Source organism: Pseudomonas kulmbachensis (genome assembly GCF_963681935.1).
GTDB lineage: Bacteria > Pseudomonadota > Gammaproteobacteria > Pseudomonadales > Pseudomonadaceae > Aquipseudomonas > Aquipseudomonas kulmbachensis.
In genome coordinates, this window is the sequence record NZ_OY817088.1 from 4,341,958 (window position 1) to 4,398,189 (window position 56,232).

At 57.7% G+C, this 56,232-nt stretch carries 55 protein-coding genes, 2 tRNA genes and 1 pseudogene (1 of these 58 only partly in view); 32 read left to right on the forward strand and 26 right to left on the reverse strand.

The features are described 5' to 3' along the window. Nucleotides 1-643 carry the 3' portion of an RNase adapter RapZ gene (rapZ, locus tag U5A05_RS20100; RefSeq protein ID WP_321834504.1) on the forward strand. Its footprint begins 215 nt before the window's first position, so 643 of the gene's 858 nt are visible here — the last part of the coding sequence; its start codon lies off the left edge, out of view; the stop codon is at nt 641-643. A 15-nt stretch (nt 644-658) separates the two neighbouring features. Beyond that, on the forward strand, nt 659-931 hold the full coding sequence (locus U5A05_RS20105; protein ID WP_261739629.1) for an HPr family phosphocarrier protein: 273 nt from the start codon (nt 659-661) through the stop codon (nt 929-931). Nucleotides 932-1,144: 213 nt separating this feature from the next. Here U5A05_RS20105 and U5A05_RS20110 read toward each other — a convergent pair whose 3' ends face one another. Genes U5A05_RS20110 through U5A05_RS20130 form a run of 5 tightly spaced genes read right to left on the reverse strand, consistent with a single transcriptional unit; the run spans nt 1,145 to nt 4,923 of the window. Beyond that, nucleotides 1,145-2,041 (reverse strand): ZIP family metal transporter, encoded by an 897-nt coding sequence (locus U5A05_RS20110; protein WP_261739630.1) that lies wholly within the window; start codon nt 2,039-2,041, stop codon nt 1,145-1,147. Nucleotides 2,042-2,068: 27 nt separating this feature from the next. Then, the gene (locus U5A05_RS20115; protein ID WP_261739631.1) at nt 2,069-2,680 is read right to left on the reverse strand and encodes a superoxide dismutase; all 612 of its coding nucleotides are present in this window, start codon (nt 2,678-2,680) and stop codon (nt 2,069-2,071) included. Nucleotide 2,681: 1 nt separating this feature from the next. Continuing rightward, the gene (locus tag U5A05_RS20120; protein ID WP_261739632.1) at nt 2,682-3,131 is read right to left on the reverse strand and encodes a DUF2753 domain-containing protein; all 450 of its coding nucleotides are present in this window, start codon (nt 3,129-3,131) and stop codon (nt 2,682-2,684) included. Between the two features lie 27 nt (nt 3,132-3,158). Next, complete coding sequence (locus U5A05_RS20125) at nt 3,159-4,535, reverse strand: class II fumarate hydratase (protein ID WP_261739633.1); 1,377 nt, start codon at nt 4,533-4,535, stop codon at nt 3,159-3,161. Continuing rightward, nucleotides 4,528-4,923, reverse strand: coding sequence for a FagA protein (locus tag U5A05_RS20130; protein ID WP_261739634.1), 396 nt, complete (start codon nt 4,921-4,923; stop codon nt 4,528-4,530). Before U5A05_RS20130 ends, U5A05_RS20125 begins: the two co-directional genes overlap by 8 nt. Before the next feature lie 302 nt (nt 4,924-5,225). Here U5A05_RS20130 and U5A05_RS20135 point away from each other — a divergent pair, with 302 nt between their 5' ends. Next, nucleotides 5,226-5,411 (forward strand): hypothetical protein, encoded by a 186-nt coding sequence (locus tag U5A05_RS20135; RefSeq protein ID WP_321834505.1) that lies wholly within the window; start codon nt 5,226-5,228, stop codon nt 5,409-5,411. A gap of 580 nt (nt 5,412-5,991) precedes the next feature. Here the strand turns inward: U5A05_RS20135 and pmbA are convergent. After that, nucleotides 5,992-7,338 (reverse strand): metalloprotease PmbA, encoded by a 1,347-nt coding sequence (gene pmbA / locus U5A05_RS20140; RefSeq protein ID WP_321834506.1) that lies wholly within the window; start codon nt 7,336-7,338, stop codon nt 5,992-5,994. A 107-nt stretch (nt 7,339-7,445) separates the two neighbouring features. Between pmbA and yjgA the strand changes: the two genes are divergently transcribed. Continuing rightward, on the forward strand, nt 7,446-7,967 hold the full coding sequence (yjgA, locus tag U5A05_RS20145) for a ribosome biogenesis factor YjgA (RefSeq protein ID WP_261739637.1): 522 nt from the start codon (nt 7,446-7,448) through the stop codon (nt 7,965-7,967). A 47-nt stretch (nt 7,968-8,014) separates the two neighbouring features. Here yjgA and tldD read toward each other — a convergent pair whose 3' ends face one another. From tldD to mreB, 8 genes are all read right to left on the reverse strand, one after another. After that, the gene (tldD, locus tag U5A05_RS20150) at nt 8,015-9,457 is read right to left on the reverse strand and encodes a metalloprotease TldD (protein WP_261739638.1); all 1,443 of its coding nucleotides are present in this window, start codon (nt 9,455-9,457) and stop codon (nt 8,015-8,017) included. A gap of 180 nt (nt 9,458-9,637) precedes the next feature. Next, nucleotides 9,638-10,477, reverse strand: a complete 840-nt coding sequence (locus tag U5A05_RS20155) for a carbon-nitrogen hydrolase family protein (protein ID WP_321834507.1) — start codon at nt 10,475-10,477, stop codon at nt 9,638-9,640. A 9-nt stretch (nt 10,478-10,486) separates the two neighbouring features. Next, nucleotides 10,487-14,299: a YhdP family protein gene (locus U5A05_RS20160; protein ID WP_321834508.1), complete on the reverse strand. Its 3,813-nt coding sequence runs from the start codon at nt 14,297-14,299 to the stop codon at nt 10,487-10,489. Between the two features lie 75 nt (nt 14,300-14,374). Beyond that, a complete protein-coding gene (gene rng / locus U5A05_RS20165) occupies nt 14,375-15,832 on the reverse strand; it encodes a ribonuclease G (protein WP_261739641.1) in 1,458 nt (485 codons plus the stop codon). Between the two features lie 56 nt (nt 15,833-15,888). Next, nucleotides 15,889-16,494 carry a Maf family protein gene (locus U5A05_RS20170; RefSeq protein ID WP_321834509.1) on the reverse strand — a complete coding sequence of 202 codons (606 nt, stop codon included), beginning with the start codon at nt 16,492-16,494 and terminating at the stop codon, nt 15,889-15,891. 51 nt (nt 16,495-16,545) lie between these two features. After that, a complete protein-coding gene (mreD, locus tag U5A05_RS20175) occupies nt 16,546-17,034 on the reverse strand; it encodes a rod shape-determining protein MreD (RefSeq protein WP_321834510.1) in 489 nt (162 codons plus the stop codon). Further along, nucleotides 17,034-18,134 (reverse strand): rod shape-determining protein MreC, encoded by a 1,101-nt coding sequence (mreC, locus tag U5A05_RS20180; protein WP_321836540.1) that lies wholly within the window; start codon nt 18,132-18,134, stop codon nt 17,034-17,036. Before mreC ends, mreD begins: the two co-directional genes overlap by 1 nt. Before the next feature lie 143 nt (nt 18,135-18,277). After that, entirely contained in the window at nt 18,278-19,315 is a 1,038-nt protein-coding gene (mreB, locus tag U5A05_RS20185; RefSeq protein ID WP_003439856.1) for a rod shape-determining protein MreB, read from the reverse strand. A gap of 210 nt (nt 19,316-19,525) precedes the next feature. Between mreB and gatC the strand changes: the two genes are divergently transcribed. From gatC to U5A05_RS20210, 5 genes are all read left to right on the forward strand, one after another. Further along, nucleotides 19,526-19,813, forward strand: coding sequence for an Asp-tRNA(Asn)/Glu-tRNA(Gln) amidotransferase subunit GatC (gatC, locus tag U5A05_RS20190; RefSeq protein WP_095040392.1), 288 nt, complete (start codon nt 19,526-19,528; stop codon nt 19,811-19,813). 15 nt (nt 19,814-19,828) lie between these two features. Next, nucleotides 19,829-21,280, forward strand: a complete 1,452-nt coding sequence (gene gatA / locus U5A05_RS20195; RefSeq protein WP_261739645.1) for an Asp-tRNA(Asn)/Glu-tRNA(Gln) amidotransferase subunit GatA — start codon at nt 19,829-19,831, stop codon at nt 21,278-21,280. Between the two features lie 10 nt (nt 21,281-21,290). Then, nucleotides 21,291-22,736 (forward strand): Asp-tRNA(Asn)/Glu-tRNA(Gln) amidotransferase subunit GatB, encoded by a 1,446-nt coding sequence (gatB, locus tag U5A05_RS20200; RefSeq protein WP_261739646.1) that lies wholly within the window; start codon nt 21,291-21,293, stop codon nt 22,734-22,736. Between the two features lie 145 nt (nt 22,737-22,881). Beyond that, a complete protein-coding gene (locus U5A05_RS20205) occupies nt 22,882-23,253 on the forward strand; it encodes a septal ring lytic transglycosylase RlpA family protein (protein ID WP_261739647.1) in 372 nt (123 codons plus the stop codon). 50 nt (nt 23,254-23,303) lie between these two features. Further along, nucleotides 23,304-24,344, forward strand: a complete 1,041-nt coding sequence (locus tag U5A05_RS20210; RefSeq protein WP_321836541.1) for a calcium/sodium antiporter — start codon at nt 23,304-23,306, stop codon at nt 24,342-24,344. Nucleotides 24,345-24,354: 10 nt separating this feature from the next. Here U5A05_RS20210 and U5A05_RS20215 read toward each other — a convergent pair whose 3' ends face one another. Then, nucleotides 24,355-25,296, reverse strand: coding sequence for an AEC family transporter (locus tag U5A05_RS20215; protein ID WP_261739648.1), 942 nt, complete (start codon nt 25,294-25,296; stop codon nt 24,355-24,357). A 65-nt stretch (nt 25,297-25,361) separates the two neighbouring features. Further along, nucleotides 25,362-25,919 (reverse strand): hypoxanthine-guanine phosphoribosyltransferase, encoded by a 558-nt coding sequence (locus tag U5A05_RS20220; RefSeq protein WP_048360104.1) that lies wholly within the window; start codon nt 25,917-25,919, stop codon nt 25,362-25,364. Between the two features lie 166 nt (nt 25,920-26,085). Between U5A05_RS20220 and upp the strand changes: the two genes are divergently transcribed. Then, the gene (gene upp, locus U5A05_RS20225; RefSeq protein ID WP_261739649.1) at nt 26,086-26,724 is read left to right on the forward strand and encodes a uracil phosphoribosyltransferase; all 639 of its coding nucleotides are present in this window, start codon (nt 26,086-26,088) and stop codon (nt 26,722-26,724) included. A 1-nt stretch (nt 26,725) separates the two neighbouring features. Continuing rightward, nucleotides 26,726-28,000 carry a uracil-xanthine permease family protein gene (locus U5A05_RS20230; protein WP_261739650.1) on the forward strand — a complete coding sequence of 425 codons (1,275 nt, stop codon included), beginning with the start codon at nt 26,726-26,728 and terminating at the stop codon, nt 27,998-28,000. A 68-nt stretch (nt 28,001-28,068) separates the two neighbouring features. Here U5A05_RS20230 and hemH read toward each other — a convergent pair whose 3' ends face one another. Together hemH and U5A05_RS20240 are read right to left on the reverse strand one after the other, a co-directional pair. After that, a complete protein-coding gene (hemH, locus tag U5A05_RS20235) occupies nt 28,069-29,094 on the reverse strand; it encodes a ferrochelatase (protein WP_261739651.1) in 1,026 nt (341 codons plus the stop codon). Nucleotides 29,095-29,107: 13 nt separating this feature from the next. Continuing rightward, nucleotides 29,108-30,010 (reverse strand): TIGR01777 family oxidoreductase, encoded by a 903-nt coding sequence (locus U5A05_RS20240; RefSeq protein ID WP_321834511.1) that lies wholly within the window; start codon nt 30,008-30,010, stop codon nt 29,108-29,110. Nucleotides 30,011-30,201: 191 nt separating this feature from the next. On the opposite strand from U5A05_RS20240, the gene U5A05_RS20245 reads away from it, so the two are divergent. From U5A05_RS20245 to U5A05_RS20290, 10 genes are all read left to right on the forward strand, one after another. Next, entirely contained in the window at nt 30,202-31,188 is a 987-nt protein-coding gene (locus U5A05_RS20245) for an NAD(P)/FAD-dependent oxidoreductase (protein WP_321834512.1), read from the forward strand. A gap of 162 nt (nt 31,189-31,350) precedes the next feature. Next, nucleotides 31,351-32,319: a DUF523 and DUF1722 domain-containing protein gene (locus U5A05_RS20250; protein WP_321834513.1), complete on the forward strand. Its 969-nt coding sequence runs from the start codon at nt 31,351-31,353 to the stop codon at nt 32,317-32,319. Between the two features lie 2 nt (nt 32,320-32,321). Continuing rightward, on the forward strand, nt 32,322-33,257 hold the full coding sequence (locus U5A05_RS20255) for a MerR family transcriptional regulator (protein ID WP_321834515.1): 936 nt from the start codon (nt 32,322-32,324) through the stop codon (nt 33,255-33,257). A gap of 13 nt (nt 33,258-33,270) precedes the next feature. Next, on the forward strand, nt 33,271-34,716 hold the full coding sequence (gene phrB / locus U5A05_RS20260) for a deoxyribodipyrimidine photo-lyase (protein WP_321834516.1): 1,446 nt from the start codon (nt 33,271-33,273) through the stop codon (nt 34,714-34,716). After that, nucleotides 34,709-35,479, forward strand: coding sequence for an SDR family NAD(P)-dependent oxidoreductase (locus U5A05_RS20265; protein ID WP_261739657.1), 771 nt, complete (start codon nt 34,709-34,711; stop codon nt 35,477-35,479). The genes phrB and U5A05_RS20265 overlap by 8 nt, the downstream gene beginning before the upstream one ends. After that, entirely contained in the window at nt 35,476-36,723 is a 1,248-nt protein-coding gene (locus tag U5A05_RS20270; protein ID WP_321834517.1) for an NAD(P)/FAD-dependent oxidoreductase, read from the forward strand. Before U5A05_RS20265 ends, U5A05_RS20270 begins: the two co-directional genes overlap by 4 nt. After that, the gene (locus U5A05_RS20275) at nt 36,720-37,520 is read left to right on the forward strand and encodes a DUF1365 domain-containing protein (RefSeq protein ID WP_321834518.1); all 801 of its coding nucleotides are present in this window, start codon (nt 36,720-36,722) and stop codon (nt 37,518-37,520) included. The genes U5A05_RS20270 and U5A05_RS20275 overlap by 4 nt, the downstream gene beginning before the upstream one ends. Further along, nucleotides 37,507-38,778: a cyclopropane-fatty-acyl-phospholipid synthase family protein gene (locus U5A05_RS20280; protein WP_321834519.1), complete on the forward strand. Its 1,272-nt coding sequence runs from the start codon at nt 37,507-37,509 to the stop codon at nt 38,776-38,778. Before U5A05_RS20275 ends, U5A05_RS20280 begins: the two co-directional genes overlap by 14 nt. Next, complete coding sequence (locus U5A05_RS20285) at nt 38,771-39,259, forward strand: DUF2878 domain-containing protein (protein ID WP_321834520.1); 489 nt, start codon at nt 38,771-38,773, stop codon at nt 39,257-39,259. The genes U5A05_RS20280 and U5A05_RS20285 overlap by 8 nt, the downstream gene beginning before the upstream one ends. A gap of 125 nt (nt 39,260-39,384) precedes the next feature. Further along, entirely contained in the window at nt 39,385-39,690 is a 306-nt protein-coding gene (locus U5A05_RS20290; protein WP_321834521.1) for a YkgJ family cysteine cluster protein, read from the forward strand. A 12-nt stretch (nt 39,691-39,702) separates the two neighbouring features. Here the strand turns inward: U5A05_RS20290 and U5A05_RS20295 are convergent, their stop codons facing one another. The 6 genes from U5A05_RS20295 to hemA all read right to left on the reverse strand — a co-directional run bounded on the left by U5A05_RS20295 (nt 39,703) and on the right by hemA (nt 45,035). Continuing rightward, on the reverse strand, nt 39,703-40,221 hold the full coding sequence (locus tag U5A05_RS20295) for an acyloxyacyl hydrolase (protein ID WP_321834522.1): 519 nt from the start codon (nt 40,219-40,221) through the stop codon (nt 39,703-39,705). Nucleotides 40,222-40,302: 81 nt separating this feature from the next. Next, complete coding sequence (murI, locus tag U5A05_RS20300) at nt 40,303-41,094, reverse strand: glutamate racemase (protein WP_261739664.1); 792 nt, start codon at nt 41,092-41,094, stop codon at nt 40,303-40,305. After that, on the reverse strand, nt 41,087-41,842 hold the full coding sequence (locus U5A05_RS20305) for a molybdopterin-synthase adenylyltransferase MoeB (protein WP_321834525.1): 756 nt from the start codon (nt 41,840-41,842) through the stop codon (nt 41,087-41,089). Before U5A05_RS20305 ends, murI begins: the two co-directional genes overlap by 8 nt. Next, a complete protein-coding gene (gene prmC, locus U5A05_RS20310; protein ID WP_321834526.1) occupies nt 41,836-42,666 on the reverse strand; it encodes a peptide chain release factor N(5)-glutamine methyltransferase in 831 nt (276 codons plus the stop codon). Before prmC ends, U5A05_RS20305 begins: the two co-directional genes overlap by 7 nt. Then, the gene (prfA, locus tag U5A05_RS20315; RefSeq protein WP_261739667.1) at nt 42,667-43,749 is read right to left on the reverse strand and encodes a peptide chain release factor 1; all 1,083 of its coding nucleotides are present in this window, start codon (nt 43,747-43,749) and stop codon (nt 42,667-42,669) included. It lies immediately after the preceding gene. Then, nucleotides 43,749-45,035, reverse strand: a complete 1,287-nt coding sequence (hemA, locus tag U5A05_RS20320; RefSeq protein WP_261739668.1) for a glutamyl-tRNA reductase — start codon at nt 45,033-45,035, stop codon at nt 43,749-43,751. The genes prfA and hemA overlap by 1 nt, the downstream gene beginning before the upstream one ends. Before the next feature lie 202 nt (nt 45,036-45,237). Here hemA and U5A05_RS20325 point away from each other — a divergent pair, with 202 nt between their 5' ends. The 9 genes from U5A05_RS20325 (at nt 45,238) to U5A05_RS20365 (ending at nt 53,345) form a co-directional block, all read left to right on the forward strand. Next, nucleotides 45,238-46,962 (forward strand): tetratricopeptide repeat protein, encoded by a 1,725-nt coding sequence (locus U5A05_RS20325; RefSeq protein ID WP_321834527.1) that lies wholly within the window; start codon nt 45,238-45,240, stop codon nt 46,960-46,962. Nucleotides 46,963-46,964: 2 nt separating this feature from the next. Next, nucleotides 46,965-47,591, forward strand: a complete 627-nt coding sequence (lolB, locus tag U5A05_RS20330; protein ID WP_261739670.1) for a lipoprotein insertase outer membrane protein LolB — start codon at nt 46,965-46,967, stop codon at nt 47,589-47,591. 1 nt (nt 47,592) lies between these two features. Next, nucleotides 47,593-48,480 (forward strand): 4-(cytidine 5'-diphospho)-2-C-methyl-D-erythritol kinase, encoded by an 888-nt coding sequence (gene ispE, locus U5A05_RS20335; RefSeq protein ID WP_321834530.1) that lies wholly within the window; start codon nt 47,593-47,595, stop codon nt 48,478-48,480. A gap of 10 nt (nt 48,481-48,490) precedes the next feature. After that, nucleotides 48,491-48,565, forward strand: a tRNA-Gln gene (locus U5A05_RS20340). Between the two features lie 45 nt (nt 48,566-48,610). Beyond that, entirely contained in the window at nt 48,611-49,552 is a 942-nt protein-coding gene (locus U5A05_RS20345; protein WP_003439794.1) for a ribose-phosphate pyrophosphokinase, read from the forward strand. 139 nt (nt 49,553-49,691) lie between these two features. Further along, complete coding sequence (locus U5A05_RS20350; RefSeq protein WP_261739672.1) at nt 49,692-50,276, forward strand: 50S ribosomal protein L25/general stress protein Ctc; 585 nt, start codon at nt 49,692-49,694, stop codon at nt 50,274-50,276. 165 nt (nt 50,277-50,441) lie between these two features. Further along, the gene (pth, locus tag U5A05_RS20355; protein ID WP_048360129.1) at nt 50,442-51,026 is read left to right on the forward strand and encodes an aminoacyl-tRNA hydrolase; all 585 of its coding nucleotides are present in this window, start codon (nt 50,442-50,444) and stop codon (nt 51,024-51,026) included. Between the two features lie 23 nt (nt 51,027-51,049). After that, nucleotides 51,050-52,150 carry a redox-regulated ATPase YchF gene (gene ychF, locus U5A05_RS20360; protein WP_261739673.1) on the forward strand — a complete coding sequence of 367 codons (1,101 nt, stop codon included), beginning with the start codon at nt 51,050-51,052 and terminating at the stop codon, nt 52,148-52,150. A 136-nt stretch (nt 52,151-52,286) separates the two neighbouring features. Next, nucleotides 52,287-53,345, forward strand: a complete 1,059-nt coding sequence (locus tag U5A05_RS20365; protein WP_261739674.1) for an FUSC family protein — start codon at nt 52,287-52,289, stop codon at nt 53,343-53,345. 45 nt (nt 53,346-53,390) lie between these two features. Here the strand turns inward: U5A05_RS20365 and U5A05_RS20370 are convergent, their stop codons facing one another. Further along, a complete protein-coding gene (locus U5A05_RS20370; protein WP_261739675.1) occupies nt 53,391-54,608 on the reverse strand; it encodes an MFS transporter in 1,218 nt (405 codons plus the stop codon). A gap of 171 nt (nt 54,609-54,779) precedes the next feature. Between U5A05_RS20370 and U5A05_RS20375 the strand changes: the two genes are divergently transcribed. Beyond that, nucleotides 54,780-54,856 (forward strand) — tRNA-Met (locus tag U5A05_RS20375). Nucleotides 54,857-55,014: 158 nt separating this feature from the next. Further along, nucleotides 55,015-55,212: pseudogene (locus U5A05_RS20380) on the forward strand (Arm DNA-binding domain-containing protein); the annotation flags it as partial. Nucleotides 55,213-55,335: 123 nt separating this feature from the next. Here the strand turns inward: U5A05_RS20380 and U5A05_RS20385 are convergent. Beyond that, nucleotides 55,336-56,196, reverse strand: coding sequence for a LysR family transcriptional regulator (locus tag U5A05_RS20385; protein WP_321834533.1), 861 nt, complete (start codon nt 56,194-56,196; stop codon nt 55,336-55,338). Nucleotides 56,197-56,232 lie beyond the last annotated feature (36 nt).

A 56,232-nucleotide genomic window follows, 5' to 3' on the forward strand; every position in this document is an offset into this window, starting at 1 on the left:
CCAACTGCTTGAAGAGGTTCGTAATCGGCATATCCAGTGCGATGTTCTGTACCTGGACGCCGACGAAGAAACCTTGCTCAAGCGCTTCTCGGAAACACGTCGCCGTCACCCGCTCAGCAGCGCAAGCCGCTCACTTGCCGAAGCTATTCGAGACGAAACCCAACTGCTCGGGCCAATTGTTGACCTCGCAGACCTGACCATCAACACCACCAATCTGAACTTGTATCAGTTGCGTGACACCATCAAGTTGCGCCTGCTGAACAAGCCTGAACCCGGCACTGCCTTTTTGGTTGAGTCGTTTGGCTTCAAGCGCGGGATGCCAGTGGATGCTGATCTGGTCTTTGACGTACGTTGCCTGCCTAACCCGTACTGGAAACCCGAGCTGCGCGAGCAATCGGGACTCGACCAACCGGTTGCCGACTATCTGGCAGCACAACCCGATGTCGAAGAGATGTTCCAGGATATCTCCAGTTACCTGTTGAAGTGGCTACCGCGTTTTGCTGCCAGTAATCGTGCCTATGTAACGATTGGTATTGGCTGCACGGGCGGGCATCACCGCTCGGTGTACCTGACCGAACGCTTGGGCAAATGCCTGCAAGAAACTCTGAAGAACGTCCAGGTTCGCCACCGCGACCTTACTTGAAGGATCTACCCCGCGATGCCTGTACTGGAAATTGAAATCATCAACAAACTGGGCTTGCACGCCCGGGCATCAGCAAAGTTCGTCGGTATCGCAGGGCAGTTCCCATGTCAGATCCGGGCGGGTCGTACTCCTGAATCAATGGTAGATGGCAAAAGCATCATGGCCATGATGATGCTCGCTGCGGGCAAGGGAACCACCATCCACCTGATGACCGAAGGTGAGCAGGAGCAGGAAGCTCTGGATGCACTGGCCAAACTGATCAACAACTTCTTTGATGAGGGTGAGTGAGCAAAGCGACGCAATTGCTCGTAGCAGCTGACGAGCTCCACGAGGCTGCGTTCGGCGATGCAATCGTCGTAAACCCGGTATACGCGATTTATCTGAAACACCAAGGCTGAATGGTTTTACGGCTGCTTCGCAGCCGAACGTAGCCTCGTTCTACTCGTCAACTGCTACAGGAGTTTTGCTCGCCTTGTCGCCGGCGAGGAACGAAGGCTGCGACTACGCCCCAAGCGCCGTATCCATCACCATCATCAGGCAAAAGCCAACACACAACCCCAGGCTCGCCAGTTTTTCGTGACCATTGCGCCGCGACTCCGGGATCACCTCCTGCGTGACCACCAACAGCATCGCCCCTGCCGCCAATGCCAGCCCCAACGGTAACAACACCTCAGCCAGATTGACCAGCCAAGCGCAGAGCACCGCGAACACCGGCTCAACCAGACCGGAGGCTGCGCCAATCAGGAACGCCTTGACCCGCGACATGCCCGCCCCTGCCAGCACCAAGGCAATCACCAGCCCTTCAGGCACATCCTGCAAGGCTATGCCCATCGCCAGGCTATCGGCATCAGGCATACCGCCCCCCGCCGACACCCCGACCGCCATGCCTTCGGGAATGTTGTGCGCCACAATCGCAATCACAAACAACCAGATCCGCGGTGCAATAACCGGCTCGCCTGGGCGGCTGGCGAACACCTCCGGCCCGACACCCGAGACCTTGCGATCCACCAGAAACAGGCAGAAAGCGCCCAGCATGATGCCCAGACTGATCAGCCCGCTGGAAGACCAGGGCGACAACCCCAGGCCTTGAGCGGCAGCAATCCCCGGCACAATCAGCGAAAAGGCCGTGGCCGCCAACATCACCCCGGCACCAAAGCCAAGTAAGGTATCGCTGACCGCCACCGGCATTTTACGAATGACCAATACCGGCACCGCACCCAATGCAGTGCCCAGCGCACAGAGCGAACCGCCCTGCAGCGCCCGCAACAGTTTCGGCTCCAGATCCAGCCAGACCAAACCCTTGGCTACCAGCAAGGCTGTGCCCGCCAGTAGCAAGAGCGTGCCGAGGGCATAGCGAAACATCCGCACGCCACCTACCGCCAATATTTGCGTGCCCATAATCCGCCTGAATCCTTTTGAGTGGGCTCAGCCAATCGCTGCTTGATAGCGACGCGCCACTTCAGGCCAATTAATCACGTTGTAAAACGCATTGATGTATTCCGGGCGACGGTTTTGATAGCGCAGGTAATAGGCGTGCTCCCATACGTCCAGCCCGAGAATCGGCGTATTGCCATTCATCAACGGACTGTCCTGGTTACCACTGCTCTCGATCACCAGTGTTTTTTGCGGGGTCACACTCAGCCAGGCCCAGCCACTACCAAAACGAGTCAGCGCTGCCTTGGTGAAGTTCTCCTTGAAGGTCTCCAGCCCGCCCAGTTGCTGATCAATCGCCTTGGCCAACTCACCTTCGGGCTTGCCACCGCCTTGAGGGCTCATAACTTCCCAGAACAGCGAATGGTTGGCATGCCCGCCACCTTGGTTAATCACCGCTGCCCGCAGCTTTTCGGGCAACTGATTAACACTGGCCACCAGTTTTTCCACAGGCCACTGGGCCCACTCCGTGCCCTCCACCGCCGCATTCAGGTTGTTGATATAGGTCTGGTGATGCTTGGTGTAGTGGATTTCCATGGTTTGCGCATCAATGTGCGGCTCGAGCGCGTCGTAGGCATAAGGCAAGGCAGGCAAGGTGTAAGTCATATCAATGTGCTCCCAAGTGATGGCCGCTAACTGTCGAATATTCATGGCTGCTCTGAGCCAGGTTGCTTTTGAGTAAAAGATTGGAGCGCGGGTACTCACCGTGCTCACTGATAAAGTTCAAAAGCTCAACATAGGTTTTACTGCTCTGACGCAACGCTGCTTCACGCAAGGCCGACGACAGGCGAGCGTTCTGCATGGTTTGCAATAAACGCTGGTGGATCGCGCAGAGGTACTCGACGCTCTCCTCCGGCTGGTTGAGCCGCAGGTGCAGATCCGCCAGGTTGTGGTGCGAAATGACACAAGCCGCTACTGCTTCGTCGGCATCACTCCAGCGCTCGAACAGAACTTGTGCCAGCGCCAGCGCCTGCAAGTAATGCTCCCGCGCATCGACCAGCTCGCCCTCGGCGAAACAGCGATTGGCTCTTTCGATCGTGCGTTTCCAGTGTTCCATGTGAGCCTCCAAAGCAGTGTCGATGCGTTAAACGCCGCCTGCAGTCAACTTCTCGGGGTCGAGCAAGACCTCAAGCTGGCTGCGTGGCAGGTCGGTGTATTCGAGGGCCACATCAATCACCGGGCGGCCTTGTTGATAGGCGGTCTTGGCGATTTCGGCAGCCTTCTGATAACCAATGATCGGGTTCAGGGCCGTCACCAGAATCGGATTACGCGCCAGCGCTTCTTTAAGCTTGCCCTCGTTGACCTTGAAACTGGCGATGGCCTTGTCGGCCAACAGGCGGCTGGAATTGGCCAGCAGCTCGATGCTGCTCAACAGGTTCTGGGCAATTACCGGCAACATCACGTTCAGTTCAAAGTTGCCGGACTGCCCCGCGATAGTGATCACCGTGTCGTTGCCGATCACTTGAGCTGCGACCATTGCCGTGGCTTCCGGAATCACCGGGTTGACCTTGCCCGGCATGATCGAAGAGCCCGGCTGCAAGGCCTCAAGCTCGATCTCGCCCAGGCCTGCCAAGGGACCTGAGTTCATCCAGCGCAGGTCGTTAGCAATTTTCATCAGCGAAACCGCAGTGGCCTTGAGTTGCCCCGACACCGACACGGCCGTGTCCTGCGAGCCAATCAAGGCAAACAGGTCTTTGCCCGGAGTGAATTTCACCTGGGTCAGGGCCGTGAGCTGCTGACTGAACAAAGCGGCAAACTGCGGGTGCGCGTTAATCCCGGTGCCCACCGCCGTACCGCCCTGCGCCAGCGATTGCAGCGCAGGCTGCAGATTGTGCAAATGCTCGATATTAGCCCTGAGCTGTTGCGCCCAGCCGTTGAGCACCTGGCTCATGCGCACGGGCATGGCATCCATCAAGTGCGTACGGCCGGTTTTGACGTACTGATGAACCTGCTCGGCTTTGTGCTCGATAACCTGCACCAGATGCGTCAACGCGGGCAGCAGTTGCTCGTGCAAGCCTAGAGCCGCGCTGACATGGATGGTGGTCGGGATAATGTCGTTGCTGCTTTGCCCGCAGTTGACGTGATCGTTGGGGTTAACCGGCTCACCCAGCAGCCGCGTGGCAAGCGTTGCGATCACTTCATTGGCATTCATGTTGGAACTGGTGCCCGATCCGGTCTGGAAAATATCCACCGGGAAGTGCTCCATAAAGTCACCGGTCAGCAGAATCTGGGCGGCCTCGACTATGGCCTCGCCCTGGGCAGCGCTGATTTGCTTGAGTTCAATGTTGGCTTGGGCGGCTGCGGCCTTGGCCAGAATCAGTGCGCGAATGAATTGCGCTGGCATGCGTTGATGGCTGATGGGGAAGTTGTCGACTGCACGCTGGGTTTGTGCGCCATAGAGCGCCGCCTCAGGTACGTGCAATTCGCCCATGCTGTCACGTTCGATACGAGTGTTACTCATCAGGAAATCCTTGCACCAGTTCTGTTAAAGAAATTGAAGGCTCGAGCTCGCAGGTCGCCAACTGCCAGGCACAGCTTTGCCAGCGCTTGAGTCGGCAGTTACATAGGGCTTGGGTTTCGAGGTCGCGCAGCGGGCGCCACGCGTGGTCCAGACACTGAGTGCGCCAGTGCCACGGCAGCGCGGTGTCGGTTGCGGTGTCCAGCAGCAGCCGGAAGGTAGTTACGGCAATCATCCACGGCGAGGTCGCCGTGCAGCCCGCAAGATAGCGGCCTTCAGCCAGATAATGCTCGATCAGGCGTGGCTCGTTCGGCGCCAGCCCGCAACGGATCTGGCGGCTCATCCAACGCCAGCTTTCTAGATACGGCCCTTCACGCAAGGCTGAACTCATGACCCAAGCTCACTCGATAATGAGATTCATTATTAAGCGATATTGATTATCAAAACAAGCCTGATGATGGCTTAGAGCCCTGTTCCCGGATCCGCAAGGCCGCGATCATTGATCGCGGTCTTTTTATTGCCTGAGAAAAATCTCACTCCGCCGGTGGTGCTACTGCTGGCCATAGAAGTATTAGGAAAATCCTTACAAGTAATAGGGTCTCATCCCACATCCGTACTGCAGCCAGAAACCTATCATCTACCTCGTATTCACTCAGTACCCACTGCAGCTTCCTACACCCTTAGAGGTAGCTGATGGACAACAACAACACGATTTTTAATATTGATGTTGGTAATCGTCTAACTACACCACCCACGGTTAATGGCACGGGTGCGGCCACTGCAACAATAGATCTGTGCGCCGCACACATCAAAAACGGCATATCACTGGCGGCTGGCGCTGCCAATGCAAGCATGGCTTTTACGTTTATTTACGACTAAGTAAAAACAAAGAAAGACCTCTGCCTTTCCTTAACTTTCACACGCGCACCGAGACTATTAATATGTTATTTCAAAGTTTGAACATAGTCGCCGTTCTGTTTACCGTGTTTCTGTACAGTCAAGCAGAGGCCTCAATTACGCTCAATTCAACCAGAGCAGTATTTGAAGGAAATAAAAAAGAAGCCAGTGTCATGGTGCGTAATCTGAGCAGTGACGCGATGGTACGACGGGGATAGGCAGCTACTCCATCCCGCTATCGCTCAACTATGACTAGCGGCGCAGTAAAACCTGTAGCCGCTGTCGAGGTACGAGGCTGCGAAAAGGGCCGAAGGCCCTTCAAATGCTGCGCAACCCATCGCAGCCTCGCTGCGGCTACGGAGTTTTTGCAACGATTGCGATCTGTAGCAGCTGACGAGTAGAACGAGGCTGCGTCCGAGGACAGAGTCCTCGTAAACCCGGCAATGGTTAAAACTCTGATATACCCAGGTTGTATGGTTTACGACTGCTGCGCAGCCGGACGCAGCCTCGCGAAGCTCCTCAGCGGCTACAGAGTACGGCGCAAGCCCCATATGACTCGCGCTTAGCTACCCGCCACCATCATGCGTTCGATCAGCACCGAGCCGGTACGGATGTTGCTGCGCAGTTCCAGATCGTTGCCCACGGCCACGATCTGTTTGAACATGTCGCGCATGTTGCCGGCAATCGTCACTTCTTGCACCGGGAACTGGATTTCGCCGTTTTCGACCCAGAAGCCCGCCGCGCCACGGGAGTAGTCGCCGGTGACCATGTTCAAGCCGCTGCCCATCAGTTCAGTGACAAACAGGCCGCGGCCCATGCGCCGGATCAATGCGGCCTGATCCTCATCGCCATGGGTCACGAACAGGTTGTGCACGCCGCCCGCGTTGGCGGTGCTTGGCATGCCCAGCTTGCGCCCGGAGTAGGTGCTGAGGATGTAGGACACCAATTCGCCATCTTTGATAAACGGTTTGGCGTAAGTGGCCAAACCATCGTTATCGAACGACGAACTGCCCATGGCGCGCATCAAATGCGGACGCTCATCCAGGGTCAGCCACTCAGGGAAAATCTGCTGGCCCATGGTATCCAGCAGGAACGATGACTTGCGGTACAGGTTGCCGCCCGAGATTGCGCCCAGGAAGCTGCCGAACAAGCCACCGGCCAACTCGGCCGAGAACAGGACCGGCACTTCGCAGGTCGGCACCGGGCGTGAACCCAGGCGGCGAGCGGCGCGCTCTGCAGCGCGCTGGCCAATGGTTGCGGCGTCCATCAGCAGCTCACCCTGGCAATTGACGTCATACCAGTAGTCGCGCTGCATCTGGCCATCGCCTTCGGCGATCATCACGCAGCTCAGGCTATGACGGGTCGAAGCCGAACCACCGATAAAGCCGTTGCTGTTGCCGTATACGCGGCAACCCTGATGCGTGCTTAGCGTGGTGCCATCGGCGTTCTTGATCCGGCTGTCGGCCTCGAACGCTGCGGCTTCACAGGCCAGGGCCTTTTCGATGGCTTGCTCAGGGGTAATGTCCCAGGTGTGGAACACATCGAAATCTTTCAGGTCTCGAGCCATCAGGCTGGCATCAGCCAAACCCGAGCTTTCATCTTCGGAGGTGTGCTGGGCAATCGCCAACGCCGCGGCGACGGTTTCGCGGATCGCATCCGGGCCGGTGGCCGAAGTGCTGGCCGAACCTTTGCGCTGCCCCACGTAAAGAGTGATGCCAAAACCCTGATCGCGGTTGAACTCAACGGTTTCGACTTCGCGCTGACGTACCGAGGTCGACAGGCCCTGCTCCAGCGACACAGCTACTTCACAGGCACTGGCGCCCTGACGCTTGGCTTCGGCGATGATTTGCTCTACCTGCTCTTGCAGTGCCGGCAAGGCCTGCGGGCCGACGCTTTGTACTGCACTCATGGTTTTCTCCACTCAAATTCTGTTTTCGGCAGGGCCGCCGAGCGACCGGGCCGGACAAGCGGCCCCCGACTGGTTATCATGGCGGCGTTTCTTTGCGGACTGCCACCATGGTTGATTCTTACGACGACGCCTTCGACGGCGAAAAAAGCAAATCGCAGGTCAAACGCGAGCTTCATGCTCTGGTTGATCTGGGCGAGCGTCTCACGACACTCAAGCCTGACTTGCTGAACAAAATGCCCCTGACTGACGCAATGCGAAAGGCTCTGGCAGATGCTCCAAAACACACGGCCAATATTGCGCGCAAGCGCCATATGATGTTCATCGGCAAACTGATGCGCGATCAACCGCTTGATGAAATTCTTGCTTTGATCGATCAAGTCGATGCCTCTTCTCGCCAGTACAACGAACGTTTTCACAACCTCGAGCGCTGGCGTGATCGCCTGATCGAAGGTGATGACGCAGTACTGGAAAAGTTTGTTGCCGAGTTCCCTGAAGCTGATCGCCAGCAAATGCGCTCGGTCATACGTCAGGCCAAACACGAACTGGCTCAGAACAAGGCACCGGCTTCAAGCCGCAAATTGTTCAAGTACATTCGTGGGTTGGACGAGTCTCAACGCGGTCTGCGTTAAGCCTCGTATCCGGGAGGGTTGCCTGGCAGCCTTCCCGGAAACTTCCATCAACCGCCCGTACCGCCAACAGTAATCGCGTCAATCTTCAGGGTTGGCTGCCCAACGCCTACCGGCACCGACTGTCCGTCCTTGCCGCATGTCCCCACGCCGCTATCCAGCGACAGATCGTTACCGACCATCGACACCTTGCTCATCGCTTCCGGCCCGTTGCCAATCAGGGTTGCGCCTTTGATCGGGTAAGTGATTTTACCGTCTTCGATCATGTACGCCTCGCTGGTGGAGAACACGAACTTGCCGCTGGTGATGTCGACCTGACCACCGCCCAGATTGGCGCAGTAGATGCCCTTTTTCACCGAGGCAATAATTTCGGCCGGGTCACTTTCACCGCCCAGCATGTAGGTGTTGGTCATGCGCGGCATTGGCAGATGCGCGTAGGACTCGCGACGGCCATTGCCGGTGCGGGCCACACCCATCAGGCGAGCATTGAGTTTGTCTTGCATATAGCCCTTGAGCACGCCGTTTTCGATCAGCGTAGTGCACTCGGTCGGGGTGCCTTCGTCATCGACGCTGAGCGAGCCACGGCGACCGGCCAGGGTGCCGTCATCGACAATGGTGCACAGCTTGGAGGCAACCATTTCACCCATGCGGCCGCTGTAGGCTGAACTGCCCTTGCGGTTGAAGTCCCCTTCCAGACCGTGGCCCACGGCTTCGTGCAGCAACACACCAGACCAACCAGAACCAAGGACTACAGGCATGGTGCCTGCGGGTGCCGGTACGGCTTCAAGGTTGACCAGCGCCTGACGCAGTGCCTCACGGGCATAACCCATGGCACGGTCGTCGGTGAGGAAATAGCGGTAATCGGTACGCCCGCCACCGCCATGCCCGCCGCGTTCGCGACGACCATTTTGCTCGACGATGACGCTGACATTGAAACGCACCAGAGGACGAATATCTGCCGCCAGGCCACCGTCAGTGGAGGCCACCAGAATCCGTTCCCAGACCCCGGCCATGCTCACGGTGACTTGCTGAATACGCGGATCGAGGGCGCGGGTAGCGGCATCAATACGCTTGAGCAGTTCGACCTTTTCAGCGCGGCTGATGACTTCCAGCGGGTTATCCGGGCCATACAGCTGGGCCACGTCCTGGGTGGTGAATGCCTGCACCGTGCCGTTTTGACCAGCGCGGGAGATGGAACGAGCAGCACGAGCAGCCAGCCCCAGGGCTTCCAGGGTGATCGCGTTGCTGTAGGCAAAACCGGTTTTCTCGCCAGACTGGGCGCGCACGCCTACACCCTGATCGAGATTGAAGCTGCCTTCTTTGACGATGCCGTCTTCAAGTGCCCAAGACTCGGAAATCTGGCCCTGAAAATACAGGTCTGCCGCATCGATACCTGGCCCGGCCAGGTCACCCAATACGCTTTGCAGACTTTCGATGGTGACACCGCCCGGTGCCAACAGGTGTTCGCTGACTGAGGTCAACAACTCGCTCATACTCACTCCGTCTTGGCCCCCGCATCAGCATCTTTGAGTGCTGAACCCACGGGCCTGAAAATTACTGTGGGAGCCAGCCTGCTGACGATCCAGGCGACTCGGTCTGCCTGGCTCAGCGCAGTAATGTTTTCGCTGGCAGGCCAGCTCCCACAAAAAATGCATCCAACCAAAACCGTGCTTCTAAACGCGCGTCTGCGCGCCCTGCGAAAAAAATCGCCGATGGCTCACCACCGGCATGCGCGCCCTGATATCCGCCTGTTCGACGGAGTCACGCTCGGCCAGCAATACGCCCTCGCCTTGCGTCTGCTCGGCCAGCACCCGCCCCCAAGGGTCGATGATGGCAGCGTGCCCGTAGGTCTCGCGCGGACCCGGATGAACGCCTCCCTGGGCCGCTGCAAGCACGTAACACTGGGTTTCGATGGCCCTCGCGCGAATCAGAATGTCCCAATGCGCCGCCCCCGTCACGGCGGTAAATGCCGAGGGTGCAGTAATCAGCTCCGCACCAGCGCTTCGTAACTCACTGTACAGCTCTGGAAAGCGCAGGTCGTAGCACACGGTCAGGCCCAGCTTGCCGACTGGAGTATCAGCCACCACCACTCGCTCACCATGAGCATAGTCGTCAGATTCACGATAACGACCACGACTGTCAGACACATCCACGTCGAACAAGTGCAGTTTGTCGTAGCGAGCCACTTGCTCGCCGTCAGCATTGATCAGCAGCGAGCAGGCATTGACCTTGGCATCTGGCTGGCCTTCTGGCGGCAACGGTAATGTCCCGGCAACTACCCATAAGTTGAGGTCGCGAGCGGCCTGTTTCAACCATGGCAGGATCGGGCCTTCACCCAATGCCTCGGCGCGACCGATATCGGCAATATCACGACGGCCCATGGCGGCAAAGTTTTCAGGCAGTACGGCCAGTTGCGCGCCGCCAGCAGCCGCCTTTTCCAGTAGGCGTCGAGCCTGAGCCAGATTAGCCAGCACATCGCTCTGACTGACCATTTGAATCACTGCAAACGACATGACGCGCTCCTATTTTTTCTCAAAAGGCTTGTCGAAGGTGATCTTCGGATCGTTCCACGGGCCTTGAATGCTGTATTGCACACTGGCGAAGCGCGACACCTGATCGCCGATCAGCTTGTTGAGCAAAAATACCGCCCCACCTACCGCTGGCCCACCCACCACCAACGCGGCCAAGGACAGGTTGTTGGTCACCGGCAAGGTCACCAGCAGCTTGGCGTTGACCTGATCGGTGACCATGTTCAGCGTGCCATTAAGCTCCAGGTTGGTAGATGGCCCGGTCATCAGAATCGGTTTGCTGGTGCTATAGACACCACTGCTGGCATTGAGCACGCCCTTGACCCGGTCGTAGCTCAGACCTTTGCCAAACAGGTCGGAGAAGTCCAGACGCAGGCGACGGCCAATGGCGTTGAAATTCAGCAGACCAAAAATGCGCAGCACCTGGGCGCTGCCATCGACTTCCACAAACTGGCCTTTATTGAGTGAAGCATCCAGGGTACCGGAAAAACGCTTGAGGCCGATCCAGGCCGGTGAACCCGGCCAGTTGCCATCGACGTCCAGATGAAAATTATTGCTGGTCACACTGGGGGCAAAGCCCCAGTTCTTGAGTACGTCAGCCAAATTGCCGCCACCCAGACGGCCCTGATACCAGCTCTTGCTGCTACCCGCGACGCCTTCCCAACCACCCGAGCCTTCGAGCAGCAGGCCCTTGAGCCCCAGGTTCAGGCTGTTGAGGCTAATGCCACGACTGTTTGGCCGTACTTTGAGCGACCAGGCGCCAAGCAAGTCCGGTCCTTGGTAGAGCTGTCGAATGACGATGTCCAGCGCCGGAATGTTTCGCGGATCAACCGCAGCTAGCGGGTCCGGGGCATTTTCGTCGGCCACCACTTTGGGGTCGGGCGCGGGCAGACGAATGCTCTGCATCGTGACCACAATCGGGGCGTTTTTGGCATCTGGCAAAGTCACCGCACCGAGGGCCTGCTTGCTGTCGATTTGCAACGCCCAGGAGGCGGCATTGCGCTTCATCATCAAGCGAACCTGATCCAGTTGAGTGCCGAAGGCGATCAACTTGCCGACTTTAAAGTCCGCGCTGTTGAGCAGTTGCTTGGCACTGCCGCCGGGGTCCTTGCCTGCATAACGCTCGACCAGCGCCTGCCACGGGGCAACGTCCAGTTCCGAGAGCACGCCACGAATACGCAAGCCCTTGCTGGCAGGGAGCACCGGGTCGCCATCGCCCAGGAACAATTCGCCACGCCCGTCTTCAAACTTGCCATTGGGGGCGGCAAAGGTCAGGTTGGCCAGGTCACCGTAGTCAAACCAGTAGCGGCGCTCGGCCCCTTGCAGGGTCATGCGGAACACGCTGTTGCGGCTCTCATTGGCCGCCAGACCGAACGGCGCTGGTAAATCCACCACAGCGCCCTTGAGGCTGGAACTGACGCGCAACTGGCTGTCGGCACCGTCCAGAGTAAGCTGTAGCTGATAAGGCAAATCACCCGTCACCGGGATCGGCTGATTGAACTTGAGCCAGTCAGTGAGTTTTTTAACCCCCACTTGACCGCTTGCCACCAAACGGGTGCTGATGCGGCCGGGCTTGCCGTCGGCAAAGATCTGCGCCGTGATCGGACGATCAAACGCACGTGCGCTGATGCCCTTGCCACTCAGCCCCTTGGCACTGTCAAAGCGAAAGTCGCCTTTGAGTTGAGTGAGTTCGAGCTCAGGTTCGCTGATTTTCAAGCGCGCCTTGTCGGTATTGAAATCCACCAGGATTTTCGGCTCTTCACCTTTGCCCAGCGGGATATCCAGATCGACCCGGCCTTTGAGCGAGCCCTCCCCCTGCCAGCCAGCAAAGGTTTCAGCGGTGCCAATCGGCGCCTCCTGAAGAATTTTCAGGCCGTCACCAAGACCACCGTCAAAATCGCCATCCAGCAACAGATGACTGACCTTGCCGCTGGGCACATGGGGAATACTCACCGCAACGTTGCGAACCTGCGTGTCGAGCAGTTGGCCTTTGCTGGCCATGATCCGCACGCCGCTATCTTCGATAAATACATCACCCGAGACATTGCGCACATGGGGCCAGCCGGGCTGGAACGCCAGTTCTGCACCCTGCACTTTGAAGAACAGGCTGATATTGCGTGCCGCCGCAACGGCGTCGTGGCTCAGCGATCCTTGGTACTGGAAAAAACCTTCTTCGACCGCGCCCTTGATAATCGCGGTACTCAGCCATTCGGTAAGCGCCGGGCTCAACACTTCAGGCAGGTATTTGGGGGTAAAACGACCATCGCCATCCGTTAGACCGACCCGTAGGTCCATGTAGTCTTCCTGGGAATGGTCGAGGTGGATCCGAATCAAAAAGTCAGCCGCGATCTTGCCCTCCTCCCCCAGCACTTTGATGTACGGCGCGATCAGGGTGAAGCTGTCCTTGTTCAAGGTCCAGGTCAGCAGAGCATTGGCTTGCAGGTACTGCCAGGGCTTGGCGAAGATCGGCTCCAGATGCAGCATGAAATCCTTGCTGTCGAGCCGCAGTTCGCCCTTGCCCAGGTCACCGCTGATCAGGCCGCTGACGTTGCGCGCAGCCGGGGCACCGTGGGTGGCATTGAACCCGACCTGTTGCAGATTGGCAGCGAAGCTGAGCTTTTCATCGCCTGTCGCGTCGGGACGGTAGTCGAGCAGCACATTACGCAGCGTACCCGTGACCTTGAGCTGGTCGATCACCTTGGCCAAACCGTCGGGCCACGGCGCCAGCGAATCGAGCAACGGTGTAATCGGGGTCAGGTCCAGGCGGTCAGCCTGCAAGTGCCAGCGCTCCTGCTCCTTGTCGGTCGCCGCGAACTGCTGCAACTGCATGCGGGTTTCCCAGCGGGTCTTGCCCAGGTCCATTGCCAGCGAATCGAGTACTACATTGAAACCTTGCTTGCCCCGTTCAGCCCAGGCATGCAGCGCCAGGCTGTCAATGGTCTCGGCTTTACGGTCGGCGTAGGCACCGCTGATTTTTGGTGCATTCAAGCGTGCAACCGCGCTCTGTACCGAGCCTTTGTTCCAGTTAAACCAGAGCTCGCCACCCGCCTTGAGTTCAGACACTTTCCACGGTTGAAGCAGCGTGGCGGGCAGCCATTTGGCCCAGTCACTCTGCGGCAGGCTGACATAAGCCTGGGCCGCACCATCTCGCCACTGGCTAGCCTGAACCTGGGTCTTGAGGCTCAGCGCTACAGGTTGACCATCGGGCAAGGTAAGCCGCGCGTCGAGGCGCTGATCCGAGGCGCCAACGTCCAGCGTCAGCCCTACATAGGTCATGGTCAGCGGAGCGTGCTTGAAGGGTTCGAGCGTCACCTGGCTGTCGAGCACCGACAACTGCGATACACGCTGCAGCTGATTGAGTAATTGCTCAGGATCCAGTGGCTGGTCGTCCTGTACCGGCAACCCTTCGAGGGCCCAATGGCCGTCCTGGTCCTGACGCAAGCTAAGTTGCAGACCATTGAGTTGCACGCGGGCGATACGGATGTCACGGTTCAACAGGCTGGCCCACACGTCGGGCACCACCTGCACTTCATCCAGGCGCAAGGCACTGTTGCCCTCGCCAATCATCACATCGTGTGCCAGCAATACGGGCGCCATGGCGCTCCAGCGCCCCTCAAGGCTGCCAATCGTCAATGGCATGCCCAAGGCTTCGCGGGCTTTGTTCTGCACCTCGATGCGGTATTCAGCGATCAGCGGGGTCAATTCACGGCCGAGGCTGACGTACAGCGCCGTCAACACTAAAACCAGGGCGCACAGGCCCAACCCCCAACGGGTCAGCGCGGCAAAAAAGCGTGTCAGACGCTCCATGTCAGGTGGCCCCTTCAGTAATGATCACAGGGGCTGAGCTCAGCCCCTTTTTAACGCTATACGACGTCTGATACTTCAGAGCAGCACCACATCGTATTGTTCCTGGGAATACATGGTTTCGACCTGAAAACGAATCGTACGCCCGATAAAACCTTCCAGTTCCGCAACGTTGCCGGACTCTTCGTCCAGTAAGCGGTCGACCACTTTCTGATTGGCCAACACCCGATAACCTGTCGCCTGATAGGCCCGGGCCTCACGCAGGATTTCACGGAAAATTTCATAGCAGATGGTTTCAGCGGTTTTCAGCTTGCCCCGGCCCTGGCAGCACACACACGGCTCGCACAGAACCTGTTCAAGGCTCTCGCGGGTGCGTTTGCGGGTCATCTGCACCAGACCCAACTCGGTAATCCCGATGATGTTGGTCTTGGCGTGATCACGCTCCAGCTGTTTTTCGAGGGTGCGCAGCACCTGACGCTGATGCTCTTCATCTTCCATGTCGATGAAGTCAATGATGATGATCCCGCCCAGGTTGCGCAGGCGCAATTGCCGGGCAATGGCGGTGGCCGCTTCGAGGTTGGTCTTGAAGATGGTTTCTTCAAGGTTGCGATGGCCCACAAATGCGCCGGTATTGACGTCAATGGTGGTCATGGCTTCAGCCGGATCGACCACCAGATAACCGCCGGACTTGAGCGGGACTTTGCGATCCAGGGCTTTCTGGATTTCGTCTTCCACGCCGTACAAGTCAAAAATCGGCCGTTCGCCTGGGTAGTGCTCAAGGCGGTCGGCAATTTCAGGCATCAGTTCGGCAACAAACTGAGTGGTTCTCTGGAAGGTTTCACGCGAATCGATGCGGATTTTCTCGATCTTGGGACTGACCAGATCGCGCAATGTGCGCAGTGCCAAGCCTAGATCTTCGTAGATCACAGTCGGCGCACCAACGGTTTTGATCTGGGCCCCGATCTGGTCCCACAAGCGGCGCAGGTAGCGAATATCCATCAGGATTTCATCCGCCCCGGCGCCCTCGGCCGCCGTACGCAGGATAAAACCACCGGCTTCCTGGATGCCTTCCTGGGCCACGCAATCGGTGACCACCCGCTTCAAACGCTCACGTTCGGCTTCGTCTTCAATTTTCAACGAAATACCAACATGCGCGGTGCGCGGCATGTACACCAGATAGCGTGAAGGAATCGACAGCTGAGTAGTCAGACGTGCGCCCTTGGAAGCGATCGGATCCTTGGTAACCTGCACCACCAGGCTCTGGCCTTCGTGCACCAGCGTGCTGATGCTTTCAACGGCCTGGCCTTCGCGCAGGGAAATTTCGGAGGCATGGATAAAGGCCGCGCGGTCCAGCCCGATATCAACAAAGGCCGCCTGCATGCCGGGCAAAACCCTGACAATTTTGCCTTTATAAATGTTGCCGACAATGCCCCGGCGCTGGGTACGCTCGACATGCACCTCTTGCAGAACACCGTTCTCTACCACCGCCACGCGCGATTCCATCGGCGTGATGTTGATCAGGATCTCTTCACTCATGGCTGGGTCTCGTTCAGGCGTCATCACAGTAGTGCCACGTCTCGTAGGTGCGGTATTCAGCGCACGGTAAGGTTTTGCCAACAGGGTATGCCGAAATGCCCGAGCAGTTCTGCGGTTTCGCACACGGGCAACCCAACAACGGCTGAATAACTGCCATTTAGACCCGCCACGAACACCGCTGCCAAGCCCTGAATGGCGTAACCACCGGCTTTATCCTGCGGCTCACCGCTGGCCCAGTACAGGCTGGCTTCTTGTTTGTCGATGTTTCGAAAACGGACCTGGCTGCGCACCACTCGAGTTTCGCAACGCCCGGCATCCACAATCGCGATGGCGGTCAACACCTCATGCTCCCGGCCAGATAACGCCATGAGCATAGCCAAGGCGTCGGCCTCGTCGACTGGTTTACCGAGAATGTGCTCATCGAGCACCACAGCCGTATCGGCCCCCAGAACGCAAAACCCGTCGTCCGGTTTCGATGCCAGCAGTTGCTGGCGTCCAGCTTGGGCCTTTTCACGCGCCAGGCGCTCGACATAGGCCACAGGGGATTCATTCTGGAGGGGGGTTTCGTCAATGGCCGCACTGACTGTTTGAAACGGCACGCCGATTTGAGTCAGTAACTCGCGTCGGCGCGGTGAGCCAGAGGCCAGATAAAGCGAGGTCATCAAGACATCTCCCTGTCGAGGTGCACAAACCAGGAAATGGCTCGTATCCGATTAATTGATTTTGAAACGTCTGCATAACCCGCGAAGCCCGTAACTGATCCAGGGCCACAGCAGTGCACTGACCAAAGCCGGCAAGATCAGCGCCAGGGTCGGTTGGCGGTTCCCGGTCAAGGCACTGAGCCACAACTGGGCGAGCTGAGCCAGACCGAAAATCACCAGAATCACCAGGCTTTGCTGCCACATCGGGAACACCCGCAGGCGCTGCTGCAGTGACAAGACCAGGAAGGTGATGAGGGTCAGTGTCAGGGCGTTCTGCCCCAGTAACGTGCCGTACAGCACATCCTCGGCCAGCCCCAGGCAAAACGCAGTGAGCATTCCCACTTTATGCGGCATGTACAAGGCCCAAAAGGCCAACAACAAGGCCAGCCAGAGCGGGCGCAGGATTTCCATGAACTGCGGCATCGGTGAAATGCTGAGCAACAGGCCGATGGCAAATGTCAGCCAGATCAGCCAGCTGTTACTCGAACGCGTACTCGCCATTATTGCCTCTCCCGAGTAGTGGCCGGCACAGCGGCTGGCGGCCTGGCTGCGGCGGGGGTTGCAGAAGGAGGCTTGGCAGCCGGGGCCTTGGCAGAAGCAGGCTTGGCGGCCACAGGCGCCACCGACGGTGCAACTACAGCTGCAGGTGCAGGTGCAGGTGCAGGTGCAGCCACCGGTGCTGCAGGTTTTGGCACTGTCGCCGGAACAATGGAAGGTGCTTCACCGTTTTGCTCTGCCTGCTGGGCCTTGGCAGCGTCATTGGCCCGCTCTTCCGGGGTTCGGCTATCGCTGAACACCAGCAGCAGGTAACGGCTACGGTTCAAGGCCGCCGTCGGCACTGCCCGCACAATGGCAAAAGGCTGGCCCGAGTCGTGAATCACTTCTTTGACCGTTGCCACCGGATAACCGGCCGGGAAACGCTGCCCCAGGCCCGAGCTGACCAGCAGGTCGCCCACTTTGATATCCGCAGTGTCTGCAACATGACGCAGTTCCAGGCTCTCCGGATTACCCGTACCGCTGGCAATCGCGCGCAAGCCATTACGGTTTACCTGCACCGGAATGCTGTGGGTCGTATCAGTCAGCAACAGGACACGCGAGGTGTAGGGCATCAGCTCGACCACTTGCCCCATCAGCCCACGGGCATCAAGCACGGGCTGCCCCAGTACCACGCCGTCGCGCTCACCTTTGTTGATGATGATGCGATGGGTGAAGGGGTTAGGGTCCATGCCGATCAACTCGGCCACTTCAACCTTTTCGTTGACCAGCGCGGATGAGTTCAGCAACTCGCGCAGGCGCACGTTCTGCTCGGTCAAGGCGGCCAGCTTTTGCATGCGGCCTTGAAGCAGAAGGTTTTCAGTTTTGAGTTTCTCGTTTTCCGCCACAAGCTCGGTACGGCTGCCGAACTGACTGGCCACACCCTGCCACAAGCGCTGCGGCAAATCGGTAATCCAGTAGGACTGCATCAGCACCAGCGACATTTGACTGCGCACGGGTTTGAGCAACGTGAAGCGAGCGTCCACTACCATCAGCGTGACCGATAGCACGACCAGCACCAAAAAGCGCACGCCCAATGAGGGGCCTTTGGAAAAGAGCGGTTTAATAAGCCGCTCCTCCCGGGCAAGTGTTCAATTTATTCATACGGCTTCAAGCGGCCTGGATGAAGATTGACAGAAGATAAACGCCAAAAGGCAGCACTGCAAAGTGCTACCTTCTGATGATAACCAAAGGACTGCACCACACGATCTTATTCGCTGGAGAGCAGGTCCATTGTGTGTTTATCCATCATTTCCAGCGCACGGCCACCGCCACGCGCAACGCAGGTCAGCGGGTCTTCGGCAACAATCACCGGCAGACCAGTTTCCTGAGCCAGCAACTTGTCGAGATCACGCAGCAAGGCGCCACCACCGGTCAGTACCAGACCACGCTCGGCGATGTCCGAAGCCAATTCTGGCGGAGACTGCTCCAGTGCGCTTTTCACAGCCTGAACGATGGTTGCCAGCGACTCTTGCAGAGCCTCAAGCACTTCATTGGAGTTCAGGGTGAAGGCACGTGGTACGCCTTCTGCCAGGTTACGGCCGCGCACGTCGACTTCACGTACTTCACCGCCAGGGAAAGCCGTACCGATTTCGGTCTTGATGCGCTCGGCAGTCGACTCACCGATCAGGCTGCCGTAGTTGCGACGTACGTAAGTGATGATCGCTTCGTCGAAACGGTCGCCACCCACCCGTACGGATTCGGCGTAAACCACACCGTTCAGGGAGATCAGGGCGATTTCAGTGGTACCACCACCGATATCGACAACCATCGAACCGCGTGCTTCTTCAACCGGCAAGCCGGCACCGATGGCAGCAGCCATTGGTTCTTCGATCAGGAACACTTCACGGGCACCGGCACCGAGTGCCGATTCACGAATGGCACGACGCTCTACCTGAGTCGATTTGCAAGGCACACAAATCAGAACTCGCGGGCTAGGTTGCAGGAAACTGTTTTCATGCACCTTGTTGATGAAGTACTGCAGCATTTTTTCGCAAACGCTGAAATCGGCAATAACGCCGTCTTTCATCGGACGAATGGCAGCAATGTTGCCCGGTGTACGGCCAAGCATGCGCTTGGCCTCGGTGCCGACGGCAACGACACTTTTCTGGTTACCGTGTGTCCGAATAGCCACAACCGATGGCTCATTCAGGACAATACCGCGCTCACGCACGTAAATAAGGGTGTTGGCAGTGCCCAGGTCGATGGAAAGATCGCTGGAAAACATGCCACGCAGTTTCTTGAACATGGGAAAGGGACCCTAGGCAACGCGTGGGTAAAAAAGTGCGGCAAACTCTAACAACGACAGGGATTTTGGGCAAGGCGCCAATATGTTAAATTGGACGCTTTTCCGAGCACCAATGCCCATAATCGCGGCCATATGACCGTAGAAATGCGGTAGTGTTCCGACAATCTAACACACGGATAGCATCCGTCCTGTTTTCCACTGGAGAATCCCATGGCGCTTGACCGCTCCGACGTGGAAAAAATCGCTCATTTGGCCCGTATTGGCCTCAATGATGCCGATATTCCACGCACCACCGAAGCCCTTAACAGCATTCTGGGGCTGATTGATCAGATGCAGGCCGTCGACACCACCGGTATCGAGCCTCTGGCCCACCCACTGGAAGCCAGCCAGCGCCTGCGCGCAGACGTCGTGACTGAAAGCAATCATCGCGAGGCTTATCAGTCCATCGCACCAGCGGTCGAAAACGGCCTCTATCTGGTTCCGAAAGTCATCGAGTAAAGGGAAAGAGCCTGCATGCATCAATTGACTCTGGCCGAGATCGCCCGCGGACTCGCCGATAAAAAGTTTTCCTCCGAAGAGCTGACCAAGACCCTGCTGGCGCGTATCGCCCAGCTCGATCCTCAGCTCAACAGTTTCATCACCCTCACCGAAGACCTCGCCCTAGAGCAGGCCAAGGCCGCTGACGCACGTCGCGCCAACGGTGAAACCGGTGCCCTGCTGGGCGCGCCGATCGGTCACAAGGACTTGTTCTGCACCTTGGGCGTACGCACCAGCTGCGGCTCCAAAATGCTCGACAACTTCAAGGCCCCGTATGACGCCACCGTGGTTGCCAAACTGGCTAGCGCTGGCGCTGTGACCTTGGGCAAGACCAACATGGACGAGTTCGCCATGGGGTCGGCCAACGAATCGAGCTACTACGGGGCGGTCAAAAACCCGTGGAACCTTGAGCATGTTCCGGGCGGTTCGTCTGGCGGTTCGGCAGCAGCCGTTGCCGCTCGTCTGTTACCTGCCGCGACTGGCACCGACACCGGCGGTTCTATCCGACAGCCGGCAGCGCTGACCAATCTCACTGGCCTGAAACCGACCTACGGTCGTGTTTCGCGCTGGGGCATGATTGCTTACGCCTCCAGCCTCGATCAGGGCGGCCCGTTGGCCCGCACGGCCGAAGACTGCGCCATCCTGCTGCAAGGCATGGCCGGTTTCGACCCGCAAGACTCCACCAGCATCGACGAACCCGTGCCGGACTTCAGCGCCAACCTTAATGGTTCGCTGCAAGGCCTGCGCATTGGCGTGCCTCAGGAGTTCTTCAGCGAAGGTCTCGACTCGCGCATCGCAGAACTGGTCCACAACAGCATCAAAGAGCTGGAAAAGCTCGGTGCCGTGATCAAGCCCATTAGCCTGCCGAACATGCAGCACGCGATTCCTGCGTACTACGTGATCGCGCCAGCCGAAGCTTCGTCCAACCTGTCGCGTTTTGACGGCGTACGCTTCGGCCATCGCTGCGAAAACCCGAAAGACCTCACTGACCTGTACCAGCGCTCGCGCGCCGAAGGCTTTGGCCCGGAAGTACAGCGCCGGATTCTGGTCGGTGCCTACGCCCTGTCGGCGGGTTACTACGACGCTTACTACCTGCAAGCGCAAAAAATCCGCCGCCTGATCAAAAATGACTTCATGGCTGCGTTCAACGAAGTCGACATCATCCTCGGCCCGACCACGCCTAACCCGGCCTGGAAAATCGGCGCTAAAAACAGCGATCCGGTTTCGGCCTATCTGGAAGACGTCTACACCATTACCGCCAACCTCGCGGGCCTGCCGGGCCTGTCGATGCCAGCCGGTTTTGTCGATGGCTTGCCAGTGGGCGTGCAATTGCTCGCGCCTTACTTCCAGGAAGGTCGCTTGCTCAACGTTGCCCATCAGTACCAGCTGAACACTGACTGGCACACGCGCTCACCTGCCGGCTTCTGAGGAAAAACATATGCAATGGGAAGTTGTGATCGGGCTGGAAATTCACTCCCAGCTCGCCACCCAATCGAAGATTTTCTCCGGTAGCGCTACCACTTTTGGTGCAGAACCGAACACCCAGGCCAGCCTGGTTGACCTGGGCATGCCCGGCGTACTGCCGGTGCTGAACCAGGAAGCCGTGCGCATGGCCGTGATGTTCGGTCTGGCAGTTGATGCTGAAATTGTTCAGCACAACGTATTTGCCCGCAAAAACTACTTCTACCCGGACCTGCCCAAGGGCTACCAGATCAGCCAAATGGAACTGCCGATTGTCGGCAAGGGCCACTTGGATATCACCTTGGAAGACGGCACCGTCAAACGCGTCGGCATCACCCGTGCCCACCTTGAAGAAGATGCTGGCAAAAGCCTGCACGAAGACTTCAGCGGCGCCACCGGCATCGACCTGAACCGTGCGGGGACGCCGCTGCTGGAAATCGTGTCCGAGCCGGACATGCGCAGCGCCAAAGAAGCCGTGGCCTACGTCAAGGCGATGCACGCCCTTGTGCGTTACCTGGGCATCTGCGACGGCAACATGGCAGAAGGCTCGTTGCGTTGCGACTGTAACGTGTCGATTCGCCCGGTTGGCCAGGCCGAGTTCGGTACACGCTGCGAGATCAAGAACGTCAACTCGTTCCGCTTCATCGAGAAGGCGATCAACAGCGAAGTACAACGTCAGATCGAACTGATCGAAGACGGCGGCAAGGTCATTCAACAGACCCGCCTGTACGACCCGAACAAGGACGAAACCCGCGCCATGCGCAGCAAGGAGGAAGCCAACGACTACCGTTACTTCCCCGACCCGGACCTGCTGCCAGTGGTCATCGAAGATTCGTTTATCGAAGACGTGCGCGCCACCCTGCCGGAGCTGCCACCGCAGAAACGCGAGCGCTTCCAGTCCCAGTTCGGCCTGTCGGCCTACGACGCCAGCGTATTGGCTTCGAGCCGCGAACAAGCAGACTACTTCGAGAAAGTCGTGAGCATCAGTGGCGACGCCAAACTGGCGGCCAACTGGGTGATGGTCGAGTTGGGCAGCCTGCTCAACAAGCAAGCCCTGGACATCGACCAGTCGCCGGTCAGCGCCGAGCAACTGGGCGGCATGCTGCAGCGCATCAAGGACAACACCATCTCCGGCAAAATCGCCAAGGTCGTGCTGGAAGCGATGGCCAATGGCGAAGGCACTGCCGACGATGTCATTGAAAAGCGCGGCCTCAAGCAAGTCACCGACAGCGGCGCGATTGAAAAGGTGCTGGATGAAGTGCTGGCGGCCAACGCAGAACAGGTCGAGCAATACCGTGCGGCAGACGAAGCCAAGCGCGGCAAGATGTTCGGCTTCTTTGTGGGCCAGGCGATGAAAGCCTCCAAAGGCAAAGCCAACCCGCAACAGGTCAACGAACTGCTCAAAAGCAAGCTCGAAGGCTAAAAGCAAAGCTAGTAGCCGCTGCAGTAGGCTGCGACAAGGGCCGCAGGACCTTCGCTTTTGATAAAAAAGCGGGGGCACTATGCAACCCATCGCAGCCTGCGGCAGCGGCTACAGCTTATTTAACGGCTAACAAAAAGGATTCCCCATGAAGCGGCTACTCGGCGCCTGCGCCCTGCTCAGCTTGCTCGCTGGCTGTGCCAGCCATGACATAGACCCCCGCGGCTATGACAAAACCGGCATTGCCTCCTATTACGGCGCTCGCCACCACGGCAAGCGAACCGCCAGCGGCGAACCCTTCGACCAACATGCCCTCACTGCCGCCCACCCTGGCCTGCCTTTCGGCACGCGGGTACTGGTGACCAATTTAAGCAACGACAAATCCGTCGTGGTGCGCATCAATGATCGCGGGCCGCACACCCGTGGCCGCCTGATCGATCTTTCGCGCAAGGCCGCCCAGCAGTTGGATATGCTGCGTACAGGCACAGCCAAAGTCCGGGTTCAGGGCTTGAGTGATTAATTGAGGGAGTTGTCGCTATTTTTGGCTTGAGCGCTCTATCACCGTGGAACTTGCTGCAATTGCTCTGTGGCCTCGTGCTGCTGATCGCAGGAGCCGAATTACTGGTGCGTTGCGCCGTGCGCATCGCTGCCAACATGAAAGTGCGTCCACTGCTGATCGGTTTGACCGTGGTGGCACTGGGCAGCAGCGCACCGCAGATGACCGTCAGCCTGCAGGCTGCATTCAATGACACCGCCGACATTGCCGTGGGCAGTGTGATCGGCAGTAACATCTTCAATATCCTGGTCACCCTCGGGCTCTCGGCACTGATCATTCCCCTGCGCGTGTCCCGTCAACTGGTACGGCTGGACATACCCCTGATGATCCTGGCCAGCGGCCTGGTATTCGCCCTGGCGCTGAACAAACAACTCGACCGCCTGGACGGCGTGGTCTTGCTAGGCGGCCTACTGATCTATCTGGCCCTGCTGCTGCGCCAATCTCGCCACAGCGGCCATCATCACGCCAGCCACGATTTGCCCCGTACCTCTTGGCTGCACAACTTACTGCTGATGCTCGCAGCTCTGGGTCTGCTCGGGCTTGCCGGGCATCTGCTGCTCGGGGCCGCAGTCACGCTAGCCACTGAACTGGGGCTGTCAGAGCGGATAATCGGACTGACCATCATTGCCGTCAGCACCTCGCTGCCAGAACTGGCCACTTCCCTGATTGCAGCATTTCGCGGCCAGCGCGAAATTGCCGTCGGCAACGTGATTGGTAGTAACGTCTTTAACCTGTTGGGAGTTCTCGGCCTGACTGCGTTGGTGGCACCCACACCCTTGTCCGTGTCGCCCAATGCGCTGGCGTTCGACCTGCCGGTGATGCTGGGTGTTGCGGCGCTGTGCCTGCCCGTGTTCTACACCGGCTACCGCGTGACCCGTGTTGAAGGGGTGTTGTTTCTGGGGTTGTATCTGGCTTATGGCCTGCACGTGGTGTCCTTCACCACCGGCATGCCGTTGGCCGGCAAGCTTGAACACCTGATGCTGTTCTTTATCTTGCCGGCGCTGCTGCTGTTTCTGCTGTTCAGCACCCTGCGCGCATGGCGGCGACAGCACTGAGCCGCAGAGGCTAAATCCAACCGCCCCACTGCAACACAAAAATGCCGATATTGGTCGTGATGGCTGCCATCAAGGTGGTGATCACGATAATCGAGGCGGCCAACTCGTGATTGCCATTGGCCGCCCGCGCCATGACATAACTGGCAGCGGCCGTCGGGCTGGCGAAGTACAAAAACAGAATCCCCAGTTCCGGCCCGCGAAAGCCGCAGAGCCAGGCACCCAAGGTTGCCAACAGCGGCATGCTGACCATTTTCACCAGGCTGGCGCTCAGCGCCATGTCGCCACTTTTACGCAAACTCGCCAACGACAGCGTACCGCCGATGCAAATCAGTGCCAGCGGCAAGGTCATCGCCGCCAGGTACTCACCCGATGCCTGCAACCAGCCGGGCAAGCTGATCTTGAACACCGCGAACGGCACAGCAGCCAGCACACTGATGATCAGTGGGTTTTTGAACACACTTTTGCAGATGCTCCAGGGGTCGGACTTGATCACCGGGCTATAGACTGCCAGCACAATGGTCGACAGGGTGTTGTAGAGCAGAATCACCAGACCGGCGAGCACCGCGCCCAACGATATCCCATAATCGCCATACATGCTGGCCGCCAGCGCCAGGCCGATAACCCCGTTGTTCCCGCGAAATGCACCCTGGGTGTAGATCCCGCGATCTTCACGCGGGCAACGCCAGATCGACCAACCCCACGCCAGCGCAAAACTGAGAAAAGTTGCCAGAACGAAGTAAGCCAGCACCTTGGGCTGCAGGGCAGCTCTCAGATCCGCATGCAAAATACCCAGAAACAACAACGCCGGCATGGTGACGTTAAACACCAGGGCCGACGCTGTATGGATAAAGTTGTCATTGATCCAGCCCACACGCTTGAGCACCACGCCCAAAAACAGCATGGCAAACACCGGGGCTGTGATCGTGAGCGTCTGAAGGAAAATAGCCAGCATGTCAGCACACTCATGGAGGTAGAACCGGGTTGAAGCTTTCGTGATGAAAGCTTCAACATCCTTTATTACATGCCTTTGACCGCATAGATGCCAGCGGCATTACGCCAGTAGCCTTTGTAGTCCATACCGTAGCCGAAGATGTAACGGTCAATACACGGCAAACCTACGTAGTTGGCCTTCAGGTCCGGGCGCGCCTTGCGGTCGTGGTCCTTGTCGATCAATACCGCGGTATGCACCTGACGGGCACCGGCGTGTTTGCAGAACTCGACGATCGCGCTCAGGGTGTGACCTTCATCCAGGATGTCATCGATGATCAGCACGTGACGGTCAATGAACGATACTTCTGGCTTGGCCTTCCAGAACAGATCACCGCCTGTGGTTTCATTGCGATAGCGCGTGGCGTGCAAGTACGACGCTTCAAGCGGAAATTTCAGATGGGTGAGCAGCTTGCCGGAAAAAATCAGGCCGCCGTTCATCACACAAAATACCACTGGATTGGTCTCAGCCATTTCAGCCGTGATTTGCGCACCTACGCGGGCAATTGCCACCTCGACTTCAGCTTCGGTGTACAGGCAGTCAGCCTCTCGCATGATTTGACGGATATGCTCGAGATCAGCAGACATGACGCTCTCCAGGGGGGGTTGTGCAAGAAAAGCGGGCAAAGGTACGCATCCGCATGGCTCAGATCAAGCATTTATGGACTAACGTGCAGTAATGTCTGTAGGACATCACCCCGGATTAGATTAATCTAGGCCGCTTTTTTTGCCTGCCCAACCGGAGCCTTTACTTATGCCCATCCGTGAGATCCGCCATCCGCTGATCCGTCACAAGCTCGGCCTTATGCGCCGCGCAGACATTAGCACGAAGAACTTCCGTGAGCTCGCTCAGGAAGTCGGCGCGTTGCTGACCTACGAAGCCACCAAAGACCTGACCCTCGAAACTTACGAGATTGAAGGCTGGTGCGGCACCGTCCAGGTTGAAAAAATCGCTGGCAAGAAAATTACCGTCGTACCGATTCTGCGTGCGGGTATCGGCATGCTCGAAGGCGTACTCAGCCTGATTCCAGGCGCTAAAGTCAGCGCTGTCGGTATTGCCCGTAACGAAGAAACCCTCCAGGCCCACACCTACCTGGAAAAGCTGGTGCCGGAAATCAACGAGCGTCTGGCGATGATTATCGACCCGATGCTGGCCACTGGCTCCTCGATGGTTGCAACCATTGACCTGCTGAAAAAAGCCGGCTGCAAAGAGATCCGCGCCATGGTGCTGGTTGCTGCACCAGAAGGGATTGCTGCGGTTGAAGCCGCTCACCCTGACGTGACCATCTACACCGCCTCTATTGATGAGCGTTTGAACGAGCACGGCTACATCATTCCGGGCTTGGGCGATGCCGGCGACAAGATCTTCGGCACCAAGCAAAAGGACGTATAACATGCAGGACGAGTTCAACGACCCGCTCTGGCGCCAGATTATCTCTGGCGCACAGATGCTCTTCGTGGCCTTTGGCGCGTTGGTGTTGATGCCACTGATTACCGGCCTCGACCCCAACGTTGCACTGTTCACGGCGGGTCTCGGGACTCTGCTGTTCCAGATCGTGACCCGCCGCCAGGTGCCGGTCTTTCTGGCTTCGAGTTTCGCTTTCATTACCCCGATCATTCTCGCCAAGGGCCAGTTCGGCCTGGCCGCGACCATGGGCGGCGTAATGGCAGCCGGTTTCGTGTACACCTTTCTCGGTTTCGCGGTAAAGCTTAAAGGCACCGGCTTTATTGATCGCCTGCTGCCACCCGTGGTGATTGGCCCGGTGATTATCTCGATTGGCCTGGCAATGGCGCCCATCGCTGCGCATATGGCCATGGGCCGCGCTGAAGATGGCTCCGAGCTGATCCACTATCAAACCGCCATGATGATCTCGATGCCAGCGCTGCTGACCACCTTGATCGTGGCTGTATTCGGTAAAGGGATTTTCCGTCTGGTGCCAATCATTGCCGGTGTGCTGGTGGGTTTTGGCATGGCGTTCTACTTCGGGGTCGTCGACACCGCCAAGATCGCCGCGGCGCCCTGGTTCGCCATGCCGCACTTCACCGCTCCCGAGTTCAACTGGCAGGCGATTCTGTTTATCGTTCCCGTGGCACTTGCCCCGGCCATTGAACATATCGGCGGCGTAATTGCCGTGGGCAGCGTAACCGGTCGTGACTACCTGAAAAAACCGGGCCTGCACCGCACGCTGTTCGGTGACGGCATCGCTACCACCGCTGCAGGCCTGCTGGGCGGACCGCCCAACACTACCTACGCCGAAGTAACGGGCGCAGTGATGCTGACCAAGAACTACAACCCGAAAATCATGACCTGGGCGGCGATCTTCGCCATCAGCCTGGCTTTTGTCGGTAAGTTCGGCGCGCTGCTGCAAAGTATTCCAGTGCCAGTGATGGGCGGAATTCTGTGCCTGCTGTTCGGTTCGATTGCCGCTGTAGGCATGAACACCCTGATCCGCCACCAGGTTGACCTGAGTGAAGCGCGCAATCTGGTGATCGTGTCGGTAACGCTGGTATTCGGGATTGGCGGTGTGCTGATCGGTACAGGCATGGGCCCGGAAGACTTCGGTCTCAAGGGCATCGCGTTGTGCGCCATCGTTGCGATAGCGCTTAACCTGATCCTGCCGGGCAATGACAGCTGGAAGCACAAGAAAGGTGGTGGGCCGGTTATCTGAATCGACCTGACAACCTAAGTATCTGATGTGGGAGCTAGCTTGCCAGCTCCCACATCAGATAACCGCTACTACAGCGCCAACGGCGCTCTTTCACACAATGTATTCAATGCCTTTGCCCATTGCGGGTTGTCATTGAGACACGGCACCAGCACCAACTCCTCGCCCCCCGCCTCAATAAACTGCTCGCGTCCGCGATCACCGATCTCTTCCAGGGTTTCGATGCAATCGGCCACAAACGCCGGGCACATCACCAGAATCTTTTTCACCCCTTGCTTGGCCAACGCATCCAGGCGCGCCTCAGTGTAGGGTTCGATCCACTTGGCCCGGCCCAGACGGGACTGGAACGCCACCGACCACTTGCCCTCAGGCAGCCCCATACGCTCGGCGAAGGCCTGGGCAGTACGCAAACACTGCGCCCGATAACAGGTCGCCAGGACAGCGGGCGAAGCATTTCGGCAGCAGTCTTCATTCTTGAAGCAGTGGTTGCCGGTCGGGTCCAGCTTGTGCAAATGCCGCTCTGGCAGGCCGTGAAAACTCAGCAGCAGATGGTCGTAATCCTGTTCCAGATGTGGCTTGGCGCTGGCGACCAATGCATCGAGATACTCGGGCTGATCGTAGAACGGCTGCACGATGGAGAACTGAACAGGCAGTTTTTTGCTCTTTACCACGCGCTTGGCTTCTTCAATCACCGTGGTCACGGTGCTGTCGGCAAACTGTGGATAAAGCGGTGCTAGCGTGACCTTTTTGATGCCCTGCGCAGCCAAACGGGTGAGCACCGTTTCAATCGATGGCTCACCGTAGCGCATGGCCAACTCAACCGGGCCCTGGGTCCACTCCTTGGTCATCGCCTTCTGCAAGCGGCGGCTGAGCTCTACCAGCGGCGAGCCCTCCTCCCACCAGATCGAGGCATAGGCATGGGCGGACTGCTCCGGGCGCTTGATCAGGATCAGCGATACCAGCAAACGCCGTACCGGCCACGGCAAGTCGATCACGTACGGGTCCATCAAAAACTGGTTCAAGTAGCTGCGTACATCCGCTACCGAAGTAGACGCCGGCGAACCCAGGTTAACCAGCAACAGCGCGTGGTCGGTCATGCAACATCCTATTTCAGAGGCGGGCGGCTACATCATCTAGCGCCGCACGCAAATCGGTGAACTGAAAAGTAAAACCGGCAGCCAGCAACCTTGCAGGTGTTGCCCGCTGACCACCCAATAACAAACCTGACATCTCGCCCAGCAGCACGCGCAAGACAAATGTTGGCATGGGCATAAACGCCGGACGGTGCAGTACGCGGCCCAGGGTTTGAGCGAACTCGGCATTGCGTACCGGGTGCGGCGCGCAGGCATTATAAGGACCGCTGGCGGCATTCTCATGCACAAGAAAATCAATCAGGGCAATTTGATCCTTGATATGAATCCATGGCATCCATTGCCGACCATTGCCTATCGGCCCGCCCAGCGCCAGTTTGAAAGGCAGTAGCAAGCGCGACAAAAAGCCGCCCTCGGCTGCCAACACCAGCCCCGTGCGCACCAGTACCACGCGCATGCCCAAGGCCTGCGCGCGTTGCGCGGTTTCTTCCCAGGCGATGCACAAGTGACTGGCAAAATCCTCGCTGACTGGCGGCGAGTCCTCTGTCAGCTCACGCTCGCCACCGTCGCCATACCAGCCAACGGCCGAGCCGGATACCAGCACCGATGGCCTGTGCTCACGGCTTTCAAGCCAGGCCACCAGGGTTTCAGTCAGGGTGATGCGGCTGCTCCACAACAAGGCCTTGCGTTTGCGCGTCCAGGGCCGGTCAGCGATGGGTGCGCCAGCGAGGTTGATCACCGCGTCAACGGGATCCTGCCCAAGCGCTTCAAGTGTGGCGATACCCTTGACCTGAGCACCGCACAATTGAGCCACTTGCTCAGGGCGCCGGCTCCACACACTGAGGCGATGGCCTTGCGCCAGCCAGTGACGACAGAGCTGACGCCCTATCAAGCCTGTACCGCCGGTCAGCAATATGTGCATGAGTTGATCCTCGTAAGGAGTTTTATCGGGAGCACTGGTCTATTTTTATACCAAGACCTTTTATCGGTCTTCGAGCTGACTTAAGAATAGGCCACATGGATCTGAAAGAAACACTAAAACCTATACTAACAAATAGAATTGTACAGGTATTGCCGACGGCGTAGTCTGTGCAAACAGAGAACGAGGCCATAATGACTGTACCTATCGCGATCATCGGCGCCGGCATAGCCGGGCTGGCAGCAGCAAACACTCTGCACAAGGCAGGACACGCGATTCATCTTTTCGATAAAAGCCGTGGTAGCGGCGGACGCATGTCGAGCAAGCGCAGCGATGTCGGGGTGCTGGACCTGGGGGCTCAGTACTTCACCGCTCGCGACCGGCGCTTTGTCGATGAAGTCCAACAATGGCAAGCCAATGGCTGGGCCATCGAGTGGGAGCCACACCTGTACCACTATAAAAACGGTCAGTTAAGCCCCTCCCCTGACGAGCAGACCCGCTGGGTCGGCAAGCCACGCATGAGCGCCATTACCCGCGGCCTGCTAGGCCATCTGCCGGTGAGCTTTGCATGCCAGATCACCGACCTGATACGCGGTGAAAAGCATTGGCACCTGCTGGATGCCGAGGGTGGCGAACACGGCCCGTTCAGCCACGTCATCATCGCCACCCCGGCGCCGCAAGCCACGTCTCTGCTGGCCAGCGCGCCAAAACTGGCAAGCACTGCAGCAGGGGTAAAAATGGAACCTGCCTGGGCCGTAGCCCTGGCCTTTGAATCACCACTCGACACGCCGATGCAAGGCTGCTTCGTACAAGGCAGCCCGCTTGACTGGCTGGCCCGAAACCGCAGTAAACCAGGGCGTGACCACCAGCCTGACACTTGGGTTTTGCACGCGACCAGTGCCTGGAGCAAACAAAATCTCGACTTGCCTAAAGAAGCTGTCATCGAACAACTGCATGGCGCATTTGCCGAGCTAATGCACTTCCCTACCCCAGCGCCGATTTTCACCCTGGCCCACCGCTGGCTCTACGCCCGACCAGCCGCAGCCCATGAATGGGGAGCTCTGGCGGATTCCGACCTGGGCCTGTACGCCTGCGGCGACTGGTGCCTGTCGGGCCGTGTCGAAGGTGCATGGTTGAGCGGCCAGGAGGCTGCGCGCCGGTTGATCGAGCATCTGGATTAATACCCCGTAGCCGCTGGCTGCGTTCGGCAGCGGCTACGAGAGTTCTCGCCACCCACCCAAATACCTGTACAAGTAATTTGACTTGTACAACATCAGGCTTATGATGAACCAAGGTTGTACATCGAATAAAAGATGTACAAGTAATTCTTGGAGGTTCGTCACATGGCCAGCGCCGTCTCAACCCAGCACAAACCGAAAATCGCCATCAGCGCCTGCTTGCTGGGGGCCGAGGTTCGTTTCAACGGCGGGCATAAAGAGTCGCGACTGTGCAGCCAGGCCCTGAGTGAACACTTCGAATTTGTCCCGCTCTGCCCCGAAGTCGCCATCGGCCTGGGCATCCCGCGCCAACCCGTGCGCCTGGTGGGCAGCCCTGCACAGCCACAAGCCGTAGGCAGTGTCGACAGCACGTTGAACGTGACCCAACCCTTGCACGACTACGGGCTGGAGATGGCCGCCGCGCACACCGATATTAGCGGCTACATCTTTATGCAGAAGTCACCGTCCTGCGGCCTGGAGCGGGTCAAGGTCTATCAGGACGGCGGCCGCCCTGCCGAGTTGAGCGGGCGCGGCATTTACGCCCAAGCGTTTTGCGCCGCACACCCTGACTTGCCCGTGGAGGAAGACGGCCGATTGAATGACCCGGTTCTGCGCGAGAACTTCCTGACCCGGGTTTATGCGTACAGCGCCTGGCAGGCATTGCTCAAAACCGGGATCACCCGCCGCTCTCTGACAGATTTTCACGCCTGCTATAAATACCAGCTCATGGCCCACCACCCCGCGCAGTACAGAACACTGGGCAATATGCTGGGCCGTATTGGCAAAAACGACCCACGCGAGATCGCCTCGCAGTACTTCAGCGAACTGATGAAAGCGCTGAAACAATGTGCCACACGCCGCACCCACACCAATGTGCTGCAACACATCAGCGGCTACCTTAAGCAATCCATCAGCCCTGAAGACAAGCAGGAAGTGCAGCAATTGATTGGTCAGTACCTGCACGGCATCGTACCGCTGGTGGTGCCGCTGACCTTGCTCAAGCATCACTTTCGCCTGCATCCGCACCCTTATATTTCGCGCCAGGTTTACCTGCAGCCGCACCCGGAAAATCTCAGCCTGCGCAATGCGATCTGACCATGAATGACGACCGGATCATGCCCAATACCCCCGATGCCGACTATAGCCAGGCACTGGCTGAAGGCTGGCAGCCGATCCGGGAAGTGGCCCGTATCACCGGAGTAAATGCCGTGACCCTGCGCGCTTGGGAACGGCGTTACGGCCTGATCGTTCCGCACCGTACGGCCAAGGGCCATCGGCTGTTCTCGGCCGAACATATCCTGCGTATCCGACACATTCTGACCTGGCTCAATCGTGGAGTACCGGTCAGCCAGGTCAAACCGCTGCTCGATATTGCGCCAGCATTCCGTGAACCTGTCGGTAACGACTGGCAGGCGTGGCGCCAGGCCCTGACGCTGGCCATCACCGAACTGGCCGAGCGCAAGCTCGATGACAACTTTAATCAGGTCATGTCGCTGTATCCGGCACAAACGCTGTGCGAGCAGTTGCTGATCCCGCTGTTAAGCGAGCTGGAACAACGCTGGCAGGGCCAGTTCGGGGCGCAGCTGGAGCGAGTGTTCTTCAGTTCCTGGCTGCGCAGCAAGTTAGGTGCCCGGATCTACCACAACAATCGCTCGCTCAAAGGGGCGCCCATCCTGCTGATCAATCATTCGCCCCAGTATTTCGAAGCACACCTCTGGCTCACCGCCTGGCTGGTGAGCAGCAGCCATTGCCCGGTGGAGGTGTTCGACGCCCCCCTGCCCAACGGGGAGCTGGCATTAGCCGCTGAACGCCTCAATTCCCCTGCGGTGGTGCTCTATTCGAGCCAGACCCTCAACCCCCAACAGCTGCCAAAGCTGCTCAATGGTATCGATTGCCCGACTCTGATTGCCGGACCAACGGTATGCATCCATAGCGCCGAGTTAGCCGTATGTACCACTGAAATCCCAGGATTGTTCCTGGCGCTTGATCCGCTTGAGGCCCATCAACGGCTCAGTCAGCTCGGACTCTTCTAGTCAAGGAATCAACATGCAACTGATCTGGCTGCGCAGCGATTTGCGCCACTACGACAACACCGCCCTGAGCGCCGCCGCCACACGCGGCCCAACCGTGGCCGTTTACCTCATCAGCCCTGATCAATGGCGGGCCCATGACGACGCGCCGTGCAAGGTCGACTTCTGGCTGCGCAACCTGCGCCCCCTGAGCGACAGCCTGCAGCAGCTCAATATCCCGCTGCTGATTCGTACCGCTGCAGCCTGGGATCAGGCGCCGGCGGTCCTCCTTGAATTGTGCCAGCAACTGGGTATCGAGGCGGTCCACGCCAACCAGGAATACGGGATCAACGAAACCCGTCGCGATAAAGCAGTGGCTCAAGCCCTTGACGCCAAGGGCATTGAATTTCACAGCTACCTCGACCAACTGCTGTTCCAGCCAGGCAGCATCCTGACGCAGTCCGGCTCGTACTTTCAGGTGTTTAGTCAATTTCGCAAGGTCTGCTACAACCGCCTGCACATGGCCATGCCGCAAATTGTCGCCAGCCCCAAGGCCCAAGCGCCGTTGCACATCACACGCGACCCCCTGCCTGAAACAGTTGACGGTTTTGCTGTGCCCGGTGCGGCGTTACGGGCGCTATGGCCTGCGGGGGAAGAGGAAGCTCGGCAACGTCTGGCGCAGTTTGCCGACGAACAGATTGAATACTACAAGGACCAGCGCGACCTGCCGGCCAGACCCGGCACCAGCCAGCTTTCGGCCTATCTGGCAGCGGGCGTTATCTCCCCCCGGCAGTGCCTGCACGCCGCCCTGCAAAGCAACAACGGTGAGTTTGAAAGCGGCAGCCCCGGCGTATCTACCTGGATCACGGAGCTGCTATGGCGCGAGTTCTACAAGCACATTCTGGTGGGTTACCCACGGGTCTCGCGGCACCGCGCCTTTCGCCCCGAAACAGAGTTTCTGCCGTGGCGTGACGCGCCCACTGAACTGGCCGCCTGGAAACAGGGCTGTACGGGCTTCCCGATCATTGACGCGGCCATCAGACAACTGCTGCAAACCGGCTGGATGCACAACCGCCTGCGTATGGTAGTAGCGATGTTCCTGACCAAGAACCTGTTGATCGACTGGCGTGAAGGCGAACGTTTTTTTATGCAGCACTTGATCGACGGCGACCTGGCCGCCAACAACGGCGGCTGGCAGTGGAGCTCTTCCACCGGCACCGACTCCGTGCCGTATTTTCGAATCTTCAACCCGCAGACTCAGTCAGAGCGCTTCGACCCCGAAGGTCGATTTATCAAGCACTGGCTGCCCGAACTGGCGGACCTGAATAAAAAACAGCTGCACAACCCCGCCTTGATTGGCGGACTGTTTGGCGTGGCCAATTACCCGGTCCCCATCGTTAACTTGAGCCAAAGCCGCGACCGCGCCCTGAGCGCTTTCAAAAATCTGCCATCACGGCAAATGCTGGAGGTGAGCCATGGCTGACGGGCGGCGGATCTGGCTGACGGGCGCCAGCAGCGGGATTGGCGCGCACATGGCGCAGACATTGCTCGAAGGCGGCGCTCGGCTGGCATTGAGCGCCCGCACGCTGGAGCCCCTGAAAGCCTTGGCCGACCGTTACCCTGGGCAAGTTTTGCTGGTGCCCGGCGACTTGACCGACAGTGCGCAAGTACGCGAAATCGGCAAGCGCATCGCGCAAGCCTGGGGCGCACTGGACAGCGTGATCCTCAACGCCGGGACCTGTGAATATGTCGACGTCCGTCAGTTCGACGCGGCGCTGGTCGAGCGCGTGGTGCGCACCAACCTGCTGGCCAGCAGCTATTGCCTTGAAAGTGCTCTGCCTTTACTGCGCGCAGGTTCGCGCCCGCATCTGGTAGGGGTGGTCAGCTCCGTAACCTATTGGGCATTACCACGGGCCGAGGCGTACGGGGCATCGAAAGCGGGCCTGCGCTACTTGCTCGAATCGTTGCGTATCGATCTGGCTCAGGAAGGCATCGACGTCACCTTGGTCAGCCCTGGTTTTGTCGACACTCCGCTCACCGAAAACAATGACTTCCCAATGCCCATGCGCTGGTCCGCGCAAAAAGCTGCACGGCATATTTGCCAGCGCCTGGACAAACACCCGCTGGAAATCGCATTCCCCACAGTATTTATCGCCACCTTGCGGTTGTTGGCAAACTTGCCAAAACGCCTGCAAGTGGCGCTAGGCAAACGCCTGGCAAGGACCTCAGACGGTAAGCCATCATGAAAATCGCGATCATTGGCAGCGGCATTTCGGGGCTGACCTGCGGCTACTTGTTGCACAAGGAACATGATATCAGCGTGTTCGAGACCAGTGACTGGGTAGGCGGCCACACCCACACCGTATGGGTGAACGTCGAAGGGAAAACCTATGCCGTGGACACTGGGTTCATTGTATTCAACGACTGGACTTATCCCAATTTCATCAAGCTGATGGACCAGTTGGGGGTTCGCTCCAAAGCCACTGAAATGAGTTTTTCAGTGCACGACACTGACAGCAAACTCGAATACAACGGCAATACCCTCAATAGCTTGTTTGCCCAGCGCAGCAACCTGTTGTCGCCCAGGTTCTGGGGCATGTTGCGCGATATTTTACGTTTCAATCGCCAAGCCATTCGTGATCTGGACGAACAGCGTATTGCCAGCGACACCCAACTGGGCGACTACCTGCAACAACAGGGTTATGGGTCGCGCTTTATCGAGCACTATATCGTTCCGATGGGGGCCGCAATCTGGTCCATGTCATTGGCCGATATGCTGACCTTTCCGCTGCAGTTTTTTGTGCGTTTCTTCAAGAATCACGGTTTGCTCAGCGTCAGCAATCGCCCGCAATGGCGTGTGATTGAAGGCGGCTCAAGTGCTTACATAAAACCGTTGATCGCAGGCTTTTCCGACCGAATTCGTCTCAATTGCCCGGTCATGCAGGTAGCGCGCAATGAACAGGGGGTTCTTGTACATAGCGCCAGGGGCACTGAATACTTCGATAAGGTGATCTTTGCCTGCCATAGCGACCAGGCCCTCAGCCTGCTGGCCAAGCCCTCGACCGCAGAGAAGCAAATCCTGGGGGCGATGCCCTATTACAATAATGACGTAGTACTGCACACCGACACCCGCCTGCTGCCGGACCGGAAACTGGCATGGGCCAGCTGGAATTATCGATTGGGCGCAACAGGGCAAAAACGTGCGGCTGTGACCTACAACATGAATATCCTGCAAGGTATTCAGAGCGACGCGACTTTGTGCGTCAGCCTCAATCAAACCTCAGCGATTGATCCGTTCAAAGTACTGGCCAGCTACACCTATGCCCACCCGCAATACAGCCTGGACGCCGTTGCCGCACAAGCGCGCTGGCAAGAATTGCTGGGCGAGCAGCACAGCTATTTTTGCGGTGCCTATTGGGCCAGCGGCTTTCATGAGGATGGCGTGGTCAGCGCCTTGCGCGTGGCCCAAGCCTTTGGCCAGCACCTATGAACAGCGCCCTGTACAGCGGCTGGATTGCCCATCGACGCTTTGCGCCGACCATCCATGCGTTCCGCTATCAGATCGGTCTGTTGTATCTGGACCTGGATGAGCAAGACGCTGTACTCGGGCTATCACCGCTGGCCGGAAAAAGCCGCTTTGCACCCTTCTCCTTTCGTGAAACCGATTACCTGAAAACCTTCACCACAACCGGCATGCGCTTGATTGACGCGGTTCGCCAGCAAGTAAGTGCTGCTTTAGGGCATACGCCGCAAGGCTCGATCTGTTTACTGACACAAGCCCGCAGCTGGGGGCTGTCCTTCAACCCGGTGAGTTTCTTTTACTGCTACGAGGCTGACGGAAAACTGGCCGCCATCTTGTGCGAAGTCACCAATACGCCTTGGCGCGAACGCTATCACTACGTGCTCCCGACTCAGGGGGACGGTTTTCAGCATGCCGTCGTGGCCAAGGCCTTTCACGTCTCGCCCTTTCTGCCACGGGATCTGGAATACCGCATGAGTTTCAGCCCGCCACAGGCCCGCCTCGGGGTGCATATGGCCGACTGGCAGGGGGAGCTGAAACTGTTTGATGCCACCCTCAACCTGCAGCGCAGCACGCTGGACCGCGCGAGGCTACATCGCTACTTGCGGCAGTTTCCGTGGATGACTGCAAAAACCTGTCTGGCCATTTACTGGCAAGCCTTGCGCCTGTTTCTCAAGCGCACACCGATTTTCTCCCATCAGGCCGCCGACGGCGCCTTTCGCATTGCCGCCCTGCAACCCAAGGATAAACGCCATGAAGAGCCCTAGCCTGGTGAGCAAATCCTCACTATCGACTACCCACAATCTGACCAGCGCGTTGCTGCGCCGTGGGGTCATGCGCCAACTCGGCCAGTTGAAAAATGGCCATTTGGTTGTCATCGAAAATGGCGAACGCCTGATGTTCGGTGACAGCACTGCGGGCCTGGTCGGCGAAGTACAGATTCATGATGCAAGCCTGTGGGGCATGATCGCCAGCAACGGCTCGATTGGTGCCGGTGAAGCCTTTATTCACGGTTACTGGAGTTCCCCCGACCTCACCAAAGTGATCCGGGTGCTGGTCAGCAATATGGAGGTGCTCGATGCCATGGAGGGTGGCCTCGCCCGTCTGGGCCGCCCACTGATACGCGGCCTGCACTGGATCAATCGCAATACCCGCAAAGGCTCGCAAAAAAACATTGCCGCACATTACGACCTGGGCAACGAGATGTTTGAACAGTTTCTCGACCCCACGATGATGTATTCAGCGGCACAGTTTTTAAGTGCTGACGACACCCTGGAACAAGCACAACTCAATAAGCTTGAGCGCATCTGTCAAAAGCTCAACCTCAAGCCCGAAGACCACTTGCTCGAAATCGGCACTGGCTGGGGCAGCATGGCGCTGTTCGCAGCGCAGCATTATGGTTGTAAGGTCACGACCACGACGCTGTCCAAAGAGCAATTCGACTACACCAAAGCCCGGGTTGACGCATTAGGCTTACACGATCAGGTGACCTTGCTGCTGGAGGATTACCGCGATCTGACAGGGCAATACGACAAGCTGGTGTCGATCGAAATGATCGAAGCGGTCGGGCATCATTTTTTGCCCAGTTACTTCAAACAATGCTCCCACCTGCTCAAGCCACATGGGCTGATGCTGTTGCAGGCCATCACCATTCGCGAACAGCGTTACGAGCAAGCCAAAAGCAGCGTGGACTTTATCCAGCGCTACATTTTCCCAGGTGGCGCGCTGCCCAGCGTAAAAAAAATGCTCGAAATTGTCGGCAAGGACACTGACATGAATCTTATGCACATGGAGGATTTTGGCCTGCACTACGCTAAAACCCTGCGTCTGTGGCACGAGAACTTTCGTCGTGCCCACGGTCGATTAACTGAACTGGGCTACGACGAATACTTTCTGCGCCTGTGGGAGTTTTACCTTTGCTACTGCGAAGGTGGCTTTCTGGAGCGCAGCATCGGCACCGCACAATTGTTGCTGGCCAAACCTGCGGCCATGCCCGAGCCATTGCTCGGCCGGTTTAATGCTTAAGAACCTTATCAATGCCGGGCTGTTCCAGCTCGGCTGGTTTGCCTGTGTACTGGGCGGCAATAGCCTGTGGTTACTGCTGGCAGGCAGCGCGCTGTTAGCGCATCTGCTGTGGATAAGTCGCTCATTGGCGCAAGTCCGTTTAATCGCCGTCGTGTGCGTGCTCGGCAGCACGGTGGACAGCCTGCTGCTGAATGCCGGCGTTTTCGCCTTCAAGCAAGCCGGGGTTTTGATTCCGTTCTGGCTGGTGCTGTTATGGGCACTGCTGGCCATCACCTTGAACCATTGCCTGGCATGGACCGCAAAGCCGTTGTGGCGCGCTATTTTGCTGGGCGCAATCGGTGGGCCGTTATCGTATTACGCGGGGCAAAGGCTGGGTGCGGTGCAATTTCCACTGGGCCTGTGGCCAACTCTGCTTGGGTTGAGCCTGTTGTGGGCGGGATTGTTTCCGTTGTTAAGCACCTGTAGCCGCTGGCTGCGATAAGGGCCGCAGGCCATCAACATACCGGGCCCACTACGCGGGCCACAGCAGCCTTCGGCAGCGGCTATATCTCTGCGTTCATCAGCACATCCACACCTGATCGCAGCTCTGCCTTACACTGCGCGCCTATGACCAACATCCCCCTGACCGAAATTACCGAACCCGCCGTCACCTGCTCGACGTGTGCGGCGTGCTGCTGCCAACTGGAAGTGATGCTGATCACCGACACGGGTGTGCCCGAGCGCTTTATCGACAACGATGATTGGGGCGGCGAAGTGATGCTGCGCCTGGATGATGGCTGGTGTGCGGCCCTGGATCGCAACACCATGATGTGCAACATCTATGAGAAACGCCCGCTGATTTGTCGCGAGTTCGAAATGGGCGAAGTCGAGTGCCTCAATGAACGCCAGGGCATTGCGACGGCGTATCGCTGAGAGGGGGCAGGGTTACAGCGCCATCGTGTAGTGCAGCGCATAGCTTTCTACGCCATCGTTGGTGCTGGAGATCCCGGCATTGGAGTAGTGGGTCGCGCGAATCCCGACCTCATGACCACCCGCAAAGCGCAAGCCAAAACCAAGCCGGTCTTCAAACTGGAATGCTGTTCCCAGCCTGTTGCCTTCGACTTCGGTGTGGGCGAACAACGCAACGCCGATCCCGGCCTCGACATAGGGTTTAACCCGCTCACCGGCAAATTCGTATACGAATACTGGCGAGAAAGACAAGCTATTGCTCGCGGATGATTTATCACCTTCCCAGTAGGTGTAAGCCCCGTCCCAATAACCTGTAAGACGCCCAATATCACTTTGCAGCCAGCTTTTGTCCCAATCGGACTTCAAACCAAGACGATACGTCATGGTCGATTCGCTGGTGTGCCCTACCCCAAACTCAAGCCCGGCAGCCTGTGCGGTGAAACTGTGCCCCAGTGCCGCGGCTGCAATCGCAGCCAAACAAAACAGTCGCTTCATAAGAAAATCCTATTTTCATATGCCAATGTCAGTTGTTATGCGCTTCATCAGGCAGGCGCGCTGAAGCAGATTTCTGATTTTTTACAGACCGAAGCTTCGCACAACGCCAGATTTATTCCATAACACAGGTAGGATTTTTCCTAGGTGTTCAGGAGAGGCGCTGGTCCAGAACTGAGCTTCACGGGGTGGGCCGCTCGCCAGCAGCTCTCGTTCGGCCAACAACCGCTGAAGCTGGCGCGCCACGGCGGCACCGGTATCGATCAGGCTGATCGAAGGCGGGAGCATCTGACTCAGCAGAGGCTTGAGGAAGGGGTAATGGGTGCAGCCCAGAATAATGGTGTCGCAACCCGCTGCCAGCAGCGGCTCTACATAGCTGCGCAACAAGGTGCGCAATGCGTCACTGTGCAGGTCACCAGTCTCGATCAGTTCCACCAGGCCCGGACACGGCTGGGTGATCACCCGCACATCGTTGGCAAAACGATCAAGCAAAGCGGCAAATTTGGCGCTTTGCAATGTACCGGTGGTCGCGAGCACCCCCACCACACCGCTGCGAGTAGCTGCCGCTGCCGGTTTGACCGCAGGTTCCATTCCGACCATGGGCCAGTCGGGGTAACGCTGACGCAAATCCGCGACCGCCGCCACCGTCGCGGTATTACAGGCCAGCACCAGAGCCTTGGCACCCTGGCGCTGGAAAAAGTCAGCCACCACCGCACAGCGCTGGCGAATGAATTCGGGGCTTTTTTCGCCATAGGGGATATGCCCACAATCAGCCACGTAGAGCAGCGATTCATGGGGCAATAGTGCGTGAATTTCCTTGAGTACCGACAAGCCGCCGACGCCGGAGTCGAAAACTCCAACCGGCGCTTCACTCATGGCCAACACCACACACACTACACGCAGGGTCGCGCTTGACCCGCAACTCGCGAAAACGCGTGCTCAAAGCATCGATCAATAACAAGCGGCCCACCAGCGGCTCACCAAAACCGGCCAGTACCTTGAGCGCTTCAAGGGCTTGCAAGCTGCCGACCAGCCCCACTAACGGGCCAAGAACTCCAGCTTCGCTGCACGTCAGTTCCGCTTCGCTGCCGTGCCCGTACAAGCAGTGGTAACAGGGGCTGGTGGGCTGACGTGAATCAAATACCGACAGTTGCCCTTCAAGGCGAATCGCCGCGCCACTGACCAGTGGTTTGCGCGCCACGACACAGGCTTTGTTCACCGCTTCACGGGTAGCAAAGTTGTCGCAGCAATCGAGTACCAAATCCACCGCGGCAACGGCATCGGCCAGCGAGTCGGCATCCAGCGCCGATCGGTGAGCGACCAGTTTGATATGCGGATTGATCAGGTGCAGGCGGCGCAACGCGGAGTCGACCTTGCTCTCGCCGACATTGGCGGTGTCATGAATGATCTGGCGTTGCAGGTTGGTCAAATCGACGTTGTCGAAATCGGCCAGGTGCAGCTCACCGACCCCAGCGGCTGCGAGATAGAGCGCGACGGGCGAGCCAAGCCCGCCCAGGCCGATAATCAGCACACGGCTGTTTTTCAGCTTCAACTGACCGTCGATATCGACCTGTTGCAACAGGATCTGTCGGCTATAGCGCAACAGTTCCTCATCGGTCAGCACGGCAGGCGACCCAACGTGATGCGTTCATGTCCACCCAGGTCCTTGCGGCTTTCGACCTGTGCAAAACCTGCGTCCTGCAACAGTTGGCGAACAGCCGCTGCCTGGTCGTAGCCGTGTTCCAGCATCAACCAGCCACCCGCATTCAGGTGCTGGGCAGAGGCCGCGATGATCTCGCGGATATCGTCCAGACCATCAGCACCGGCGACCAGCGCACTTTCAGGTTCAAAACGCACATCGCCTTCGGCCAGATGAACGTCACCGGCGGCAATGTAGGGCGGGTTGCTGATGATCAGATCAAAACGTTGGTCGGCCAATGCGCTGAACCAGTGACTGGTAAACACATTGACTTTTTCGAGCTGCAAACGCTGGCGATTGCGCTCGGCCAGCGCCACGGCTTCAAGCACACGGTCAACCGCGGTTACGTGCCAAGCGGCGCGTTCACTGGCCAAGGCCAGCGCGATTGCACCGCTGCCGGTGCCCAAGTCCAACACTTTGGCCGGGCTTGCGGGCAGCAGGGCCAGCGCCGTTTCGACCAACAGCTCGGTGTCCGGGCGCGGAATCAGTGTATGCGGCGCCACTTCCAGATCCAGGTTCCAGAAGCCCTGTTGCCCCAGAATGTAGGCCACCGGCTCACCGGCCCGGCGACGCAGCAAGTATTCGGCGAAGGTCAACGCCGATTCGCTGCTGACAATTTTCTCGGGCCATGTGTGCAAATAACTGCGCGACTTGCCCAGGGCAGCAGCCAGTAGCAGCTCCGCATCGAGACGGGCAGTTGGTGAATCAGGCAGTTCAGCAGCACGTAACAAGCTGGCAATAATAGTCATTTATTCACCCAGGGCTGTCAGTTGATCAGCCTGAAACTCCGCCAATAGTGGCTCAATAACGGCATCAACACCGCCAGCCAGTACGTCATCCAGGGAATACAGGGTCAGGTTGACGCGATGGTCGGTCACTCGCCCCTGCGCGAAATTGTAAGTGCGGATGCGCTCGGAACGATCTCCCGAACCCACCAGCGACTTGCGCTCGCTGGCAATGGCATTGGCCGCAGCGCTGGTTTGCTGATCATTCAACTTGGCCGAAAGCCAGGACATCGCCCGCGCCCGGTTTTTATGCTGGGAGCGCTCTTCCTGACACTCCACCACAATGCCCGAGGGCAAGTGGGTAATGCGAATCGCCGAGTCGGTCTTGTTGACGTGCTGACCACCCGCGCCCGAAGAACGGTAGGTATCAACGCGCAAATCGGCCGGGTTGATCTCGATGGCTTCTTGCTCGTCCGGCTCGGGCAACACGGCCACGGTGCATGCGGAGGTATGGATACGACCCTGGGATTCGGTGGCGGGCACACGCTGTACGCGGTGCACACCCGACTCGAACTTCAGCTTGCCGTACACATTCTCACCTTCGACGCGGGCAATGACTTCTTTATAGCCGCCATGCTCACCGCTGTTTTCCGACAGGATTTCCAGCTTCCAGCCGCGACGCTCTGCGTAGCGCGAATACATGCGAAACAGATCGCCCGCAAAAATGGCCGCTTCATCGCCCCCCGTTCCGGCGCGAATTTCAAGGAATACATTGCGCCCGTCATTCGGGTCCTTGGGCAACAACATGCGCTGCAGGTCTTTTTCCAGTTCGATCAACCGTTCTTTAGCTTCGCGAACTTCTTCGACCGCCATTTCACGCATGTCGGGGTCGTTATCCTTAAGCAACGCCTGGGCGCCTTCAAGGTCGGCCTGCACTTTGAGCCACAGCCCGTAAGCCGTAACAATGGGTTCAACTTCCGCGTACTCCTTGGAATAGGCACGGAATTTGGTTTGATCAGAAATGACTTCGCCATCGCCAAGCAGTGCGGTCAGTTCTTCAAAACGGTCCTGGAGGATGTCCAGCTTATTAAGCAGTGACGCTTTCATTACAATTTTTTATCCGCAGAGCTATGCGATGAGCCCTCACCGAGGGCAAAAAGTTCTTGGGCCATGGCCAACGCATCGAGGCGGCCTTCGGCGGAAAGCTTTTTCAGCTGCACGCTGGGTGCATGCAGCAATTTATTAGTCAGGCCACGCGCCAGTTGTACCAGCACATCTTCAGGGTTGCTGCCATTGGCAAGCATCCGCTGGGCCTTTTGCAGTTCTTCGTCCCGCAGACGCTCGCTTTGCTGACGATAGGCTTTAAGCACATCAACCGCCGCCAGTTCACGCAAACGCACCATAAAGTCGTCAGCGCCGATGCTCACCAGTTCTTCGGCCGCCTGGGCAGCGCCCTGACGACTCTTGAGGTTTTCGGCAACCACTTCGTGAAGATCATCGACGGTATAGAGGTAAACGTCGTCCAACTCGCCGACTTCTGGCTCGATATCGCGGGGAACAGCGATGTCGACCATGAAAATTGGCTTGTGCTTGCGCAGCTTCAAGGCGCTTTCGACGGCCCCTTTACCCAAAATCGGCAACTGGCTGGCCGTGGAGCTGATCACGATATCGCTGTGTACCAGCTCCTGGGGAATATCCGACAGCAGCACGGCGTGGGCACCGAACTGTTCAGCCAGAGTACTTGCGCGCTCCAGAGTACGGTTAGCCACCACGATGCGCTTGACCCCAAGGTCATGCAGGTGGCGGGCGACCAGGGTAATGGTCTCGCCCGCTCCGATCAGCAAGGCCTGGCTGCGCTGCAAATCACTGAAGATCTGCTTGGCCAGGCTCACGGCAGCAAACGCCACAGAAACCGGGTTTTCGCCAATGGCAGTGTCGGTGCGCACTTGCTTGGCCGAGTTGAAGGTCGCTTGAAACAAACGTCCCAACAAAGGCCCGACAGTGCCCGCCTCACGTGCCACGGCGTAGGCTGATTTCATCTGGCCGAGAATTTGCGGCTCGCCCAGCACCAAAGAGTCCAGGCCCGAGGCCACGCGCATCATGTGACGAACGGCAGCATCGTCTTCGTGGATGTAGGCGCAAGCCTGCAACTCTTCGAGGCTCAGCTTGTGATAGTCCGCCAGCCATTGCAGTACGCTGTCAGGCGAAAGGTGGTCCTGCTCTATATAGAGCTCACTGCGATTGCAGGTGGAGAGGATCGCAGCTTCGCGACTGTCGGTTAGGCGGCAGAGCTGCTGCAAGGCCTCAACCAACTGCTCGGGAGTAAAAGCCACGCGCTCGCGGACGTCTACTGAAGCAGTCTTGTGGTTAATACCGAGTGCGAGGAAGGCCATTCAAGATCGCTGATGATGACGAGAAGCCGGCAATTGTCCTACTTCGCCAGATTGAGAACAACCATTGCTGACTATTGTCTCTATAGTTAAGGTCTGTTGAACACATCAACAGCCCCAAGATATCGATAGTCGCAGCTGTTATGGTTTGCACCATCGCATGTGTCATGATGCCCGGACCGCAGGTAAGTCGCCCATCTCTTATATGAATAGATCCTCCGCGTTGCTCCTCGCTCTCGTCCTTCTCAGTGGCTGCCAGGCTTTGGCCCCCACGTCCCCGGATGATTCATCACCGGCTGAAGACGCTACCTCCGCCCCGGAAAAACCCACGGTCTACAGCTCGTTCAGCGAAGAAACGCTGTACAGCCTGTTGAGCGCCGAGTTGGCCGGTCAACGTAATCGTCTGGACATTGCCCTCGACAACTACGTGACGCAGGCGATCAACACGCAAGATCCGGGCATCTCTGAGCGGGCCTTCCGTATCGCCGAGTATCTGGGCGCCGATCAGGCCGCACTCGATACATCGCTGATCTGGGCCAAAAACGCCCCGGACGATCTTGAGGCGCAACGGGCCGCGGCCATTCAATTGGCGCGCAATGGCCGCTATGACGATTCCATGGCGTACATGGAAAAAGTCTTGCAGGCCAAGGGCGACACTCACTTCGATTTTCTCGCCTTATCGGCAGTAGAGACAGATGCAGAGACCCGAGCGGGCCTGCAGAAAAGTTTTGACAGCTTGCTGGCCAGGCATCCGGACAACGGCCAGCTGATTTTCGGCAAGGCCTTGTTGATGCAACAGGATGGTGATGCCGAAGGCGCACTGAAACTGCTGGAAAAAAATCCGCCCCAGGACGGTGAAGTCGCCCCGCTGTTGTTGCGAGCACGCTTGCTGCAAAGCCTCAATCGCGGCGATGAAGCGCTGCCACTGCTGAAAAAAAGCATTCGCCAATACCCTGACGACAAGCGTCTGGGGCTGACGTATGCCCGCACTCTGGTCGAACAGAACCGCATGGACGAGGCCAAGGTGCAGTTTGCCAGCCTGGTCCAGCAGTACCCCGAAGACGATGAGCTGCGCTTTTCCCTGGCACTGGTTTGCCTCGAGGGCAAGGCCTGGGACGAGGCTGAAGGCTATCTGCAAGAACTGATTGAGCGCGATAGCCATGTCGACTCGGCGCACTTGAACCTGGGCCGGATCGCCGAAGAACGCAATGACCCTCAGGGTGCGCTCAACGAGTACGCATTAGTCGGCCCCGGCAATGAGTACCTGCCAGCACAACTGCGCCAGGCGGATATCCTGGTCAGCCACGGGCGTGGCGCTGAAGCAGCCAAAAACCTGGCGGCAGCTCGTGATGCGCAACCCGACTACGCGATTCAGTTGTACTTGATTGAAGCTGAAACCCTGTCGGCGAATAACCAGACGGAGCGCGCCTGGAGTGTCCTGCAACAGGCACTCAAGCAATACCCTGACGACTTGAATCTGCTGTATTCACGCGCAATGCTCGCCGAAAAGCGCAACGATCTTGAGCAAATGGAGCGAGATCTGCGCGCCATTATCAAACGCGAGCCTGACAATGCCATGGCATTGAATGCCTTGGGTTATACGCTTTCGGATCGAACCACGCGCTACGCAGAAGCCAAGGCACTGATCCAGCAAGCCTATGAACTGAACCCGGATGACCCGGCCGTACTCGACAGCCTGGGCTGGGTGAACTTCCGCCTTGGCGATCTCGATGAAGCCGAACGCTTGCTACGCCAGGCGCTGGAACGCTTCCCGGATCAGGAAGTCGCCGCTCATTTGGGTGAAGTGCTGTGGGCAAACGGTAAGCAGCGTGAAGCCAAAAAAATCTGGGGCACTTTTCTTAAGGAAAACCCTGACAGCCCTATCCTGCGCAAAACTATCTTGCGCCTGACCGGATCCGAGAATCTTTAACCATGTTTTTCCGTCATTTGCGCCATCTTGTCGTTTTTAGCCTGATTGCCGTGCTCGCCGGGTGTGCGGGCTTTGGTGCCCGCGAGTCAGTTGAAGGCCACGGCAGCCCTGCCCTGTGGTCGGCGCACAAACAACAGCTGAGCCAACTCGACGGCTGGCAAATCAACGGCAAAGTCGGAATTCGCGCCCCAAAAGACTCAGGTAGCGCCACCCTCTTCTGGCTGCAGCGTCAGGACTATTACGATATTCGTCTTTCCGGGCCGCTGGGCCGGGGTGCTGCGCGCCTGACCGGGCGACCGGGCAGTGTCGTTCTGGAAGTCGCCAATCAGGGCCGCTACGAAGCACCAACACCCGAGCAATTGCTGGGTGAGCAACTGGGCTGGAGCCTGCCGGTGTCACATCTGGTCTGGTGGGTACGTGGCTTACCCGCGCCTGGCAGCAAAAGCCGGGTGACATTGAATGCAGATAGTCGCCTGGCCAACCTGGAACAGGACGGCTGGAAAATCGAATATTTAAGCTATGTCGAGCAGAACGGCTTCTGGCTGCCCGAGCGGGTCAAGCTGCACGGGCCGGATCTGGACGTCACATTAGTGGTTAAAGATTGGCAACCTCGTTTGTTGGGTCAATGAAATGCAAGACGGTCCAGATAAAAAAAGCCTGATTCTGCCCTCTCCGGCAAAACTTAACTTGATGCTGCACATCCTCGGCCGTCGAGAAGATGGCTATCACGAGCTGCAAACGTTGTTTCAGTTTCTCGATTACGGAGATGAAATGACCTTTACCGTGCGTGACGATGGAATTATTCGTCTGCACACCGAATTCCCCGGCGTCCCTCACGACGACAATCTGATCGTGAAAGCGGCAAAAAAACTTCAGGCGCAATCCTGTTGCCCCCTGGGAATCGACATCCGGATAAAAAAAATTCTGCCCATGGGCGGCGGCATCGGCGGCGGCAGTTCAAATGCGGCAACCACCTTGCTGGGGCTCAATCATCTTTGGCAATTGGCCTGGGATGAAGATCGCCTGGCAGCGCTGGGCCTGAGTTTAGGGGCTGACGTCCCGGTTTTCGTACGTGGCCACGCCGCATTTGCTGAAGGCATCGGGGAAATTCTGACTCCCGCAGCACCGGAAGAACCCTGGTATCTGGTGCTTGTTCCGCAAGTATCTGTAAGTACTGCAGAAATATTTTCAGATCCTTTGTTGACACGTGACTCTTTGCCCATTAAAGTGCGCCCCGTTCCCAAGGGAAACAGCCGAAACGACTGCGAAGCAGTAGTGAAGGAGCGTTATCCAGAAGTACGTAACGCTTTGAATTTGTTAGGTAAATATACCGAAGCAAAATTAACTGGAACTGGAAGTTGTATATTTGGGGCCTTCCCAAACGAAGCAGATGCTGATAAAGTGCTGCACCTTCTGACAGACACCCTTACAGGGTTTGTAGCAAAAGGAAGCAACGTTTCGATGTTGCATCGCAAGCTACAAGATCTGGCAAAGGAAACGGGTACACGGTACTCGTAGCAACAGATACAGGGGCGTCGCCAAGCGGTAAGGCAGCAGGTTTTGATCCTGCCATGCGTTGGTTCGAATCCAGCCGCCCCTGCCATTTCTTATACTCATCCAGGTTACCCTCAGCCTTCAGGTACTGCGCGTGTCCAAGATGATGGTCTTTACGGGGAACGCTAACCCCGATCTGGCTCGGCGTGTCGTACGTCAGCTGCATATCCCACTCGGTGACATCTCTGTCGGAAAATTTTCCGATGGCGAAATTACCGCTGAGATTAATGAAAATGTCCGCGGTAAAGACGTTTTCATCATTCAGCCGACTTGTGCTCCGACCAACGATAACCTGATGGAACTCGTCGTGATGGCAGATGCCTTCCGCCGCTCCTCAGCTACTCGTATTACTGCTGTTATTCCTTACTTTGGTTATGCCCGTCAGGATCGCCGTCCGCGTTCCGCACGTGTAGCTATCAGCGCAAAAGTTGTCGCTGACATGCTTACCGTAGTCGGCATCGATCGTGTTCTCACGGTTGATTTGCATGCTGACCAAATTCAGGGTTTCTTCGATATTCCTGTAGATAACATCTATGGCTCCCCAGTTTTGGTGGATGACATCGAAGATCAGCGCTTTGAGAACCTTATGATTGTGTCCCCGGATATCGGCGGCGTCGTGCGTGCACGTGCTGTTGCCAAGTCCTTGGGCGTTGATCTGGGTATCATCGACAAACGCCGTGAGAAAGCCAATCACTCGGAAGTGATGCATATCATTGGTGATGTCGAAGGGCGTACCTGTATTCTGGTTGATGACATGGTCGATACCGCCGGCACTCTGTGCCACGCGGCTAAAGCCTTGAAAGAGCATGGCGCTTCCAAAGTGTTCGCCTACTGCACACACCCTGTGCTGTCGGGTCGGGCAATCGAGAATATCGAAAATTCCATGCTGGACGAGCTGGTGGTGACTAACACCATTCCGCTGTCCGCAGCCGCACAAGCCTGTACGCGTATCCGCCAGTTGGATATCGCACCGGTTGTGGCTGAAGCGGTTCGCCGCATCAGCAACGAAGAATCGATCAGCGCGATGTTCCGTTAAGGGCCCTGCCCTTCTCAGACATTTGCTGACGAAAAGCGCCCCGCCCCAGCAACCTGTTGGGGCGGGGCTTTTTTGCCCATACCGTCCATAGCGCTGGTCGCAAACGCTAGGCCGGATGTGGTTATTTTGGAGATACAACATGAACGATTTTACTCTGAATGCTGAAGTGCGTTCCGACCTGGGGAAAGGTGCGAGCCGCCGCCTGCGTCGTCTCGCAAGCCTGGTTCCAGCTGTAGTTTACGGTGGCGAAAAAGCCCCTGAATCCATCAGCATGCTGGCTAAAGAAGTTGCCAAACTGCTCGAAAACGAAGCTGCTTACAGCCACGTTATCGAACTGACCGTTGGCGGCGTTAAGCAAAACGTGATCATCAAAGCTCTGCAACGTCACCCGGCCAAAGGCCACGTGATGCACGCTGACTTCGTACGCGTTATCGCTGGTCAAAAGCTGACTGCAATCGTTCCAGTTCACTTCGTTGGTGAAGCTGCTCCGATCAAGAAAGGCGGCGAGATCTCGCACGTTGTTGCTGAAATCGAAGTTACCTGCCTGCCAAAAGACCTGCCTGAATTCATCGAAGTTGACCTGGCTAACGCCGAAGTCGGCTCGATCATTCACCTGTCGGACATCACCGCTCCTAAAGGCGTTGAGTTCGTAGCTCTGGCACACGGTAACGACCTGGCAGTAGCCAACGTTCACGCTCCACGTGTTGCACCAGAAGCAGAGTAATTCATTACTCTGCTGTTGGAGTTTTGAGAAACATCGCGAGCTAACACGCAGCGAGTAAAGCGGACAAGATCGCGAAGTTTACTCATGTAAACCCGCTTTTTTGTCTGTTTTCGCCGCTACTGTCAGCGGCGATGTTATCCACAACTCCATAGAAGGGCCCTTGTCGTGACCGCCATAAAACTGATCGTTGGCCTGGGAAATCCAGGCACCGAATACGAACAGACCCGGCATAACGCAGGGGCCCTTTTTGTTGAGCGTCTCGCGTCGGCAAACGGGGTAAACCTCGTTGCAGACCGCAAATATTTTGGCCTGACCGGGCGTTTCAGCCACCAGGGTCAGGATGTTCGTCTGTTGATTCCCACCACCTATATGAACCGAAGCGGCCAAGCCGTCGCGGCGCTTGCCGGTTTCTACCGTATTGCGCCGGAATCCATACTGGTGGCCCACGACGAACTCGATCTCCTCCCCGGCGTTGCCAAGCTCAAGCTCGGTGGCGGCCATGGAGGTCATAACGGGTTGCGCGACATCATCGCGCAACTGGGAAACAACAATAATTTCTATCGTCTGCGGCTCGGCATTGGCCACCCAGGCGTCGCCAGCATGGTGTCCAACTTTGTTCTGGGTCGTGCGCCTCGCGCCGAACAGGAAAAACTGGACGCCAGCATCGATTTTGCCCTCGGCGTGCTGCCGGATATCCTCGCCGGGGAATGGAACCGTGCGATGAAAAACCTGCACAGCCAGAAGGCCTGACTCTACTCCTCGGGGAAAACACCATGGGATTTAACTGCGGCATCGTCGGCCTGCCTAACGTCGGCAAATCCACCCTGTTCAACGCCCTGACCAAATCCGGTATTGCGGCCGAGAACTTCCCCTTCTGCACGATCGAGCCGAACACCGGCATCGTGCCGATGCCCGACTTACGTCTGGACGCGCTGGCTGCCATCGTTAAACCGCAGCGCATCCTGCCAACCACCATGGAATTCGTTGATATCGCGGGCCTCGTGGCTGGCGCATCGAAAGGCGAAGGCCTGGGCAACAAGTTCTTGGCCAACATTCGTGAGACCGATGCTATCGCTCACGTGGTCCGCTGCTTTGAAGATGAGAACGTGATTCACGTTTCCAACAGCGTTGACCCGAAGCGCGACATCGAAATCATCGACCTTGAGCTGATCTTCGCCGACCTCGACAGCTGCGAAAAGCAACTGCAGAAAGTCGCGCGTAACGCCAAAGGCGGCGACAAGGATGCTGTGGCTCAAAAAGCCCTGCTGGAACAACTGATCGCGCACTTCACCTTGGGCAAGCCGGCTCGCAGCCTGATCAAGAATATGGATGCCGATGAGAAACAAATCATCAAAGGCTTCCACCTTCTGACCACCAAGCCTGTGATGTACATCGCCAACGTGGCTGAAGACGGTTTCGAAAACAACCCGTTGCTCGATGTGGTCATGGCCATTGCCGAAGAAGAAGGCGCAATCGTGGTTCCGGTCTGCAACAAGATCGAAGCTGAAATTGCAGAGCTCGACGACGGTGAAGAAAAGGACATGTTCCTTGAGGCCCTGGGCCTTGAAGAGCCAGGCCTTAACCGCGTAATTCGTGCCGGTTACGAAATGCTCAACCTGCAAACCTACTTCACTGCAGGCGTTCAGGAAGTTCGCGCCTGGACCGTTAAAGTTGGGGCTACCGCTCCGCAGGCAGCCGGTGTGATCCACACCGACTTCGAAAAAGGCTTTATCCGTGCTGAAGTAATCTCCTACGACGACTTCATCAAGTTCAACGGTGAAGCTGGCGCGAAAGAAGCTGGCAAATGGCGTTTGGAAGGCAAGGAATACATCGTTAAAGACGGTGACGTTCTGCACTTCCGCTTCAACGTGTAAAACATCACACGTATAAAAAACCGCGCTCAGGCGCGGTTTTTTTTTGCCTTGTATTTGATCTTCGCCATGAAGAGCACTCTGAAGGCCTGCCAGGGTCTATGGTTACTACCATCTGAATAAATGATCGGGAGCTTTAATGATTCCCCGCGCCAACTTCCTGCGTCGCCATGTCGATTCCTCAATTGAGAAGATCCGGACCCGCTGGTCCTCAGGCTGGCGTGATGCCCTCGCATCCGCCATCGCCGCCGCACTGGCCTGGATTCTCGCCACGCACTTGTTCGGTCACGTACATCCGGTGTTTGCCGCAATCAGCGCCGTCGTGTGCCTGGCCCCAGGCTTGCCCAGCCATGGCAAGCAAGCCATCGGGTTGATGGTGGGAGTGGCCACGGGGATTGTCGTGGGTGAAGCAGCCCTGTGGTTGCCTGACGGCTATCCGCTGCTGCGTATCGGCTTTGCCACCTTCTCGGCCATCGCCATCGCGGCGCTGTATGGCCTGGGGGCCGTAGTTCCGATTCAGGCAGGGGTTTCAGCCGTATTGATGCTTGCAGTCGGCCCTGAGGCCGCAGGCGTGGTCCGCATGCTGGATGTGCTCGTGGGCGCTGGCGTCGGCCTGGTGTTCAGCCAAGTCCTTCTCACCCCCAATCCAATCGGGATCATCGATAGCTCGGCCAAGGACCTACTGGAAAAACTCGCCAAAGGCTTCAGTAAAAGTCTGCAAGCACTGGAAGAAAAAGACGCCAGCAAAGCCGAAAACGCGGTGCTGATTTTCTCCCGAGCCCACGACAGCCTTATCGCCCTGGAAAACGGCATCAGCAGTGCACGCAACACCGCACGCTGGACGCTGCGCGGGCGCTTTGTATCACGGGAGGTCAAAGACATTGCCAAACGCTACGAGCGCCATGCGGTGCGCTTGTACGCCAGCTCGCTGCTATTTGCCGAAGCGTTCGCCGATGCACTGCGCAAGGAACAGGGGCCGCCCCCCGCCTCGCTGCACGAACGACTGGCCAGCGTGGCTTCAGGCTGCGCCGCAATCGCCAATGACAACGAGCATCCAGTATTGCTGCCGGTAGTGCCCATCGAAGTGGCGGATGCCGTGTCCGCGCCCTGGCAACTGTGCTTGCAACACTTGAGCACGGTTGAAAGCGCCCTGCTGACGTTCGGATTTATTACACAGAGCGACAAACCTTCTGCATAGCCACTTGAAAGCCCTTACGGGCTTCCAGGCGGCTACCTATTGGTTTCACACCTTTTTGGTTCGCGGCAGCAAAATAGCCAACACCCCGAACAGCGGCAAATAAGAGCACAGGGTGTACACATACTCGATGCCATGAATATCAGCCAGGTGCCCGAGCAAGGCGGCACCAATCCCGCCGAAGCCAAACATCAAGCCGAAGAAGATACCGGCGATCATCCCCACGTTGCCTGGCACCAGCTCCTGCGCGTACACCACGATTGCCGAGAATGCCGAGGCCAGAATGAAGCCGATGATGACGCTGAGCACGCTGGTCCAGAACAAGTCGGCATAAGGCAGCAGCAGCGTGAACGGCGCAACGCCGAGAATCGAGAACCAGATTACCGCCTTGCGCCCGATGCGATCGCCGATCGGGCCGCCAAAAAACGTACCCGCCGCGACGGCCCCCAGGAACAGGAACAGATACAGCTGCGAGGTGGACACCGAAACGTCGAACTTCTCGATCAGAAAGAAGGTGTAGTAACTGGTCAGGCTCGCCATATAGAAGTACTTGGAGAACACCAGCAAGCCGAGTACCACCAACGCACCCAGCACTCGTTGCTTTGAGAGGCCATGAGTGGCCTTCTGCCCCGCCTTGAGCTTGAACAGGTTCAAATGATTGCGGTACCAGCGACTGATGACATACAGCAGCCCTACGGCGAACAGGGCAAACAGCCCGAACCAGGCTACGTTGCCCTGGCCAAAGGGAATGATGATTGCCGCAGCCAGCAACGGCCCAAAGGCCGATCCGGCATTACCGCCAACTTGAAAGGTCGATTGCGCCAGGCCGTAGCGCCCGCCTGAAGCCAGCCTTGCTACCCGAGAAGCTTCCGGGTGAAAGGTCGAAGAGCCGACACCGACCAGCCCTGCTGCCAACAGAATCAGCGGAAAACTGCCAACCTGGGACAGCATCAAAATCCCGACCAGAGTGCAAACCATACCGGCCGGCAGCAATAACGGATTCGGATGACGGTCGGTGTAGTACCCCACCCACGGCTGTAATAGAGATGCGGTAAGTTGGAACGTCAGGGTAATCAGTCCGATCTGGGTAAACGTCAGGTCATATTTGGCCTTGAGCATCGGATAGATCGACGGCAGTACTGCCTGGATCAGGTCATTGATCAGATGCGCCAAGGCCACTGCGCCGATAATGCGCATGACTAACGGGCTGGACTGGGGGGCAGAAGAGGACGCGGTTGTATTTGTTTGAGCGTTGCTAAGAGCCATTTGAGTTTCCGTACGACAGGTGAATGCGCGCTTGCAGGTACGTCAATGTGCCATTTTTTTACAAGATATTGCCATCCAAAGGCCGCAAAACCTTAAGCAGTTGATAGAACAAAGATTTTTTAAGATATTTGCTTGACACATGTCCCGTACGAGGGAATAATGCGCGCCATTGGCTACATAGCTCAGTTGGTTAGAGCATAGCATTCATAATGCTGGGGTCCGGGGTTCAAGTCCCTGTGTAGCCACCAAATACCGGTTTCACTACATCGCAAGATGAAAATGAAACCAACAAGAAGCCCGCCTAGTGCGGGCTTTCTTGTGTCTGGGCATCTCTCCTTGTCTCCCCCCCCTATACCTTCCCCCTGCGTATCCTTCGTTAATAATCGAACCGAAGGGATACAAGCCAATGAAGCGTTCAGAGATCAAAAGACGCCCCTTATCTGACACTGCTCTGGCCAACCTGGAACCCGACACAAAGGAATACCGGGAACAGAACGGCAATGGGTTGTACTTCCGTGTTAAGCCTGATGGCCAGAAGTCCTGGCAATTACGCTACAAAACTCCGGCGGGCAAATGGAGCTGGATGGGGCTCGGGGGTTATCCGCCCCTACCCACACGCCACAGGTGCAGGCTTGCGCCGTAACCATTCCTGCTCCCCCGAACGCGTTGTAACGTGCGACCTGCAGGAAGCGTCCGTCGCACCTTGCATAATTGCGCGGGTGTCCACTTATCTGGCAGGCAGCAACTCGGCAAACGTAGCAACCAGGTGATCCATCACCACCCGTACCGCAGGAGACTTGCGAATGTCGGCGTGCACCGACATCCATAGGGGACGTGGTGAAGGGGGGGCATCCACGGATACTTTGACCAGTTCCGCATCCGCGTCACCGAGCAGGCAAGGTAGCAGGCTAAGGCCCAGGCCCGATCTCGTAGCCTGATATTGCGTCAGCACGTCGTTCGTCCGCAGCACAAAAGGACGCACGCCAGCGAAGTCCTGAAGCCAGCGCTGCTGGGGGATGTGGTCGAGGCTGGTTTCAAAACAGATGAAAGACCAAGTGTCGGGCAACGTATTTTCAGTTGCCGCATGGGCATAAAGGGCCAGCGGCAGCATCCCCACTTTTCGGACGATACGACTTTGCGTATCCGGTCGCACAAAGCCTAACGATATATCTGCCTCACCACGCTCGAGTGACACAACTGCTGATGTCGCACTCAGGACGACATGCAGTTCCGGGTAATTCGAACGTAGGCTGGCCAGGCTAGGCGCGATGACGAATGAAGTAAGAACCGGCAAGGCACTGATGACAACCGTTCCCGAAACGCCCGAGCTTTGCCCACGCACATGGCGTTGAACATCCTGAGCAGCACCCTCCATTGAGGCCGCAATGTCAGCAAGCGACCGACCTTGTTCGGTCAATCGCGTTGTCCGAGGCAATCTATCAATAAGCTTTAGTCCTGTAGCAGTTTCAAGATGCGAGACCCGACGGCTTACTGTCGTATGGTCAACCCGCAACTCATTCGCCGCACCGGACAGTGAGCCGTGACGCGCCACAGCCAAAAAATACTGGAGATCCTGCCAATTCAGCATATAGGTGTGTTTCCGCACGCTTCGCCTGTGATTTCA

Excerpts from the sequence above, each read along its gene's own strand:
- U5A05_RS20250 (WP_321834513.1), top strand. The coding sequence starts at position 31,351 with ATGGCCAGCGCCGTCTCAACCCAGCACAAACCGAAAATCGCCATCAGC.
- U5A05_RS20220 (WP_048360104.1), bottom strand. The coding sequence starts at position 25,919 with ATGTCTGCTGATCTCGAGCATATCCGTCAAATCATGCGAGAGGCTGAC.
- U5A05_RS20120 (WP_261739632.1), bottom strand. The coding sequence starts at position 3,131 with ATGGAACACTGGAAACGCACGATCGAAAGAGCCAATCGCTGTTTCGCC.
- mreB (WP_003439856.1), bottom strand. The coding sequence starts at position 19,315 with ATGTTCAAGAAACTGCGTGGCATGTTTTCCAGCGATCTTTCCATCGAC.
- U5A05_RS20205 (WP_261739647.1), top strand. The coding sequence starts at position 22,882 with ATGAAGCGGCTACTCGGCGCCTGCGCCCTGCTCAGCTTGCTCGCTGGC.
- yjgA (WP_261739637.1), top strand. The coding sequence starts at position 7,446 with ATGGTTGATTCTTACGACGACGCCTTCGACGGCGAAAAAAGCAAATCG.
- U5A05_RS20215 (WP_261739648.1), bottom strand. The coding sequence starts at position 25,296 with ATGCTGGCTATTTTCCTTCAGACGCTCACGATCACAGCCCCGGTGTTT.
- U5A05_RS20240 (WP_321834511.1), bottom strand. The coding sequence starts at position 30,010 with ATGCACATATTGCTGACCGGCGGTACAGGCTTGATAGGGCGTCAGCTC.
- tldD (WP_261739638.1), bottom strand. The coding sequence starts at position 9,457 with ATGAGCGAGTTGTTGACCTCAGTCAGCGAACACCTGTTGGCACCGGGC.
- U5A05_RS20265 (WP_261739657.1), top strand. The coding sequence starts at position 34,709 with ATGGCTGACGGGCGGCGGATCTGGCTGACGGGCGCCAGCAGCGGGATT.
- U5A05_RS20290 (WP_321834521.1), top strand. The coding sequence starts at position 39,385 with ATGACCAACATCCCCCTGACCGAAATTACCGAACCCGCCGTCACCTGC.
- upp (WP_261739649.1), top strand. The coding sequence starts at position 26,086 with ATGCCCATCCGTGAGATCCGCCATCCGCTGATCCGTCACAAGCTCGGC.
- U5A05_RS20110 (WP_261739630.1), bottom strand. The coding sequence starts at position 2,041 with ATGGGCACGCAAATATTGGCGGTAGGTGGCGTGCGGATGTTTCGCTAT.
- gatA (WP_261739645.1), top strand. The coding sequence starts at position 19,829 with ATGCATCAATTGACTCTGGCCGAGATCGCCCGCGGACTCGCCGATAAA.
- phrB (WP_321834516.1), top strand. The coding sequence starts at position 33,271 with ATGCAACTGATCTGGCTGCGCAGCGATTTGCGCCACTACGACAACACC.
- mreD (WP_321834510.1), bottom strand. The coding sequence starts at position 17,034 with ATGGCGAGTACGCGTTCGAGTAACAGCTGGCTGATCTGGCTGACATTT.
- U5A05_RS20245 (WP_321834512.1), top strand. The coding sequence starts at position 30,202 with ATGACTGTACCTATCGCGATCATCGGCGCCGGCATAGCCGGGCTGGCA.
- prfA (WP_261739667.1), bottom strand. The coding sequence starts at position 43,749 with ATGAAAGCGTCACTGCTTAATAAGCTGGACATCCTCCAGGACCGTTTT.
- lolB (WP_261739670.1), top strand. The coding sequence starts at position 46,965 with ATGTTTTTCCGTCATTTGCGCCATCTTGTCGTTTTTAGCCTGATTGCC.
- U5A05_RS20270 (WP_321834517.1), top strand. The coding sequence starts at position 35,476 with ATGAAAATCGCGATCATTGGCAGCGGCATTTCGGGGCTGACCTGCGGC.
- U5A05_RS20325 (WP_321834527.1), top strand. The coding sequence starts at position 45,238 with ATGAATAGATCCTCCGCGTTGCTCCTCGCTCTCGTCCTTCTCAGTGGC.
- U5A05_RS20135 (WP_321834505.1), top strand. The coding sequence starts at position 5,226 with ATGGACAACAACAACACGATTTTTAATATTGATGTTGGTAATCGTCTA.
- U5A05_RS20365 (WP_261739674.1), top strand. The coding sequence starts at position 52,287 with ATGATTCCCCGCGCCAACTTCCTGCGTCGCCATGTCGATTCCTCAATT.
- U5A05_RS20385 (WP_321834533.1), bottom strand. The coding sequence starts at position 56,196 with ATGCTGAATTGGCAGGATCTCCAGTATTTTTTGGCTGTGGCGCGTCAC.
- U5A05_RS20370 (WP_261739675.1), bottom strand. The coding sequence starts at position 54,608 with ATGGCTCTTAGCAACGCTCAAACAAATACAACCGCGTCCTCTTCTGCC.
- U5A05_RS20160 (WP_321834508.1), bottom strand. The coding sequence starts at position 14,299 with ATGGAGCGTCTGACACGCTTTTTTGCCGCGCTGACCCGTTGGGGGTTG.
- U5A05_RS20155 (WP_321834507.1), bottom strand. The coding sequence starts at position 10,477 with ATGTCGTTTGCAGTGATTCAAATGGTCAGTCAGAGCGATGTGCTGGCT.
- U5A05_RS20295 (WP_321834522.1), bottom strand. The coding sequence starts at position 40,221 with ATGAAGCGACTGTTTTGTTTGGCTGCGATTGCAGCCGCGGCACTGGGG.
- pmbA (WP_321834506.1), bottom strand. The coding sequence starts at position 7,338 with ATGAGTGCAGTACAAAGCGTCGGCCCGCAGGCCTTGCCGGCACTGCAA.
- U5A05_RS20125 (WP_261739633.1), bottom strand. The coding sequence starts at position 4,535 with ATGAGTAACACTCGTATCGAACGTGACAGCATGGGCGAATTGCACGTA.
- U5A05_RS20230 (WP_261739650.1), top strand. The coding sequence starts at position 26,726 with ATGCAGGACGAGTTCAACGACCCGCTCTGGCGCCAGATTATCTCTGGC.
- U5A05_RS20130 (WP_261739634.1), bottom strand. The coding sequence starts at position 4,923 with ATGAGTTCAGCCTTGCGTGAAGGGCCGTATCTAGAAAGCTGGCGTTGG.
- U5A05_RS20115 (WP_261739631.1), bottom strand. The coding sequence starts at position 2,680 with ATGACTTACACCTTGCCTGCCTTGCCTTATGCCTACGACGCGCTCGAG.
- U5A05_RS20280 (WP_321834519.1), top strand. The coding sequence starts at position 37,507 with ATGAAGAGCCCTAGCCTGGTGAGCAAATCCTCACTATCGACTACCCAC.
- U5A05_RS20275 (WP_321834518.1), top strand. The coding sequence starts at position 36,720 with ATGAACAGCGCCCTGTACAGCGGCTGGATTGCCCATCGACGCTTTGCG.
- U5A05_RS20285 (WP_321834520.1), top strand. The coding sequence starts at position 38,771 with ATGCTTAAGAACCTTATCAATGCCGGGCTGTTCCAGCTCGGCTGGTTT.
- ychF (WP_261739673.1), top strand. The coding sequence starts at position 51,050 with ATGGGATTTAACTGCGGCATCGTCGGCCTGCCTAACGTCGGCAAATCC.
- hemH (WP_261739651.1), bottom strand. The coding sequence starts at position 29,094 with ATGACCGACCACGCGCTGTTGCTGGTTAACCTGGGTTCGCCGGCGTCT.
- prmC (WP_321834526.1), bottom strand. The coding sequence starts at position 42,666 with ATGACTATTATTGCCAGCTTGTTACGTGCTGCTGAACTGCCTGATTCA.
- rng (WP_261739641.1), bottom strand. The coding sequence starts at position 15,832 with ATGAGTGAAGAGATCCTGATCAACATCACGCCGATGGAATCGCGCGTG.
- U5A05_RS20105 (WP_261739629.1), top strand. The coding sequence starts at position 659 with ATGCCTGTACTGGAAATTGAAATCATCAACAAACTGGGCTTGCACGCC.
- U5A05_RS20350 (WP_261739672.1), top strand. The coding sequence starts at position 49,692 with ATGAACGATTTTACTCTGAATGCTGAAGTGCGTTCCGACCTGGGGAAA.
- hemA (WP_261739668.1), bottom strand. The coding sequence starts at position 45,035 with ATGGCCTTCCTCGCACTCGGTATTAACCACAAGACTGCTTCAGTAGAC.
- U5A05_RS20255 (WP_321834515.1), top strand. The coding sequence starts at position 32,322 with ATGAATGACGACCGGATCATGCCCAATACCCCCGATGCCGACTATAGC.
- gatB (WP_261739646.1), top strand. The coding sequence starts at position 21,291 with ATGCAATGGGAAGTTGTGATCGGGCTGGAAATTCACTCCCAGCTCGCC.
- U5A05_RS20170 (WP_321834509.1), bottom strand. The coding sequence starts at position 16,494 with ATGACCTCGCTTTATCTGGCCTCTGGCTCACCGCGCCGACGCGAGTTA.
- ispE (WP_321834530.1), top strand. The coding sequence starts at position 47,593 with ATGCAAGACGGTCCAGATAAAAAAAGCCTGATTCTGCCCTCTCCGGCA.
- murI (WP_261739664.1), bottom strand. The coding sequence starts at position 41,094 with ATGAGTGAAGCGCCGGTTGGAGTTTTCGACTCCGGCGTCGGCGGCTTG.
- gatC (WP_095040392.1), top strand. The coding sequence starts at position 19,526 with ATGGCGCTTGACCGCTCCGACGTGGAAAAAATCGCTCATTTGGCCCGT.